A 47235-nucleotide genomic window follows, 5' to 3' on the forward strand; every position below is an offset into this window, starting at 1 on the left:
CATGCTGGCCGACCCGAGCATGGGCGGCCCCGGCGCGCTCCAGCCTCCCGGTCCCCCCGGTCCTCCCGGTCCTCCCGGTCCGCCCGGTGCCCCCGGCCCCGTACCGCCGAATTCGCACACCCCGCCGCCCGCGGCGTACGGCTATCCGCAGGCGCCGAACGGTCAGCCGACCGTCGGGCCCGGCTACCAGGCCGTGCTGCGCTACCGCGCGCCCGACGGCAGCGAGCAGCAGCTGATCCGGCGTTCGGCGCCCGGCACCCCGCACCCCGAGTGGCAGATGCTGCACGAGCTGCGGGCGATGAACGTGCCGCCGCAGCAGGTCATCGAGCTGCACACCGAGCTGGAGTCCTGTGAGCTGCCCGGTGGCTACTGCGCGCGGATGATCCGGGAGACCTGGCCGCAGGTGCGGATCACCAGCGTCGCCCCGTACGGCACCGATCACGCCAGCCGTCAGCAGGGCATGCAGCATCTGCTCACCCACCAGGGCGAGCTGCACCAGGTGGCGGACGGCCCGGCCCGTCCGGCACCGGTGCGGGCCCCGCTGCCGCAGATGCCGCCCGCGGTGGCGGCGCCGCCGGAGGTCATCGCGGAGGAACTGCTGCAGACCTTCGGGCCGCAGGGCATCTGCCGCTTCGACCAGCGCGCCGTGTCCCGCCAGGGCGTGCCCGAGACCGTGGCGCGGACGCTGGTGTGGGCGGGGCTGCCCGCCGACTTCGGGCCGTTCTTCTGGGCGCAGCCGGGTCAGCCGGTGGTACCGACGCTGGCCGAGCTGGCCGCGCAGCGCCAGGTGCAGCCCGCTCCCGACGCGGGGTCGTACCTCGTCATGGGGTCGGACTTCGGGCGGGCGATCTGTGTCCAGTACGGGACCGCGAACATCGTGGCCGTGCCGGTCGAGGCGGGTCCGGGCGGGCAGTCGGTGGCGCCGCAGTTCGTGAACACCGGGCTGCCGGAGTTCCAGCGTTCGATGGCGCTGCTCGGCCGGATGTGGCGGCTGCGCTTCGGGCTCAACCCGGAGCAGGCGGGCCGCTGGACGGTCGACTTCCAGGCCCAGCTGGTGGCGCTGGACGCGGCGGCGCTGGCGTCGCCGGAGAGCTGGTGGTCGGTGCTGCTGGAGCAGATGTGGGACGGGCTGATCTGACCCGGCAGGCCCGCTGACGGCGCCCGGTTCCCGAGAGGGGGCCGGGCGCCGTGCTGTCTGTGATGCCTGTCGCTTCCGTCCGGAATGCAGCCAATCGATTCCGACTTCTTGGCCAATTGCCGCATCCTTGACGTATTGCTGGTGGGTCGGAGAGTCGGAAAGAGGCTTCAAGGATGAGTTCTGCACCGGTGTCCGCGCATGGCTTCGTCGGCGTACGGGGACGTGGCTACCGTCCGGAGCAGGTGGACCGCATGGTGGCCGGGCTTTCGGCGGAGCGGGACGCGGCGCTGGACGAGGTGTCCCGGCTGACGGCGCTGGTGGAGGAGCTGTCGGCGGAGTCGGTCCGGCTGAGCGAGGTCGTCGCCACGCTCGCCCCGCAGAATTACGAATCGCTGGGCGAGCGCGCCCAGCAGATCCTGGCCCTCGCCGGGAGCGAGGCGGAGGCCGTACGGGGCGCCGCCCAGGAGGAGGCGCAGGCGCTCACGGACGCGGCGGACGAGGCGGGCCGGGCGCTTCGCGCCTCGGCGCGGGCGGACGCCGAGGCCATGCGGGCGGCGGCCGTGGCCCACGCCGACGAGGCGCTGGCCGCGGCGGAGGCCGCCGCCGGCGAGGCGGTCGCCGAGGCCCGTACGGAGGCCGCGGAGGTGCGGGAGCGGTCCGAGGCCATGATGACGGAGACGAGCCACCGCACCGAGAGCGTCCTCGCGCACCAGGAGCAGGAGCACTCCGAGCGGTGGCAGGCGGCGGAGCTCGAAATGGCCGCGGCCGAGGCCGCGCAGTCGGCGCACCACGACGAGCTGACCGAGCAGGCGGAGGCCCGGCTGGAGGAGGCACGGCGGGCGCTCGCGGAGACGGAGGAGGCCGCCCGGCACGGTCAGGAGGACGCCGAGGCGCGGGCCGCGGAGCTGATCGCGGAGGCCAGGGTCCGTGAGGAGCGGGTGGTCCGGGAGACGGAGCGGATCGTGCGGGAGCACGAGGAGGGCCGCGACGAGGTGCAGGCGCACATGGCCCACGTCCGGAATTCGCTCGCGGCGCTCACCGGACGGGTGGCACCGGCGGAGGACTGAACCGGCTGCCTGGCATTCTCGGTACCGGCGGCACGGGGCGGGTCGCGATCCGGTCCGATCCGACTACGCGGGCTTCTCCGCAGCCGTACGGAACCGCGCGAGGAGCTCCTGGGCGGGCGCGCTGTCCGCGTCGAAACTGCGGATCCCCGCCTGCCCGTCCGGGACGGCCGGTCCCCACAGCCGTACGTCGTGGCACTGGAAGCAGAAGGCCAGCTGGAAGAGCAGACCGCTGGCACCGTGGACCCGGATGCCCCAGCCCGGGTTGAAGCAGCGGCGCATCTCGCCGTCCGGCAGGTCGCCGACCAGTGCCAGGACCTGATCGACCTGGGGCGCCTCCCAGTGGGCGACCTCGTCGCCGGTCAGGTCCTCGGCGCCGAAATGCCTGTTCGGATCGGTGATGCGGACGACCTCGATCAGTTCGGCCGTCTTGTGGATGATCGGGAGCAGCATGCGAACAGAATCGCCGACCTCGTTCGCCTGTGCCAGGGGCGTACCCGCCTCGCATCGAGATCCGAGATCCGGGAGCCGGGTTTCGAGCTTCGGGTTTCGAGCTTCGGATGGGGCTTGTGCACTCTTTCGGGTTACGGGGCGGAGGGCCGGGGCCGGGTCTTGAGCTTCGGGCTTCGGGGGCCGGGATCCGGACGCCGGGATTCGAGCGATGCCTTACAACCGGTAGGTAAATGAAGGGGTTTGGGAGAACCTCCCCACCCTCCCCGCCCCGTCACGGCCAGCAAGTATGACTAGTCGTGACCGACTTGCGGCGCGGAGTCGCGGCTGCTTACGGTGCCAACGCAACGACCCCGACGCGGTGTTACCAGCACCGGCCGGGGTCTGACCCCAAGATCGAGAAGAGCGATCCCGTGGCTGTTTCAGACCTTAGTCCTGCCCTGCGTGCGTCCGCATCCTCGCGCCCGCACCTGAAGGCCCGCCCCGGTTACGGAAAGCGGTCCGTCCCGCAGCAATGTCCGCCGCGCGAGGCCGACTTCACGTTGCTGCCCGACCGCGAACGGCACATCGCCGGATATGTGGATGCCCTGCCCGAGGGTGCGGCGATGGACATCAAGTCGCTGGCGAGGAGTCAGCCCCTGTACGGGCAGATGGCCGTCGGCAGTGCGCTGCGGGCCCTGGGGGTGGCCGGTCATCTGCGGCATGTCCGGTGCCTGAGCGGCGAGAACGGCGACCAGGTCCGCTGGGTCACGCGTACCTTCTGGTCCCGGGTTGCTCACGACAACGAGTGGTGGGACGCCTTCCTCGCTGCTGAGGAGCGCCGGTCCGCGCCGATGCCGACCGCGAAGGCGGTGGATCCCCCGGCGCGCCTGCCCGTGCCTGTGCCTGCGTCCGAGCCCGCTCCCGTGCACGTACCGGCGCAGCCGACCGCCCCGGTGGTCCCGCAGCAGCGCACTGCGGAGCCGCAGCCGCAGCCGCAGTCCCGGCCGGGGCCCTCTCCCGCCTTTGCCGCCCTTGCCCGTCTCGGGCGTGCCGATTCCCGCCTGGCCCTCTCGGGGGCGGACTGTGCGGCGCTGGAGCAGGCGGCCGCCGAGTGGTTCGAGCGGGGTGTGGACGCCGACTACCCGACGCACGCCCTCACCGCCGGGCTCCCCGCGTCCATCGGCTCGCCCTTCGGTTTCGTCCGCCGCCGCCTCCGCGACAAGCTCCCGCCCCGCCTGCCCGCCGCGGCTCCGGCCTCGCGGGCAACTCCCGTACGCCGTCTGATGATGGAGTGCACCGAGTGCGGTGCGCCCGGGAGGCCCGAGGCGTTCCGTGATGGCCTGTGCAGGCACTGCCGGGAGTCCGGTCCGGTGGTCTGACCGGCTCCGTGGGTCCGGTGATCTGACCGGCTCCGTGGGTCCGGTGATCTGACCGGCTCCGTGGGGCGGCGGCCCCTGCTCTGAACGACGGCAGTCCCGCACAACGACGACAGCCCCGCGCACCCTCCACCCGGGGTGTGCGGGACTGTCGTCGTGCCGCCCGCCGACAGGGTGCCGTGGAGCGTGCGGGGGCCGGGCTCAGTGCCGGGACGTCGGTGGCACTCCCGCCAGGATCCGGGGCTCCTCGCTCTGGTAGAGCCGGCGTGCCGCCGGAGCCGTGTGGCGGGGCAGCACCGTGCCTAGCCAGCCCGCCAGGAATCCGGCCGGGATGGAGACGAGCCCGGTGGTGGTGTACGGGAACCAGTTGAAGTCGTGGTCGGGGAAGACCGAACTCGGTGAGCCGGAGACCAGGTTGGTGCCGGTGATCAGCACCAGGGTGGTGAGGGTGCCGACGATGAGGGTGCAGAGCAGTCCGGTACGGGTGAAGCGCCGCCAGAACATGCTGTAGAGGAGCGCGGGGGCGAGCGCGGACGCGCCGACGCAGAACGAGAGCGTCGCCAGTGCCTGTACGTTCCAGTGCCTGGCCACGACCGCGAGCGTGGTGGCGAGCAGTCCGATCACGATCGCCGAGGCCTGTGCCGTACGCATCTCGGACAGGCCGGCCAGCGGCTTGCGGTCCGGGTCGCGCACCCCGTGCAGTCCGTGCGCGAACAGGTCGTGGGCGAGGGAGTTGGCGCAGGACAGAATCATTCCGGCGACCGAGGCGAGCAGGGTCAGGAAGATCGCCGTCGTCATCGTCGTGATGATCAGGGCCCCCAGCTGCGTGCCGTTGGCGACCTCTCCGCTGATCTGCAGGATCGCGCTGTTCCCGGAGGCCCCGGCGGCTGTGATGCCCTCGTGGCCGACGAGCGCGCCCGCGCCGAAGCCGATCACGACGAGCAGCAGGCAGATCGCGGCGACCACGGCGATCGCCCAGGACATCGAGCGCCGGACGGCCTGTGTGGAACGGGCGCTCGACATGCGCATGGTGACGTGCGGCAGGCAGGCGGCGCCGAGCACCACGGTCAGCTCGGAGCTGACCATGTCGAGCCCGCTGCCCTCGAACTGGAGCCCCGAGCGCAGATAGTCGGCGCCCGCGCCGCTGCTCTGGCGGGCGGCCGAGATCAGCGAGTCGGTGTTCCAGTCGAACCGGTTCATGATCATCACGGCGATGGTGAACGCGGCGACGAAGAGGACCACGGTCTTCACGATCTGGATCAGCGAGGTGCCCTTCATGCCGCCGATCGCCGCATAGCCGATCATCAGGGTGCCGAGCCCGATGATGGCGCCGGTGCGGAATCCGGAGGTGTCGAACCCCAGGATGAAGGCGAGGAGATCGCCGCTGCTGGCGAGCTGGACGACCATCATCGGGATGAGCGCGGCGAGGGTGGCCGCGCAGGCGGTGATGCGGACGGCGCGGCCGGGGGCGCGGCGGATCAGTACGTCGCCCATGGTGAACCCGCCCGCGTTGCGCAGCGGTTCGGCCAGCAGGAACATCAGCAGCACGAGCGAGAGGGTGATGCTCAGGGCGAGGATCATCCCGTCGTAACCGGTGAGGGCGATGATGCCGGTGGTGCCGAGCACGGTGGCCGCGGAGAGGTAGTCGCCCGCGAGGGCGAGCCCGTTCTGCAGGGGCGAGAGCGAGCGGGAGCCGGTGTAGAACTCGTCGACGTCGTCGCGGTCCGGGCCGGTCATCACGCAGAGCAGCAGCGCCACGGTGCCCACGGCGAGGAAGGCCACCAGGGACATCGACTGCGCGGAGTTGTCGAATCCGTTCACCGGGCCGCTCCTGCTCTTCGCAGCCGGGCGGCGAGCGGGTCGACCGTTCGCCGGGCGGTCCGCTCGTACAGGCGGATGGCGAGCAGGGTCACGGGGAGCTGGCAGAGTCCCAGTGCAAGGCCGAGGTTGAGGCCGCCGAACAGGGGACGGTCCAGCAACTCCTTGGCGTATCCGGAGAGCAGCAGGAAGACCACGAAGTAGCCGAGCGCGGTCAGTGCCGCGGTGCGCCGCAGCAGCCGGTACGCGGTGCGCAGCCGGCGCAGGTCGCTGTGGCTGCCGGGGGCGGGCGCGGGAGCGTCGGCCCCGTCCGGCGAGTCGGGGTCCGGTGCGGTCTCCGAGCTCTGCCAGGGCAGCAGGTAGTCGGGGTGGTGCGGCGGCGGCCGATGCTGCGGGGCGGGCCTGGGCAGCGGTCCGGGCCAGGAGGAGTGGGGGGTCGGGGGCGGGTTTCCGTGCGACATCGGGGTGCTGCTCCTTGCATGGCTCGGGTCCTGGGGCGGGCGGCAAGGCAGGAGTGCGGGTGCGTGCGGATGCGCGAACATTACTTGTGAGTACGGCAGTTGGGGAATGGCTGGCGCGAATTACCAACGGTAATGGCTCAGTTGCGTGAGGCCGGGTGAACCGGAGATGGCGGCCGGCTGTGAATTCGGCCTTCCGGCGCGGTCCCCCGTACATCGTTGACCGGAGCCCCTGACACCGGTCTCCACCCACGGGTCGAGACCCTTAGGGGGAGCTCCTTACAACTGGGCAGGGGCGGTTCCTCCCGGCGGAGGACGTGGCGGCGGGGGCCCGTTCCTTAACGTGTTCCTACACCGCGGAAAGCGGCTGAATCCGACCGCTGGAGCGAGTGGAAACCGGGGGGTGGGGGTGGGGGAAACCCCACCCGGGAACTGCGCTGGGCACCAGTGCGCCGGACCCGCATCCGACACCAGACTCTGCATGTGCGCCGACATGTCTCGCACGATGACCGACATAGGAGATAAACCGTGACAACGGCTGTAGCCACTCCCAGGCACGGGGGTACTGGAAGGAATGCGGCCGTCGCTGCGCGGGCGCGGCAGGTCGTCAAGGCGTACGGGGCGGGGGAGACCCGGGTCGTCGCGCTGGACCATGTCGACGTGGACATCGCCCGCGGGCAGTTCACGGCGATCATGGGCCCGTCCGGCTCCGGCAAGTCGACCCTGATGCACTGCCTGGCCGGCCTGGACACCGTGAGCTCGGGGCAGATCTTCCTGGACGAGACCGAGATCACCGGGCTCAAGGACAAGAAGCTCACCCAGCTCCGCCGGGACCGGATCGGCTTCATCTTCCAGGCGTTCAACCTGCTCCCCACGCTCAACGCGCTGGAGAACATCACGCTGCCGATGGACATCGCGGGCCGTCGGCCCGACGCCGCCTGGCTGCGGCAGGTCGTGGAGACCGTCGGTCTCGCCGAACGGCTGAAGCACCGCCCCACCGAGCTCTCCGGCGGCCAGCAGCAGCGCGTCGCGGTGGCCAGGGCGCTCGCCGCCCGCCCGGAGATCATCTTCGGCGACGAGCCCACCGGGAACCTGGACTCCCGGGCCGGCGCCGAGGTGCTGAGCTTCCTGCGCAGGTCGGTCGACGAGTTGGGCCAGACCATCGTGATGGTCACCCACGACCCGGTGGCCGCCTCCTACGCGGACCGGGTCCTCTACCTCGCCGACGGACGCATCGTCGACGAGATGCACAGCCCGACGGCCGACCAGGTCCTCGACCGGATGAAGGACTTCGACTCGCGCGGGCGGACGTCATGACCGTCTGGAAGACCTCGCGGCGGAACTTCCTCGCCCACAAGGGACGCATGGCGCTCTCCGCCGTCGCCGTCCTGCTGTCGGTGGCATTCGTCTGCGGCACTCTCGTCTTCACCGACACCATGAACACCACCTTCGACAAGCTCTTCGCGGTGACCGCGGCCGATGTCACGGTCAGCCGGAAGACCTCCGGGGACGACGACCGGCTCCCGGGGAACGGCAGGCCCGTCACGATCCCCGCGTCCGCCGTCGGGAAGGCCGCGAAGGCCACCGGCGCGAAGTCGGCCGAGGGCGCGGTCTCCAGCATGTCCGTCACCGTCGTCGACAGCCACGACAAGAACATGGGCTCCACCAGCGGCGCCCCGACGATCGCGGGCAACTGGACGAGGAACGACCTCCGTTCGATGGAGATCTCCTCCGGCCACGGACCGCGCGGCCCGACCGAGGTGATGGTCGACGCCGACACCGCCGAGAAGCACCACCTGAAGCTCGGCGACGAACTGCGCACCATCACCGCCAACGGCGACATCAAGGCGCGGATCAGCGGCATCGCCACCTTCAAGGTCACCAACCCCGGCGCCGCGGTCGTCTACTTCGACACCGCCACCGCCCAGACCAAGCTCCTCGGCAGGCCCGATGTCTTCAGCCTGATCTCCGTCACCGCCGAAGCGGGCGTGGCCGACGAGCAGCTGAAGAAGAACGTCGCCGCCGCGCTCGGCGACACCTCCGCGTACAAGCTCCAGACGCAGAAGCAGGCGGCGGCCGCCAACAAGGACTCGATGGGCTCCTTCCTCGACGTCATGAAGTACGCGATGCTCGGCTTCGCCGGGATCGCCCTCCTCGTCGGCATCTTCCTGATCGTCAACACCTTCTCGATGCTGGTCGCCCAGCGCACCCGCGAGATCGGCCTGATGCGGGCCATCGGCTCCAGCCGCAAGCAGGTCAACCGGTCCGTGCTGATCGAGGCGCTGTTCCTCGGCGTCGTCGGCTCGCTCCTCGGCGTGGGCGCGGGCGTCGGCCTCGCCGTCGGCCTGATGAAGCTCATGGGTGCCATGGGCATGGAGCTGTCCACCGACGACCTCACCGTCGCCTGGACGACCCCGGTGGTCGGTCTGGTGCTCGGCATCGTCGTCACCGTCGTCGCCGCGTACTTCCCGGCCCGCCGCGCCGGGAAGATCTCCCCGATGGCCGCCCTGCGCGAGGCCGGAACCCCGGCGGACGGCCGGGCCGGCCGGGTCCGGGCCGCGATCGGCCTGGTCCTCACCCTGGGCGGCGGCGCCGCGCTCCTCGCCGCGACGAGGGCCGACGAGTCGAGCGAGGGCTCGCTGCTCCTCGGCGTGGGTGTACTCCTCACCCTCATCGGCTTCATCGTGATCGGCCCGCTGCTGGCCGGCCTCGTGGTCCGGGTGCTGAGCGCGGTCATGCTGCGGATGTTCGGCCCCGTGGGACGGCTCGCCGAGCGCAACGCGCTGCGCAACCCGCGCCGCACCGGAGCCACCGGCGCCGCCCTGATGGTCGGCCTCGCCCTGGTCGCCTGCCTCTCGGTCGTCGGCTCATCCATGGTCGCCTCGGCCACCGAGGAGCTCGACAAGTCCGTCGGCGCGGACTTCATCGTCCAGCCGGCCGGCGGCGACGGCGCACCGATCGTGGACCAGGCGGCGAAGGCCGTCGAGGCGGCGGGGGACATCGAGCACGTCACGTCGTACAAGTCCGTCAGCGCCTCCCTCACCGCCCCCGACGGCACCACCGCGAAGGACGCCCTGGTCGCCGCCGACCCCACGTACAAGGACGACGTCCGCCGCGAGACGGTCTCCGGCGACCTCTCCGAGGCGTACGGCAAGGACGCCATGTCGGTCGGCGACACGTACGCCACCGAGCACCACGTCAAGGTCGGTGACCGGATCACCGTCGCGTTCAAGGGCGGTGAGACCGCGAAGCTGAAGGTCGCCGCGATCACCTCGGACGACGTCAACATCGACAAGGGCGCGATGTACACCAGCATCACGACCGCCGCGCGCTACGTCCCCGCCGACACCCTGCCGCAGAACATGATCATGTTCGCGAAGGCCGCGGACGGCAAGGAGAAGGAGGCGTACGCCGCCCTCAAGAGCGCCCTCGCGAAGTACCCGCAGTACGAGGTGAAGAACCAGGCCGACTTCAAGCAGCAGCTCAAGGACCAGATCGGCCAGCTGCTGAACATCGTCTACGGCCTGCTGGCGCTCGCGATCATCGTCGCCGTGCTCGGTGTGGTGAACACCCTGGCCCTGTCGGTGGTCGAGCGGACCCGGGAGATCGGCCTGATGCGGGCCATCGGGCTCTCCCGCCGCCAGCTGCGCCGGATGATCCGCCTGGAGTCGGTGGTCATCGCGGTCTTCGGTGCCCTCCTCGGTCTCGGCCTCGGCATGGGCTGGGGCACGGCGGCCCAGAAGCTGCTCGCCCTGGAGGGCCTCGGAGTCCTGGAGATCCCGTGGCCGACGATCCTCACGGTCTTCGTCGCCTCGGCCTTCGTCGGACTGTTCGCGGCCCTGGTCCCGGCGTTCCGGGCGGGCAGGATGAACGTCCTGAACGCGATCGCCACGGATTAGGGCGGGCGACGGCCCACGTAGAATGAGCGATCCGGCCCCGGGGTGTTCCTCCAAACACCCCGGGGCCGTACGCGTGCCCCGGACACCCCGTCGGGCCGGATTGCGGGCGCGGCTGTCACAGCGGAGTCGTACGCTGGGAACCCCCGACCCGTGCGACGTGTCGGGCGCTTCGCGTTGCCCTTCGCGTCGCTCCTCGTGTTGCCCCTGGCAGCAGCCGGCTGTCAGACCTCACCCTCGTTACCCGGACGGAAGCCCTTCATGAGCCTGCACGGTCTGCTGGATGTCGTCGTACGTGATCCGGCGCTCGACGAAGCGGTGAAGGCCGCCGGCGACGGCCACCGGATGCATGTCGACCTCGTCGGCCCGCCCGCCGCCCGCCCCTTCGCCGTCGCCGCGCTGGCCCGCGAGACCGGGCGGACGGTGCTCGCCGTCACCGCGACCGGCCGGGAGGCCGAGGACCTGGCGGCCGCGCTGCGCACCCTGCTGCCGCCGGACACGATCGCGGAGTTCCCGTCCTGGGAGACGCTGCCGCACGAGCGGCTCTCGCCCCGCTCGGACACCGTGGGCCGACGCCTCGCCGTGCTGCGGCGCCTGGCGCACCCGAGGGCGGACGACCCGGAGACCGGGCCGGTCTCCGTCGTCGTCGCGCCGATCCGCTCCGTGCTCCAGCCGCAGGTCAAGGGGCTCGGCGACCTGGAGCCGGTGGCGCTGCGCATCGGGCAGAGCGCCGATCTCGGCAGGACGGTCGAGGCGCTCGCGGCGGCTGCGTACTCCCGGGTCGAACTGGTCGAGAAGCGCGGTGAGTTCGCCGTGCGCGGCGGCATCCTGGACGTCTTCCCGCCGACCGAGGAGCACCCCCTTCGGGTGGAGTTCTGGGGCGACGACGTCGAGGAGATCCGCTACTTCAAGATCGCCGACCAGCGGTCGCTGGAGATCGCCGAGCACGGGCTGTGGGCGCCGCCCTGCCGCGAGCTGCTGCTCACCGACGAGGTGCGGGAGCGGGCCGCCGCGCTCGCCGAGGCCCACCCCGAGCTGGGCGAACTCCTCAACAAGATCGCCGAGGGGATCGCGGTGGAGGGCATGGAGTCCCTCGCCCCGGTCCTGGTCGACGACATGGAGCTGCTGCTCGACGTGCTGCCGCAGGGCGCGATGGCACTGGTCTGCGACCCGGAGCGGGTCCGCACCAGGGCCGCCGACCTGGTCGCCACCAGCCAGGAGTTCCTCCAGGCGTCCTGGGCGGCCACCGCGGGCGGCGGCGAGGCTCCGATCGACGTGGGCGCGGCCTCGCTGTGGGGCATCGCGGACGTCCGGGACCGGGCCCGTGAGCTGGGGATGATGTGGTGGTCGGTCTCCCCGTTCGCCGCCGACGACGAGCTCGACGAGGACACCCTCAAGCTCACGATGCACGCCCCGGAGTCGTACCGCGGCGACACCGCCCGCGCGCTCGCCGACACCAAGGGGTGGATCGCCGACGGCTGGCGCACGGTGTACGTCACCGAGGGCCAGGGCCTCGCCTCCCGCACCGTCGAGGTGCTGAGCGGCGAGGGCATCGCCGCCCGCCTCGACCCGGACCTGGCGGAGATCTCCCCGTCCCTCGTCCACGTCTCCTGCGGCGCGATCGACCAGGGCTTCGTCGACCCGGCGCTGAAGCTCGCCGTGCTCACCGAGACCGACCTCACCGGTCAGCGCACCGCCACCAAGGACCTGGGCCGGATGCCGGCCCGCCGCCGCAAGACCATCGACCCGCTGACGCTGGAGACCGGCGACTACATCGTCCACGAGCAGCACGGGGTGGGCCGGTACATCGAGATGGTGCAGCGCACCGTGCAGGGCGCCACCCGCGAGTACCTCCTCGTCGAGTACGCCCCCGCCAAGCGCGGCCAGCCCGGCGACCGGCTGTACATCCCGACCGACCAGCTGGAACAGGTCACCAAGTACGTCGGCGGCGAGGCGCCCACCCTGCACCGGCTCGGCGGCGCCGACTGGACGAAGACCAAGGCGCGCGCCAAGAAGGCCGTCAAGGAGATCGCCGCCGACCTGATCAAGCTCTACTCGGCGCGGATGGCGGCCCCCGGCCATGTCTTCGGCCCCGACACTCCCTGGCAGCGCGAGCTGGAGGACGCCTTCCCGTACGCGGAGACGCCCGACCAGCTCTCCACCATCGCCGAGGTCAAGGAGGACATGGAGAAGTCCGTCCCGATGGACCGGCTGATCTGCGGCGACGTCGGCTACGGCAAGACGGAGATCGCGGTACGGGCGGCGTTCAAGGCGGTCCAGGACGGCAAGCAGGTCGCCGTCCTCGTACCCACGACCCTCCTGGTCCAGCAGCACTACGGAACGTTCACCGAGCGCTACTCCCAATTCCCGGTCAACGTACGGGCGTTGAGCCGCTTCCAGTCCGACTCCGAGTCCAAGGCGACTCTCGAAGGTCTCCGCGAGGGCTCCGTCGACCTGGTCATCGGCACCCACCGCCTCTTCTCCTCCGAGACGAGGTTCAAGGACCTGGGCCTGGTCATCGTCGACGAGGAGCAGCGCTTCGGCGTCGAGCACAAGGAGCAGCTGAAGAAGCTCCGCGCCAACGTGGACGTCCTCACCATGTCCGCGACGCCCATCCCCCGTACGCTCGAAATGGCCGTGACGGGCATCCGCGAGATGTCGACGATCACCACGCCGCCCGAGGAGCGCCACCCGGTCCTCACCTTCGTCGGCCCGTACGAGGAGAAGCAGATCGGCGCGGCCATCCGCCGCGAACTGCTCCGCGAGGGCCAGGCGTTCTACATCCACAACCGGGTCGAGTCGATCGACCGCGCCGCCGCCCGCCTCCGCGAGATCGTCCCGGAGGCCCGGATCGCGACGGCCCACGGCCAGATGTCCGAACAGGCCCTGGAACAGGTGGTGGTGGACTTCTGGGAGAAGAAGTTCGACGTCCTGGTCTCCACCACGATCGTCGAGTCCGGCATCGACATCTCCAACGCCAACACCCTGATCGTGGAGCGTGGCGACAACTTCGGCCTCTCCCAGCTCCACCAGCTGCGCGGCCGCGTCGGCCGTGGCCGCGAGCGCGGCTACGCGTACTTCCTCTACCCCCCGGAGAAGCCGCTCACCGAGACGGCCCACGAGCGCCTCGCCACGATCGCCCAGCACACCGAGATGGGTGCGGGCATGTACGTGGCGATGAAGGACCTGGAGATCCGCGGCGCGGGAAATCTCTTGGGCGGCGAGCAGTCCGGCCACATCGCGGGCGTCGGCTTCGACCTGTACGTACGCATGGTGGGCGAGGCGGTCGCCGACTACCGGGCCTCCCTCGAAGGCGGCGTGGAGGAGGAGCCGCCGCTGGAGGTCAAGATCGAGCTCCCGGTCGACGCCCACGTCCCCCACGACTACGCCCCCGGCGAGCGGCTGCGCCTCCAGGCGTACCGCGCCATCGCCTCCGCCAACACGGAGGACGACATCAGGGCCGTCCGCGAGGAACTCACCGACCGCTACGGCAAGCTCCCCGAGCCGGTGGAGAACCTCCTCCTGGTCGCCGGCCTGCGCATGCTGGCCCGCGCCTGCGGCGTCGGCGAGATCGTCCTCCAGGGCCCGAACATCCGGTTCGCCCCGGTCGAGCTCCGCGAATCGCAGGAGCTGCGCCTGAAGCGCCTGTACCCGAAGACGGTCATCAAGCCGGCCGCCCACCAGATCCTGGTCCCCCGCCCCACCACCGCCAGGGTCGGCGGCAAGCCGGTGGTGGGGCGTGAACTGCTGGCTTGGACGGGGGAGTTCCTGACCACGATCCTGGGGTCGTAGCGGCGGACTGTTTCCCGTGTAGGCCCCGTCGGGCGTCCGGCGGGGCCGAACCCGTTCACGGGGCGAGGCGCCTCAGCCGGGCACGTCCAGGCGCTGGGTGCCGACGACCGACAGGAGGCGCAGGGCCTGTTCGGACGGTGAGCCGGGGGTGGCGGTGTAGATGACGACCCGCTGGTCCCGGTCGGCGAGGTCCAGGATGTCGCAGTTGACGGAGACGGGGCCGACGAGGGGGTGATGGAAGGTCTTGCAGAGGGTGGGGCGGGCGGTCACGTCGTGGGCCGCCCAGATGCGGGCGAACTCCTCGCTGCCGGCCAGGAGTTCGTCCACCAGACCGGTCACCTCCGGGTCGCCCGGGTAGCGGGCCGCGGCGGCGCGCAGATGCTGGGCCGAGGTCCGGATGAACTCGTCCGCGTCCGAGACGCCGTACAGCGGCCGGCCGTTGCGGTGCGGTCCCAGGAAGGCGCGCCGGATGAGGTTGCGGTCGCGGCGCGGCAGGGCGGAGAAGTCCTCCATCAGCGCGGCGGCCAGATCGTTCCAGGCGATCACCTCGTACGTCGCCGACAGCACCAGCGACGCGGCCTCCGGCAGCCGGTGCAGCAGGTCGACGATGCTCTGCCGCACCTCCCTCGACGGCCCGGGCAGCGGGCCGGGCGGGGTGCCGGCGAGATGGTGGAGGTGGTCGCGCTCGGCGTCCGACAGGCGCAGGGCGCGGGCGAGCTGGACCAGCACCTCGCGGGAGGGACGCGGGCCGCGCGCCTGCTCCAGCCGGGTGTAGTACTCGGTCGAGATGAACGCCAGCTGCGCCACCTCCTCGCGGCGCAGCCCCGGGGTGCGGCGGCGCGGCCCGGCGGGCAGCCCCACGTCGGCGGGGGTGATCCGCTCGCGCCTGCTGCGCAGGAAACCCGCCAGTTCTCGTCGATCCACCCGTCCAGTGTGCGCGAGCTCCGGCCGGCCCAGCCAGGTACTGCCGGTGCCTGGATGAGGGCCGCGGCCCGGCGCAGGCTCGTCGGCATGAACGACACGACGGCCACATCCACCGCAGCCACCACAGCCACCACGACCACCACGACCACCACGGCCACCGCACATCCGGGCCTGCTCGCCGGCAAGGTCGCCTTCGTCACCGGAGCCGGCCGCGGCATCGGCGCGGCCGCCGCGCGGCTCTTCGCCCGGGAGGGCGCCCGGGTGCTCCTCGCGGCCCGTACCGAGGCCCAGCTCAAGGCGGTGACCGAGGAGATCCGGGCGGCGGGCGGCACCGCGGAGTACGCGCTGTGCGACCTGGCCGACCCGGCGAGCATCCGGGCCGCCGTCGACCGGACGGTGGAGCTGTACGGACGGCTCGACGCCGCCTTCAACAACGGTGCGACGGCCCAGCCGCCCGGCCCGATGGACCAGCTTGCGGAGGCCGACTTCGACCATGTGTACGCGGTCGACCTCAAGGGGCCGTGGCTCGCCATGAACGCCGAGATCGCCGCGATCCGGGCCACCGCCGGGAGCGGGGCGATCGTCAACACCTCCAGCGTCGGCAGCCTGATGGGCAACCCCTGGCTGCCCGCCTACGGCGCCGCGAAGCGGGCGGTCAACAGCCTCACCGCGTCGGCCGCCGTCACCTACGGCCCGGAGAACATCCGGGTCAACGCCATCGCGCCCGGCACCACGCTCACCGAGATGGTCCACGAGTGGGAGGCGGACTCTCCCGGCATCATCGAGCAGCTCAACGCCCAGACCCCGCTGGGCCGCGCGGCCGACCCGGACGAGATCGCCCAGGCCGCCGCCTGGCTGCTCAGCGACCGCGCCTCCTACGTGACCGGCACGGTCCTGCGCGTGGACGGCGGCATGCGGTCCTGAGCCGGGGCCGGGCCGGGGGGCAGGCCGGGCCGGGGCGGAGGATGTGATTCCGGCCGCATCGGGGCGGTGGCGCGCTCATGAACACCCGTCAGCGGGGAATGCCTCCGTAGGATTCCCGGGTTCGGCTTTCTCCCCGTCAGGACGGTTCCGAGTGATATCTCCCCGCGCATACCGAGTGATGCTGCCCGCCCTCAGCGTGGCGGCGGTGCTGGCCCTGGCCGGCTGCGACCCGGAGTCCTCGCCCTCCGAGGGGGGCGGTGGCGGGCAGGCCGTCACCGGGTTCGGGGCCAGTCCGCTCGACAACGCCGACGGTACGAAGCCGGGCCTCGCGCCGCTCACCTCCGAGGCGGACCGGGCGGCCGGCCGGAAGGTCATCGAGAAGGTGGCGACGAAGGGGCGGGGGCCGAAGACCGGTTACGCGCGGGACAAGTTCGGCTACGCGTGGAAGGACTCGGTCGACGGGATACCGCTCGCGAGGAACGGCTGCGACACCCGTAACGACCTCCTCGCCAGGGACGGCAAGGACCTGAAGTTCCGGTCCGGTTCGGACTGCGTGGTCATGTCGATGACCCTCAAGGACCCGTACACCGGCTCCACCATCGACTGGCGCAAGCAGCAGGCCACCAAGGTCCAGATCGACCACGTCATGCCGCTCTCGTACGACTGGCAGATGGGCGCCTCGCGCTGGGACGGGGCCAAGCGGCAGCAGATCGCCAACGACCCGCTCAACCTCATCCCGGTGGACGGGCCGGCCAACAACGCCAAGCGCGACTCGGGGCCGGCGTCCTGGCTGCCGCCGTACAAGCCGGTGCGCTGCTCGTACGCGGTGCGGTTCGCGCAGGTGTCCCTGAAGTACGGACTGCCCGTCACCGCCGCCGACAAGACGGCGATGCTGGAGCAGTGCGGCGGGTGAGCGCGGGGGCGGGGCGGTAGTACGCGGAACCCGCCCTGGGGCGGGGCGGGTTCCGCGGCCGGGAGCGCCCGGGGGATCAGGGCTTCGGGTTGTTCGCCTTGAACGGCTTGTCGAATTCGGAGAATTCGACCGTCACGGGGGCGGTGCCGCCTCCCGTTCCGCCTCCCGTTCCGCCGCGCGGGAGGCGCAGCTTCAGCAGGAACGGTCTGCCTTCAGTGGCGATGTCCGCCGTCCACTTCCCGTCGCGCGAACCGCCGGTGACGGTCAGGGCGGGGGTGCCGGAACCGGGTGCGGCCGTCGGTCCCTTGCGGGCCGTTCCGGTCTTCGGCGCGAGGCGGCCGAGGAACGTCTCCCGGTCGCAGTAGCGTTCGGCCAGTTCCGCGTGCCGGTCGGCGGCGGTGGGGCTCACCCAGTGGCCGGCCAGGTTCTCGGCCGGTGCGGTGGAGGCCGATCGCAGCATCGCGGCGTCGGAGCGGGTGCGGACGGTGCCGCCCGTCCGCACCAGTTCCATGGTGCCCGCCGCGCCCATGGAGAGCGTGACCGTGCACTCGCCCCGGATGTCCGTGGCCACGAACGCCTCGACCGGGCCCTCGGGGGAGGCCGCCTCCACCGTCATGCGTACCGACTTGGCGGCGCGGGTCGCCGCGAGGGCCTTGTTGACGACCTCGGGGGCGGTGAGCCGGGCGTAGGGGGCGGTGGCGTCGGGTGCGTCGTCCGGAAGCATGCCGCAGGCCGTCGCGAGGGCGAGGGCGGTCGCGGCGCTCAGGGCGGCTGCCGAGACGCGGGCGGGAAGGCGCATGGTGGGCGGCTCCGCTCTCTCCGGTTCGTTCTCTCCGGCCGGTAGTGGCCGGTCGGTTCTGGCCGGTGGGTTCTCTCTGGATCGTTCCGGTCGGGTCGTTCCGGCCGGTTCCAGGAGGACGGTCAGAGCTTCAGGTCCCACTGCGTGGCGTCGTACGTGAAGCCGGGGTTGACCTCGACCGTCAGGTTCTTGGCGTCCGCCGGGGTGTCGAAGGCGAACTGGACGGTGACCTTCTTACCCGGCAGGACCGTGCCGCTGAAGCCCGTGCCCACCTTGTTGTCGAAGATCTGCTCGGCGTCCACGCCGTCCTTGCCGGCCCGGGCCGAGACGCTGACGAGCGCGGAGTCGAACTTCTCCTTGCCCGCGTTCTCGATGACGACGGCAACCCGGTAGGCCTTCTGGCCCTTGCTGTGCCCGGCGGCGTACGCGTCCGGAGTGTACGAGGTGGCGTCGCCGACCGTGACCGTCAGGTCGTCGTCGTACACGGCCGAGTCACCGGCCTCCAGTGCCTTGCCGGTGTCCTTCTTCTTGTCCGGGCCCCCGCCCTTCGCGGAGTCCCCGCCGGGCTTCGGCTTCGCGGAGGCCGTGGTGTCGGACACCGCCTTGTTGAGGTCGTTCACGGCGTCGTCCACCGCCTTGAACGTGATCACCGCGCCCACCACCGTGAGGATCAGCGAGATCAGGCCGAGCACGGCGCCGAAGGTCGCCATCCCCTTGTTGGTGGCCTCGCCGCGCTTCGCCCGGCCCCGGCCGGCCAGGCCCAGGATCAGGGCGATGAGGCCGAGGATGCCCGCCAGCCAGAACAGGAACGGGATCAGCCCGGACACGGCGCCGATGACACCCAGGATGAGGGCCGCGATGCCCAGTCCGTTACGGGCCGGACGCGCGCCCGGCATCTGGGCGGGGGCGTACGGCTGCTGGGGCTGCGGGGACTGCGGCGGCTGCGTGAACTGGGACATGGCTGTGCCCTCCGGCGAAAGCAGAAATGGGTGGTGAGCGGTTCCGTGCATCGCTCGTGTGCATCGCCCTGCGCATCGGCTTGTGCGGCGATGGGTCAATAACAGCAGAGCTTGTGAACCGAGTCAACACGATTCACGGTGGATGGGTCGATGCACGCTGTGAATCGGTGCCGTGTGAACCTGGTCGGTATGCTCGCCGACAACCAGTACCGGGACGAGTGTCAGGACCAGGGAGACAGCCAGTGCCGGAGAACTCGACAGAGGTGACCGCGGCCGGGATCGCACGGCTGGCGGGGGTGGGACGCGCCGCGGTCAGCAACTGGCGCCGCCGCCACGCCGACTTCCCCAAGCCCGTCGGCGGCACCGAGACGAGCCCGTCCTTCGCGCTCTCCGAGGTCGAGCGGTGGCTCCGTGACCAGGGGAAAATCGCCGAGGTCCCGCTGCGCGAGCGGGTCTGGCAGCAGGTCGCCGGGCACCCGGCCGGCGCGGTCCCCGCCCTGGTCCACACGGGCTGCGCCCTGCTGCTCCTGCGGACCAGCCCGAAGACCTGGCCGGAGATCGCCGCCGCGCCCGACGAACGGATGGCCGACGTGCTGTCCCTCGCCCTCGACAAGGTGCTCACCGCCCGCTTCGGACCGGCTACGGAAGGCGGCCGGGCCGTTCACACGGCGGAAGGCGGCCGGGCCGTTCACACGGTGGAAGGCGGCCGGGCCGTTCACACCCCGAGCGGCACCGAACTGCTCCCGTCCGTACCGCTGCTCCGTGCCGTCGCGGAACTCGCCGCCGGGACCGGGGCAGGGGCCGGGACCGGGGCCGGGGTCGGGGAGACCTTCGAGTTCCTGCTCGGCCGTCAGCTGGACGCCAACCCGCGCCAGTACACACTCACCCCGCCCGAACTCGCCGAGCTGATGGCCGCCCTGGTGGAGGCGGGGGAGCGGCCCGCCCGCGCGGTCCTCGACCCGGCCGCGGGCACCGGCGCCCTGCTGCGCGCCGTCGCCGGCCCCGCCGCCCTGTACGCCCAGGAGACCGACCCCGACCTCGCCGCGCTCACCGCGCTGAGGCTCGCCCTGCACACCGACACCGGCTGCGCCCTGGCGGCACGGACCGCCGACACCCTGCGCGCCGACGCCTTCCCGCACCTCGCCGCCGACGCCGTGCTGTGCCACCCGCCGTTCAACGAACGCAACTGGGGCCACGACGAACTCGCCTACGACCCGCGCTGGGAGTACGGCTTCCCGGCCCGTACCGAGTCCGAACTCGCCTGGGTCCAGCACGCCCTGGCCCATCTGCGCGAGGGCGGCACCGCCGTACTGCTGATGCCCCCGGCCGCCGCCTCGCGCCGCTCCGGCCGCCGGATCCGCGCCGATCTGCTGCGCCGCGGCGCCCTGCGCGCCGTCATCGCGCTCCCGGCCGGCGCCGCGCCCCCGTACGGCATCCCGCTCCACCTCTGGGTGCTCCGCAAGCCCGGCAGCGGCACGCACCCCGCGCCCGAACTGCTGCTCGTCGACACCGCAGAACCCGCCGAAACGCCCTCCGGTGGCCAGGCTTCCGCAGCCGGCGGGCGCGACCGGCTCGACTGGCAGGCGGTGCACGGTGCCGTGCTCGACGCCTGGCAGTCCTTCGAGAGCCCCGGCCGCCCGGCCGCGGACCGTCCCGGCACCGGCCGCGCCGTACCCGTCATCGAACTCCTCGACGACGACGTGGACCTGGCCCCCGCCCGCCATCTGCCGCCCCCGGCCGCCGCGGGCGGACCCGGCGAGCTGATCCGGGTACGGGAACGGCTGGCCGAGACGCTCGGCCGCACCGGCGCCCTCACCCCGCCCGCCGTGACCCTCTCCGACCCGGCCCACTGGCCCCTGACCACCGTCGGCGAACTCGCCCGCGCCGGCGCCCTCCAGCTCCGCACCGGCGGCTCCGGCACCGGCCCGGGGCCCGTGCTCACCGAACACGACGTCCTGGGCTCCACCGCCCCTTCGGGAAGCCTGCCCACCGACGGGCCCTCGGAGGAGCCGGTCCTCGTCGAACCAGGCGATGTCGTCGTCCCCGTCCTCGGCGGCGGCTCCGCAGCCCGCGTCATCGACGACGCCACCGCGGGCGCCGCGCTCGGCCGCAACCTCCAGCTGTTGCGCCCCGATCCGGCCGCCCTGGACCCCTGGTTCCTGGCCGGCTTCCTGCGCGGCACCGCCAACAACCGCCAGGCCAGCAGCTACGCCTCCACCGCCACCCGGCTGGACGCCCGCCGTCTCCAACTGCCCCGGCTGCCGCTCGCGGAGCAGCAGCGGTACGGGGAACGGTTCCGGGCCCTGGCCGAGTTCGAGGACGCACTCAGGCTGGCCGGCCGGCTCGGCGGACAGCTCGTACAGGGGATGTACGACGGACTGACGGACGGCACGGTCGCCCCGAAGTGAGGTGAACCACAACGGTTCCGTACAACCCGGGGCCTGTTGTCGGTGTCGCCCTTTACGCTCGGATCTGCGCACACGGAGCGTGTGCGCGGATGTTCAACGACCAGGTCTCCAGGAGCAGCCATGTACGCCCCGGGTCATCCGCCGACGCCGCCGCGCCGGGTTCCCAGCCGGGCCTGGATCGTCTCGATGCGCGTGCTGTTCGGCGTGCTCTCGGTGGGCTCGGTCGGGCTGCTGCTGTGGAGCCCGCTGCTCCGGCTCGCGATCGTGCGCCGCCGGGCGTCCGACTGGTGGCTGACCGGGGCCGGGTTCGTGTTCGTCTGCGTGCTCCTGCCGATCCTCGGCAGGGACGGCAACGACGAGCCGAGCGGCATCGACAACGTCCTGATCCCGCTGCTGCTGGTGGTGATGCTGGGCTCGTTCGCGTACTACCTGGTCGGGGACATCCGCCACTACGAACGGCTGACGAAGCAGCACCCGACGGGCGGCTACGCGGCCGTCCCGCCGGTGCCGGGACACGGGTACGGATACGGGTACCAGTACGCGCCCACGGTGCCGACGCGGATGCCCGCACCCGCACCCGGATCCGTGCCCGCGTCCGCGCCCATGGCCACCCCCATGACCACTCCCGCGCCGGCTCCGGTGCCCGCTCCCACGCCCATGCCGTCACCCACGCCCGTGCCGTCACCTCCGTCCACGCCGTCACCCCCGTTCACGCCGTCACCTCCGTCCACGCCGTCACCCCCGTTCACGCCGTCACCTCCGTCCATGCCCGCACAACAGCCGTCCGCCGCGCCCCAGCAGCAGCCCCAGCCCCAGCCGGCCCCCTCGCCCCAGCCCCACCCCCAGCGCATCGACCAGGTCCGAGCCGAGCTGGACGAGTTGAGCGACTACCTCCGCAAGGAGGAGGGCCGGTGAACGGGCGTCTCATCGGCGGGCGGTACCAACTGGCGACCGTCCTCGGCCAGGGCGGCATGGGCCAGGTCTGGACGGCCTACGACCAGCGCCTGGACCGCCGCGTCGCGGTGAAGCTGCTCCGCCCCGACCGGGTCACCGGCCCCATCGACAGCGAGGCCGCCGACGAGCTGCGCCGCCGCTTCGTCCGCGAGTGCCGGGTCACCGCCCAGGTCGACCACCCGGGCCTGGTCACCGTCCACGACGCGGGCAGCGACGGCGACGACCTGTTCCTCGTCATGCAGTACGTCGAGGGCGCCGACCTCTCCGACCATCTCGCCGAGCACGACCCGTACCCCTGGCAGTGGTCCGTCGCGGTCGCCGCCCAGCTCTGCGCCGTCCTGTGCGCCGTGCACGCGGTGCCGATCGTCCACCGCGACCTCAAGCCCCGCAACGTGATGGTGCGCCCGGACGGCACCGTCACCGTTCTCGACCTGGGCGTCGCCTCCGTCCTGGACACCGACACCACCCGGCTCACCCACACCGGTTCACCGATCGGCTCCCCGGCCTACATGGCCCCCGAGCAGGCGATGGGCGGCGCCGTCGGCCCGTACACCGATCTGTACGCCCTCGGCGTGCTCCTGCACGAACTGCTCAGCGGCGAGGTGCCGTTCGCCGGGACCACCGCGCTCGGAGTGCTCCACCGCCACCTCCACGAGCCGCCGGTCCCGGTCCGCCGGATCAGGCCCGACATCCCCGAGCCGCTCGAAGCGCTGGTGCTGCGGCTGCTCGCCAAGGACCCGCAGCACCGCCCCTCCGGCGCCCAGGAGGTGTACGAACACCTCGCCCCGCTGCTTCCCTCGCCGGGCACCGGACTCCCCGTCGGACCGCTCGACCCGACCCGCCCCTTCCTGCGCCCGCACGCCCCGTGGCCCGACCGCACCGCCGCCCGGCCGCAGCCCCCGTCCCCGCCGCCGGGCCGGCCAGCGCCCGCGCGGCCCGATGTGGCCGCCGCCGTCGACGACGTCAAGAAGCTGCTCGGCGAGGGCCGGATCACCCAGGCCGTGGACATCCTCGGCTCGATCCTCCCGGTCGCCGCCGAACAGCACGGCGAGGACTCCGCCGTGGTCCGCATCCTGCGCAAGCAGTACGCGGCGACGCTGATGGACGACGGCCAGTACCGCCGCGCCCTGCCCGAGCTGCGCCGGCTCGCCGAAGACCGCGCGGCGGAGGCCGGCCCGGCCGACCCGCAGACCCTCCAGTTCCGCCACGACGCCGCCCAGTGCCTGGAACAGCTCGGCGAACCGGCCGCCGCGCTCGCCGGGTACCGCGAGGTCCTCCCGTACTTCGAGAACCACCGCGCCACGGGCGGCGACCCGGCCCGCTCCTTCGAGATCCGCAACCGCATCGCGCATCTGCTGCTCGCGCTCGGCGACCACGTGACCGCGCGGGTCCAGCTCCAGGCGCTGCTGTACGACGCCGAGCGGGCCTACGGGCCGCACCACCCGCTGCCGGTGGAGCTGCGCCGCAGGCTCGACCGCCAGGTGGAGGTGGGGGGCGGCTGACGCCCGGCCCCGGGTCAGGCGTTGACGCCCGGCCCGGTCAGGCGTTGACGGGCTCCGGGGCCCCGGCCTCCCGCGGAGCCCGGTCGGGCCCGTGCGGCCCGGTTCCCGCGCCCCGTCGTCGCCGGTACGCGAGCGCCGCCCCGCCGAGCACCAGCACCACGAGCGCGCCCGCCCCGGCCGCCGCGCCCGCCCGCAGCCCCGGGGGCCGGAACGTGCAGTCGACGGATCCGCCCCGGGCCGGCGCCGGGGTGGCGACCAGGCCCAGATAGCTGTCGGCGGGACGGCCCTGGCAGCTCCAGCCCGCGATCCGGGGCGCCGCGAGCACGACCGTTCCGGTGGTGCCGGGCGGCAGCTCGGCCCGCACGCCGTGGTCGGTGACGTGCACGGCGCTCGCGCCGGTGCGCTTCAGTTCGGCGACCGCCGAGTCCAGCCGGGCCCGGTCCAGACAGCCGACCGCCCGATGCGGCACGGTCCCGGCGCGCACCGGGGTCAGCGTGACCCGCACGCTCCCGGCCCCGCCGACCTTGCCCAGGTGGTGCATCGCGGCCCGCCTGGCCGGCAGCTGCCCCTTGAACTCGACCTCCGGGCCCTCGCCCAGCCGTGCCCGGCCGAACATGTCGGGCGACCACAGATACGCCTCGGTGCCCGCCGGGCAGGCGGCGGTCAGCGTGTACGTGCCGCGTCCCACCCGGTAGTCGTACGCACCCTTGTCGCTCACCGCGCCGCCGTCCGCCGCCTTCAGCACCGTCTTCGGGACCGTGTAGACCCGCGAGCCGAGCAGCTGCTCCTGGTTCCGGAACGGCGAACGGCCGTACGGCACCGGCCCGCCCGGCCCGCGCACCGTCACCAGCGGCGGCGTCGCGGCACGGCTCACCGTCACCGGCCGGTCGTCCGTACCGCCCATGCCCGTGCGCCCGGCCCCCTGGTGCGGATCGCGCGGCCCGCGCACCCGCGCGCCGACCGAGAAGACCGCGTCCGTGACCGGGTTGTCGAGGCTCTGCACGGCCCGGCCGTTGGACGTCCACCCGCCGCCGAGCGCACGCATCGTGCGGGTCAGCACGGCGGGCGTGTGGCTGCTGTAGTACTGGCCGCCCTGCCCGCCCACCAGCAGCGGATCGTTGGCGGTGGTCTGCTCACGGCCGGGGTCCGTGCGGTAGCCCGGCCAGCCGTCGGCGCCCGCCACCACGGCCGCCTGGGTTTGCTGCCGTTCGCCCCAGGGCGCGTAGTCGTCTAGCCGGTTCAGCCGTTCCCGGTCGAAGTACGCGGTGCTCGCGGCGGCCTGCCCGGCCTGTGCGCCGATCAGCAGCACGGCGGCCAGCGCCGCGAGCCTGCGGCCCCGCCCGACCAGCACCAGAGCGCAGGCCGCGGCCACCAGACCCACCCCGAACAGCGGATACGTCCACCCGGTGACCAGGTCGCTGAAGCCCGCCCCGGCCGCCAGCAGCACCAGGACCCCGCCCCCGCCGATCAGCGCCCGCCGCTCCGGCCAGCCGTACGAGACAGAGACCCAGGCGGCGATCACCATCAGCCCGGCCAGCACGAACGTCTGCCGGTACGGGCTGCCGTTGGGCGTGGCGAAGGCGTGCCACAGCAGATGCGTCGGCTCCCACTGCAACGACAGCGCGACGCCCGCGACCAGCCCCACCCACGTCCACCGCTCGCGCCCCGGCACCGACCGCTGGAAGGCCAGCGCACAGACCAGCAGCAGGGTGCCGGTGCCGAGGAAGAGGGCCGGGGTGAAGAAGCTGTACGTGGCGGGCAGCAGCCGGGCGAGCACATCGGGCCAGGCGGCGGGCGCGAACGCGCGGTCCCAGCCCGGGTAGGCGTGCTTGGTGCCCAGGTAGACGGGGAGCAGCACGGGCGCCGACAGCCCGATCCCCACCCCGACCGTGCAGACGGCCCGCACCAGCCCCCGGACCACCGCCCGCCGGTCGTCCCGCTCGGTGAAGAACCGGACGGCCAGCACCAGGGCGGCACCGAGCGTCGCCATGTACGCGGTGTAGAAGTTCGCCGCCCACACCACCGCGACGAGCAGCGGCCCGGCGACCCGGTGCCGTCCCGTACGCGCCCACTCCGCGACCAGGCAGAGCAGCGGCAGCGCGACCAGCCCGTCCAGCCACATCGGGTTGTACGAGGCCTCGGCGACCGACCAGCCGCACAGCGCGTACGAGGCACCGAGCGTCCCGGCCGCCCACCAGCGCCCGCCACGGACCGTCAGCAGGAACAGGGTCATCAGCGCCGCGGCCGACGCCATCTTCAGGACCGTCACCACATAGACCGCGAGATCGATCCGGTCGCGCGGGAACACCCCGACGAGCAGGGCGAACGGGCTGGTCAGATAGGTGCCGAGATCCGGCAGGAAGCTCGTCCCGTACCCGGAGGACCAGTTGAGCAGCAGCCCGCCGTCCGCGTTCCCGTGCAGCAGGTCCCACAGCCGGGCGTGGAACGGCACGAACTGATTGCCCAGGTCGTTGACGCTGCGCGTGTGAGGCCCGAACGGGAAGACCCGCGCGACGGCGTCACCCGCGCAGACCGCGGCGACGGTGAGCAGCGCGGCGAGCGAGCCCGCGCACAGGCGGGGGCGGGAAGTCGGCATACGCAGGAATATGCCAGCTTCGAACACGCAACCCCGGGCCGAATTGGGTCAGTTCATGCAATGGACGCCCACCGGTCACGTGTTGCATCGGGTTCCGACATCTGGCCGGGCTGATGTACTTCCGTGCTGATCTCGCTGGTGGTGCCTTGTTTCAACGAGGAAGAGATCCTCGAACGCTTCCATGAACGCGTCACGGACGAAATGGCCGGGCTGGGACATGAATTCCAGCTGGTCTTCGTCGACGACGGCAGTGCGGACCGGACCCTGGTGATCCTCCAGGAGCTGGCCGCGTCCGACCCGCGGGTCCGCTATGTCTCCTTCAGCCGCAACTTCGGCAAGGAGGCCGCCATGCTGGCCGGCCTCCAGCACGCCGAGGGCGACGCCGTCGTCATCATGGACGCCGACCTCCAGCACCCGCCCGAGCTCGTGGGCCGGATGCTGGAGGAACACGCGCAGGGCTACGACCAGGTGATCGCCCGCCGCACCCGCAAGGGCGACCGGGTCACCCGCACGCTCAGCGCCCGCGCCTACTACTGGCTGATCAACCGCCTGGTGGACGTGGAACTGGTCGACGGCGTCGGGGACTTCCGGCTGCTCTCCCGCCGCACCGTCGACGCGGTACTGGAACTCACCGAATACAACCGGTTCTCCAAGGGCCTTTTCGCCTGGGTGGGATTCCGCACCACGACCTTCTCCTACGAGAATGCCGTCCGTGAACAGGGCAGTTCCGCCTGGACCTTCGGAAAGCTGCTCAATTACGGTCTCGACGGGCTGCTGTCCTTCAACAACAAACCGCTGCGCGCCGCGCTCTACCTCGGCATGCTGCTGCTGTCGGTGGCATTCGCCTATGCTGCGTGGATCGTCGGCGTCGCCCTGGTACAGGGGGTGGACACCCCCGGCTACGTCACCCTCATCGTCGTGGTCACGGCACTCGCCGGGGTCCAGATGGTGATGGTCGGAGTGGTCGGCGAGTACGTCGGCCGCATCTACTACGAGGTGAAGCGACGCCCGCACTTCCTGGTCAAGGCCACGAACACCGAGGCATCGCGACAGATACGGGAACCCCAGGAGTTCGTACGCCGATGACGGTCACCGCACAGATGGCCCGATTCGCCCTCGTGGGAGTGGTGAACACCGGCACGTACTACGGCTGCTATCTCGTCCTGCTGACGTGGCTGCCCTACATCGCCGCCCATGTGATCGCCTTCGTGCTGAGCATGATCGGGTCCTTCTTCCTGAACTCCTGGTTCACCTACCGGACCCGGCCCACCTGGCGGAAGTTCCTGCTCTTCCCGCTCACCAACGCCGCCAACTTCGTCATCACGACCGGCGGCGTCTATCTGCTGGTCGACCTCGCCGGGTTCAGCAGCCGGTACGCGCCGCTGGTCGCGGCCGCGGCGGCGATCCCGATCACCTTCGTCGTCTCGCGCACGATCATGCTCCGGCCGGACACCCCGGCCCCGGCGGCCGAACGCGTGCCCTGAGCCCCGCCGGGACGGCCCGGGCCGTCCCGGCCGGGCCCACATCCCCAACTCCTCCCGAATCGTTGGTCGAATCGGTGGCCCCAGCCGTGTCCACTGCCTAACATCGATCACCGCAAGGTCTTGTGCACTGATGCACAAACTCTCCCCGGGAGGTTCCTTTGCACCGCCGCCGTCGCACCGCGCTCACCGTCTCCGCCGCCCTGCTCGCCGGCGCCCCACTCCTGACCGCCTGCGGCAGCGAGGCCCACCCGGGCGCCGCGGCCGTCGTCGGCGGGGACCGGATCGAGGTCTCCACGCTGCAGGGCCAGGTGGCCGCCGTACGCGAGGCGCAGCGCGATTCGAAGGACGCCGCCCAGCTCATCGACAAGTCCGGACAGCTCAGCCGGGCCAAGCTGCACGGCCTGATCTTCGACCGGGTCCTGGACCGGGCCGCCCAGGACGCGGGCGTGTCCGTCAGCCGCAACGAGATCCAGCAGATGCGCAGGGCGGCGGCCGCCCAGTCCGGCGGGGAGGAGCGGCTGCGCACGGCGATGCTCCAGCAGAGCTGGGTCGCCCCCGACCAGATCGACGCGGTCCTGCGCGAGCAGGTCCAGCTGACCAAGCTGGCCCGGGCGCTCGGCGCCGACCTCCAGCAGCCCGCCGGCCAGCAGGCCGTCGGCGAGGCGCTCGGCAAGGCGTCGAAGGCCCTGCGGGTCGACGTCAATCCGCGCTACGGCAGCTGGGACAACAAGCAGACCCAGCTCGCCGACTACAAGGCCCCCTGGATCAACCGGGTCACCAAGCCGGCCGGCGCCGAGGCCGAGGCCGGGGCCTGACCGGCCGCGGCAGGGGCGGCCGGTGCGACCGGGGTAGATTCGAACGGTGAACGCTGAAGACCCCGGCCGTATCGTCCTGCTCACCGCCAGCCACCGCGTCGCGCCCGGACTCCTGTCCTGGCCCGCCTGGCAGACGCTGCACGCCGCGGACCGGGTGCTCTGCGCCGAGCCGGACCACCCGCAGCTGCCGTATCTGCGCGAGGCGGGCGTCACCGTCGAGCACTCAGCGCCCACCGCGCAGGAGCTCGTCGACGCCTGCGCGGGCGGCCGGTCCGTCGTCGTCCTCGCGGGCGGCGAGGGGAACCAGCCGCTGACCGACGGGCTCGCCCGGCTCGCCGGTTCGGGCCGGGTGCGGATGCCGGACCTGGAGCTGCTGCCCGGCTCGTACGACCTGCCGGGCGCCCGGCTCCTCGATCTGGTCCAGGTCATGGACCGGATCAGGCTCGAATGCCCGTGGACCTCGCAGAAGACCCACAAGGGCCTCGCCAAGTACGCCATCGAGGAGGCGTACGAACTCGTCGAGGCGATCGAGGACGGCGACCGCGACGAGCTGCGCGAGGAACTCGGCGACGTGCTCCTCCAGGTCGTCTTCCACGCCAGGATCGCCGAGGAGGACGAGCAAGAGCCGTTCTCCGTCGACGACGTGGCCGCGACCCTCGTCGAGAAGCTGATCCACCGCCACCCGCACGTCTTCGGCGACGAGAGCGCCGAGACCCCGGAGGACGTCCACGCGCACTGGCTGCGCACCAAGGCCATCGAGAAGCAGCGCGACTCGGTCACCGACGGGGTCCCGCTCGGTCAGCCCGGCCTGGCGCTGGCGGCGAAGCTGGCCGGCCGGGTCCGTACCGCGAAGCTCGACGTGCCGCTCCCCACCGGCGACGGCATCGGTTACGAGCTGCTCGCCCTCGCCGTACGCGCCGAGCAGGACGGCATCGACCCCGAGGCCGCCCTGCGGGCCGCGGGCCGCGCCTACCGGGACGCGATCAGGGCGGCGGAGGGCAACGGGTGACGCCGGAGGGCGATGCCCGGCGTCCGGGGGCGGCGGATAACGTCGGGGGGTGAACCACAGCCCCGCCGATCAGCCCGCCGCCTGCCCCGCCGGTGCCCCCGAGCTCTTCACCTGGGAGTTCGCCACCGACCCGTACCCGGCGTACGCCTGGCTGCGCGAGCACAGCCCCGTGCACCGGACCACGCTGCCCAGCGGCGTCGAGGCGTGGCTGGTGACCCGGTACGCGGACGCGCGGCAGGCGCTCGCCGACACCCGGCTCTCCAAGAACCCGGCGCACCACGCCGAGCCCGCGCACGCCAAGGGGAAGACGGGCATCCCGGGCGAGCGCAAGGCGGAGCTGATGACGCATCTGCTGAACATCGACCCGCCGGACCACACCCGGCTGCGCCGTCTCGTCTCCAAGGCGTTCACCCCGCGCCGGGTCGCCGAGTTCGCACCGCGCGTACAGGAACTGACGGACCGCCTCATCGACCGCTTCATCGCGGAGGGGAAGGCGGACCTCATCCACGACTTCGCCTTCCCGCTCCCCATCTACGCGATCTGCGACCTGCTGGGCGTTCCGCGCGAGGACCAGGACGACTTCCGGGACTGGGCGGGCATGATGATCCGCCACGGCGGCGGCCCGCGCGGCGGGGTGGCCAGGTCGGTGAAGAAGATGCGCGGCTATCTGGCCGAGCTGATCCACCGCAAGCGGGAGAACCCGGGCGACGACCTGATCTCCGGGCTGATCCGGGCCAGCGACCACGGCGAGCACCTCACCGAGAACGAGGCCGCCGCCATGGCCTTCATCCTGCTGTTCGCCGGATTCGAGACGACGGTCAACCTGATCGGGAACGGCGTCTACGCGCTGCTGCGCGACCCCGGTCAGCGCGAACGGCTCCAGCTCTCCCTGGACGCGGGGGAGAGCGGGCTGCTGGAGACCGGCATCGAGGAACTGCTGCGCTACGACGGCCCGGTGGAGCTGGCCACCTGGCGGTTCGCCACCGAGCCGCTGAGCCTCGGCGGACAGGACATCGCCGCCGGGGACCCCGTACTCGTGGTGCTCGCCGCGGCCGACCGCGACCCGGAGCGCTTCGAGGACCCCGACACGCTCGACCTCGCGCGGCGTGACAATCAGCACCTCGGATACGGGCACGGCATCCACTACTGCCTGGGAGCGCCGCTCGCCCGGCTGGAGGGACAGACCGCGCTCGCCACGCTGCTGAACCGCCTTCCGGACCTGCGGCTTGCGGTGGAACCTGCCGATTTGCGGTGGCGTGGCGGGCTCATCATGCGCGGACTTCGCACGCTTCCCGTGGAGTTCACCCCGGGGCCCGCCCACGCGGAAAGTGACGCTCTGTCAACTCTGTGACTTTCACGTGATCTGCGCTGCATCGACTTGTGACTCCCGTTCGAACCCGGCTAGGTTCACCGTTCGACTCACCAGTCACCTGTCAGCTACCCGGAAGGCAACCCCATGGGCTCCGCGAACGGCAGACACCGTCGCCCCCGTCAGGCACCCGCCATCGTCGTCGCCGCGGGCGTGACCGGATCGGCCATCGCCATCCCGCTGCTCGGCGCGTCCGGCGCACACGCGGCCGACGCCCAGACCTGGGACCGGGTGGCCGAGTGCGAGAGCGGCGGCATGTGGAGCGCCGATCTCGGCAACGGCTTCTACGGCGGCCTCCAGTTCTCGCAGGAGACCTGGAAGGCGTACGGCGGTGAGGCGTACGCGGAGCGCGCCGACCTCGCCAGCCGGGCGCAGCAGATAGCGGTGGCCGAGAAGGTGCTGGACGACCGGGGCCCGAAGGCCTGGCCCAGCTGCGCCGTCATCTCCGGCCTCGCCGTGGACGGGACGCTGCCGGGGGTGGACCCGGGTTCCGTGCCCGCCGACGGCCCGACCGGGAGCGCGAAGCCGTCCGACGACGCGTCGGCGGACCCGTCCGACGACGCCACGCCGTCCGACAGCGCCTCCGACGGCACGGACGCCGTGGACGGCTCCGACGGCTCGGAGAAGGCCGACGAGCCGTCAGGGAAGACCTCGCCGTCCCCGAAGCCCTCGGCCTCGACCACCCCGTCCCCGGACGCGTCCACCGACGCCCCCTCCGGAGCACCCGGCGACGCCTCCGGCTCGCCCGACGCGTCCGGCGGCACGGGCGGCAAGCACCGCGGCGCGCCGGCCACCGAGAAGGGCGGCGGCACGGACGGCGGCGGCCGCGAGGCGGGCCGTCATGCCTCGCGCGGCGGCAACGACGCGCGCGACACGGCCGACACGCCCGCCGACGGCACGTACACCGTCCATGTCGGCGACAACCTCTGGTCGATTGCTGATGCACAGAACATCCCCGGTGGCTGGCCCGCGCTCTACGAGGCCAACAAGGGTGCTGTCGGCGCCGACCCGGACCTCATCCTCCCTGGCCAGAGCCTCGATCTCGATGTGAAGGCCAAGTGAGGGCAGTCTGATAATCGACTAAAAGTGCCCCAAAAATCGGGGTAGTTCAGGGACCTATGTCCGCTTATGCGTAAGTGAGACATGGGTCTCTTTGCGTCAACTGGCGTGTCGCGCCCGGGGAGCCCTTCCGCATCACGTCCCACCTGCGGAAACGACACTTCTTCAGATGCAAGTAAGGGCTTATTGTCCGATGTGTCCATCTTTGAATGTGGGGGTTGCGTATGTTTACGGTCGGAACCGCTCGCACCGCGGGCCCCGTCGACCGTCACGCCGAATCCTGCCGTCGGTCGAAGGGAACAGACGCGTAAAGCGCCGTAGGCAGGAGCGGGGGACCCAGGTAAGCGCCGGGCCCGATCGTCGAAAGACGCATCAGGACCGGCTTGGGGTGAAGTCGCGTGCTAGGACGTGCGACCGGGCAACTCACTTGGCCCGAACCCGACAGCTCACCTCGTAGGCGTCGGTGAGGAGAAGTTCCATGCTGCTTTCCAGCAAGGGCAAGCACCGCCGCCCGTCCAAGGTCGTCCGCATCGCCACGCTCGCCGGTGTCGCCGGTGCCGCAGTCGCCGTGCCCCTGATGGGCGCGACCGGCGCCTCCGCCGCCTCCGTCTCCACCTGGGACGCCGTCGCCCAGTGCGAGTCCGGTGGCAACTGGTCCATCAACACCGGCAACGGCTACTACGGCGGTCTGCAGTTCTCGCAGTCCAGCTGGGCCGCCGCCGGCGGTACGCAGTACGCCGCCCGTGCCGACCTGGCCACCAAGGCCCAGCAGATCGCCACCGCCGAGAAGCTCCTCGACATGCAGGGCCCGGGTGCCTGGGGCTGCGCCGGTGCCGGCAACCTGACCAACGACGGCGTCGACCCGGGTGTCGACACCGGCTCCTCGAACTCCTCCTCGAACTCCACCGCGAGCTCCGGCGCCTCCGAGCAGCAGAGCGCCCCGAAGCAGCAGTCGCAGCCGGCCCAGCAGGCCCAGCCGAAGCCGGCCGAGCGCACCGAGGCCCCCGCCGCCTCCCGCTCGGACCGCTCCGCCGCCCCGCAGGCCGAGTCGAAGAAGACCGTCACCACCCCGACCGGCGAGAAGGTCAAGAAGGGCGACGGCGAGTACAAGGTCGTCTCCGGCGACTCGCTGAGCAAGATCGCCGCCGACAACAAGGTCGAGGGCGGCTGGCAGCAGCTGTTCGAGCTGAACAAGGACATCGTCAAGGACGCCGACCTGATCTACCCGGGTCAGCAGCTGCACCTGACGAAGTAGTCACGGCTCTCTCCTCTCCGGGACCCCCCTGAGCACCACCCCGGTCCGGCGCGCATTTCCCCGTGTGCGCCGGGCCGGGGCGCTGCCGTTCGTGCTCGGGGGAGCGCCGGATCGTTCAACTGTTGTAGTTACCGACCGGTAAATTTCTGGCTGTTTGCCCGGCAATGTGCGCCCTCGGGTCCTTTTTCGTCCCAGGGGTCGGGCGGTCGGCCGACTGATCGGGCCGGGCCGGTTAGGCTCTTTTCGCAAGGCCAAAGCGACCCTGCACAACCAGCGTCATATCCCAGAAGGAGATGCCTCGTGCCGTCCATCGACGTCGTCGTAGCCCGGGAAATCCTCGACTCCCGCGGAAACCCCACGGTCGAGGTAGAGGTCGGCCTCGACGACGGCAGCACGGGCCGTGCTGCCGTTCCGTCCGGCGCCTCCACCGGTGCGTTCGAGGCCATTGAGCTTCGCGACGGTGACCCCAACCGCTACCAGGGCAAGGGCGTCGAGAAGGCCGTCCTCGCCGTGATCGAGCAGATCGGCCCGGAGCTCGTCGGCTACGACGCCACCGAGCAGCGGCTGATCGACCAGGCGATGTTCGACCTGGACGCCACCGAGAACAAGGGCTCGCTCGGCGCCAACGCCATCCTCGGCGTCTCGCTGGCCGTCGCCCACGCCGCCTCCGAGGCCTCGGACCTGCCGCTGTTCCGCTACCTCGGCGGCCCGAACGCGCACCTGCTGCCCGTTCCGATGATGAACATCCTCAACGGCGGCTCGCACGCCGACTCCAACGTGGACATCCAGGAGTTCATGATCGCGCCGATCGGCGCGGAGTCCTTCTCCGAGGCACTGCGCTGGGGTGCCGAGGTCTACCACACGCTGAAGAAGGTCCTGAAGACCAAGGGCCTGTCGACCGGTCTCGGCGACGAGGGCGGCTTCGCGCCGAACCTGGAGTCGAACCGCGCCGCCCTGGACCTCATCGTCGAGGCCATCAAGGAAGCCGGCTACGTCCCGGGCAAGGACATCGCGCTGGCGCTCGACGTCGCCGCGTCCGAGTTCTACAAGGACGGCAAGTACGAGTTCGAGGGCAAGTCCCGCTCGGCCGCCGAGATGACCGAGTACTACGAGGAGCTCGTCTCCGCGTACCCGCTGGTCTCCATCGAGGACCCGCTGTACGAGGACGACTGGGCCGGCTGGAAGGTCATCACCGACAAGCTCGGCGCCAAGGTGCAGATCGTCGGCGACGACCTCTTCGTCACCAACCCGGAGCGCCTGGCCCGCGGCATCGAGGAGGGCTCCGCCAACGCCCTGCTCGTCAAGGTCAACCAGATCGGCTCGCTGACCGAGACCCTGGACGCCGTCGAGCTGGCCCAGCGCAACGGCTTCAAGTGCATGATGTCGCACCGCTCCGGCGAGACCGAGGACGTCACCATCGCCGACCTCGCGGTCGCGGTGAACTGCGGCCAGATCAAGACCGGCGCCCCGGCCCGCTCGGACCGCGTCGCCAAGTACAACCAGCTCCTGCGCATCGAGGAGATCCTCGACGACGCCGCGGTGTACGCGGGCCGCTCGGCGTTCCCGCGGTTCAAGGGCTGACAAGCCCGGCGGGGGCAAGTGCCCCGGCCTCCGTCCGTCCCCGCACTCGGTCCCGTACCGTGTGCGGGGACGGACGTGCGTAGTGGGGAGGCGGAGACATGGCCGCGAAGGACCGGGACCGGTTCTCCACCGCGACCCGGCTGCGACTGCTCGGCGAGCAGACCGCGGCCCGTGTCTACCGGTCCCAGAACCGCCGCCAGGCCCGCCGCTCACGGCTCACCGGCCGGGCGGCCTTCCTCGCGCTGGTCGTCTGCTCGCTGGTGGTCGCGCTCGCGTACCCGATGCGGCAGTACGTCTCGCAGCAGGACGAGATCGCCGACCAGGAGCGGCTGGCGCAGGACGCCAAGACCCGTACCGAGGAGCTGCGCGACGAGAAGGCGCGCCTCCAGGACGATGCGTACATCCGGCAGCTGGCCCGTACGCACCTGCACTACCTTCTTCCCGGGGAGACCGGTTACACGGTGATCGACCCCGACGCGGTCAAGGAGCGCGAGGGCCGGACGGACGAGTCCGGCCGGCCGTGGCACTCCAACCTCTGGGACGGCGTGGACAGCGCCGACCGCGACTGAATCTCTTCATCCATCTGCAGAACCGCAGTTCGAGCAGCCCGATCAGAACCTAGGCAGGCATGGAAACGCCCCCTCCCCAGACCGAGTCCACCGCGCCCACCGAGGCGGACATCGCCGCGTTCCAGCAGCAGCTGGGGCGTCCGCCGCGCGGTCTGCGCGCGATCGCGCACCGCTGCCCGTGCGGCAACCCGGACGTGGTCGAGACGCAGCCCCGGCTGGAGGACGGTACGCCGTTCCCGACGACGTACTACCTGACGTGCCCGCGTGCCGCGTCCGCGATCGGCACGCTGGAGGCGAACGGGGTCATGAAGGAGATGACCGAGCGCCTCGGTACGGACCCCGAGCTGGCCGCCGCGTACCGGGCCGCGCACGAGGACTACATCGCCCGGCGCGACGCGATCGAGGTGCTGGAAGGCTTCCCGAGCGCGGGGGGCATGCCGGACCGGGTGAAGTGCCTGCACGTCCTGGTGGGGCACTCGCTGGCCGCGGGGCCGGGGGTGAACCCGCTGGGGGACGAGGCGATCGCGATGCTGCCGGAGTGGTGGCGCAAGGGGCCGTGCGTTTCGCCGTGCGGCGCGCCGGACGAGGGCTGACCGTCCCTTCGGGGGCTCCGCCCCCGCACCCCCGCTCCTCAATCGCCGGAGGGGCTGGAATCGCTCCTCGGCCGCCGGAGGGGCTCTGTCTGCTTGATTTGGGAGTACTTCATGACCCGCGTGGCCGCCATCGACTGCGGTACCAACTCCATCCGTCTGCTCGTCGCCGACGCGGATCCGTCCACCGGTGAGTTCGTCGAGCTCGACCGGCGGATGGAGATCGTCCGGCTCGGGCAGGGCGTCGACCGTACCGGCCGGCTCGCCCCCGAGGCGCTGGAGCGGACGTTCGCGGCCTGCCGGCAGTACGCGGCGGTCATCAAGGAGCACGGGGCGCAGCGGATCCGTTTCGTCGCCACCTCCGCCTCCCGCGACGCGGAGAACCGGGACGACTTCGTCCGCGGGGTGCTGGAGATCCTGGGCGTCGAGCCCGAGGTGATCAGCGGTGACCAGGAGGCCGAGTTCTCCTTCACCGGAGCCACCAAGGAGCTCGCGGGCCGCGATCACCTGGCGAAGCCGTATCTCGTCGTGGACATCGGCGGCGGCTCCACCGAGTTCGTCGTCGGTGACGACCACGTGCGGGCCGCGCGCTCCGTGGACATCGGCTGCGTACGGATGACCGAGCGGCACCTCGTACGCGACGGCGTCGTGACCGACCCGCCGGAGGACGAGCAGATCGCCGCGATCCGGGCCGACATCGACGCCGCCCTGGACCTCGCCGAGGAGAGCGTCCCGCTCGCCGGGGCCGCCACCCTCGTCGGGCTGGCCGGGACGGTCACCACGATCGCCGCGATCGCCCTGGGGCTGGAGGCGTACGACTCCGAGGCGATTCACCACTCCCGGATCTCCTTCGAGCAGGTCCAGGAGATCACCGGACGGCTGCTCGGCTCCACCCACGCCGAACGGGCCGCGATCGGCGCGATGCACCCGGGACGGGTCGACGTGATCACGTCCGGGGCGCTGATCCTGCTCGCCGTGATGGAGCGGACCGGGGCCCGCGAGGTCGTCGTCAGCGAGCACGACATCCTCGACGGAATCGGCTGGTCGATCGCCTAGGGCGGCTGCGCGCGAGCCCCCGGACGGGGCGCTCACGCGTACCTTGGCCTGCACCTTTGAGCTCTTCCGGGCCCCCCGAGCGGTGGTTCGCGGGACACGTCGCGACGAAGTTCGTGAACTTCTTCACAAGGAATTCGGCTCTATGGAGGGCGGTTCTGCTCCGGATGGGCATCCGGGGCCGCTCGCAAGGCCGTTGAGAGACCGCGCGGAAGTGTTCCGGACGTGTTGCCGGGAGGTGAACCGGAGCGGTGGTTCACCCCGCCCGGAGGGCCAAGGGCCAGCTCACAAGCGGTGAACAACGTTCGCCGTCACGCCGTGGTTCCCCTGCGGCGCCATGACCTGGGTCACGTGGGCGGCGAAGTGTAGCAGAAGGGGGCACCAACCTTGTGAAGGGGCTCACGAGCATGCCCTCGGAGGGGGGTGGATACTCGATGGCATGAGCACCACGGAGCGTCCCAGGATCCTCGTAGTAGGCGGTGGGTACGTAGGCCTGTACGCAGCTCGACGCATTCTCAAGAAGATGCGCTACGGAGAGGCGACCGTCACGGTCGTCGACCCGCGCTCGTACATGACGTACCAGCCCTTCCTCCCCGAAGCTGCTGCCGGCAGCATCTCGCCTCGGCATGTCGTCGTCCCGCTGCGACGCGTACTGCCGAAGGCCGAGGTGCTCACCGGCCGCGTCACGACCATCGATCAGGACCGCAAGGTCGCCACGGTCGCGCCGCTCGTCGGCGAGGCCTACGAGCTGCCCTTCGACTACCTGGTCATCGCGATGGGCGCGGTCTCCCGCACCTTCCCGATCCCCGGCCTCGCCGAGCAGGGCATCGGCATGAAGGGCATCGAGGAGGCCATCGGCCTGCGCAACCACGTCCTTGAGCAGCTGGACAAGGCCGACTCGACGACCGACGAGGACGTCCGCCGCAGGGCGTTGACGTTCGTCTTCGTGGGCGGCGGTTTCGCCGGTGCGGAGACCATCGGCGAGGTCGAGGACATGGCCCGCGACGCGGCGAAGTACTACACGAACGTGAAGCGCGAGGACATGCGCTTCATCCTCGTCGACGCCGCCGACAAGATCCTTCCCGAGGTCGGCCCGAAGCTGGGCACCTGGGGCCGGGAGCACCTGGAGTCCCGTGGTGTCGAGGTCTTCCTCTCGACCTCCATGGACTCCTGCGTCGACGGTCACGTCGTGCTGAAGAACGGCCTTGAGGTCGACTCCAACACCATCGTGTGGACGGCCGGCGTGAAGCCGAACCCGGCGCTGGCCCGCTTCGGCCTGCCGCTCGGCCCCCGCGGTCACGTGGACACCTCCGAGAAGCTCCAGGTGCAGGGCACCGACTACATCTGGGCCGCGGGCGACAACGCCCAGGTTCCGGACATGGTCGGCCGCAAGGCCGGTAACCCGAACGCCTGGTGCCCGCCCAACGCCCAGCACGCGCTGCGGCAGGCCAAGGTCCTCGGCGACAACGTCATCTCCGGGATGCGCGGCTTCCCGCAGAAGGACTACAGCCACGCCAACAAGGGTGCCGTCGCCGGTCTGGGGCTGCACAAGGGCGTCGCGATGATCGTCATGGGCAAGATGAAGATCAAGCTCAAGGGACGCCTCGCCTGGTACATGCACCGTGGCTACCACGGCATGGCGATGCCGACCTGGAACCGTAAGATCCGGATCTTCGCCGACTGGACCCTTGCGATGTTCCTCAAGCGCGAGGTCGTCTCGCTCGGCGCCATGGAGACGCCGCGCGAGGAGTTCTACGAGGCCGCCAAGCCGGCCCCGGCACCGGCCGCCGCCAAGGCCGAGGGCGAGAAGGCCAAGGCCTCCTAGTCCGCCCGCGGGCCCACTCACCCGCGCAGCAGTACCTGTACGACGCCCGAAGGGGCCGTCCGCCATCCGTGGTGCGGGCGGCCCCTTCGGCGTATCCGCGCCAAATGCATGTGGTGTACAGCTATTTTGCCTTTCCATTGCGCTGTAGCGGGATGGCGGGCGCCTCGCGGACTGTTGAGGGGTACGTACCTCGTCGCGGCACACGGGTGCCCGGCGTGGTTGCAGGCATGTTCGACCATGTTTGGGCACATTGGGAACACCATCACGGAGGTGTGCGCCATGGCAGACGCCGCGTTGCGGCTGACCGCTCTCGCCGAGGAGTTGCTGGGAGAAAAGCTGCCGGTCCGAATCCGGGCCTGGGACGGCAGCGAATCCGGACCGCCCAGTGCCCCCGTACTTGTGATCCGGAACCGCCGGGCGCTGCGCCGGCTGCTCTGGAAGCCGGGCGAACTGGGCCTGGCCCGCGCCTGGGTGGCCGGCGAACTCGACATCGAAGGCGATCTCTACGAGGCCCTGGACCTGATGGCCTCGCTCATCTGGGAACGCGCCGCCGACACCGCGGACCGCGTCCACCCGGTCCGCGACCCCAAGGTGAGGGCCTTCGCCAAGGGGCTGCTGCAACTGGCCGGCCCGCTGCCCCCGCCGCCCCCGCCGCCCGAGGAGGTCCGCCGCCGCACCGGCACCCTCCACACCAAGCGCCGGGACAAGCAGGCCATCAGCCACCACTACGACGTGGGCAACGACTTCTACGAACTGGTCCTCGGCCCGTCCATGGTCTACTCCTGCGCCTACTGGGAGAACGGCGGGACCCTTGAGGACGCCCAGCGCGACAAGCTCGACCTGGTCTGCCGCAAGCTCGCGCTGAAGGAGGGCGACCGCCTCCTCGACGTCGGCTGCGGCTGGGGCTCCATGGCCATCCACGCCGCCCGCGAGTACGGTGCCCGGGTCACCGGAGTGACCCTCTCCGTCGAACAGGCCGCCTTCGCCAGGAAGCGCATCGCGCAGGAGGGCCTGACCGACCGGATCGAGATCCGGGTCCAGGACTACCGGGACGTCAGGGACGGCCCCTACGACGCCATCTCGTCCATCGGCATGGCGGAACACGTCGGATCGGTCCGGTTCCGCGAGTACGCGGACGACCTCTACGCACTCCTCAAGCCCGGCGGCCGGCTGCTCAACCACCAGATCGCCCGCCGCCCCGAGAAGGACGAGTCCGCGTACCACGTGGACGAGTTCATCGACGCCTATGTCTTCCCCGACGGCGAACTGGCCCCGGTGGGCCGGACCGTGGCCACCCTCGAAGAGGCCGGGTTCGAGGCCCGCGACGTCGAGGCGCTGCGTGAGCACTACGCGCTGACCCTGCGCCGCTGGGTCGCCAACCTGGAGAAGCACTGGGACCGGGCGGTCCGGATGACCTCGCCCGGACGGGCCAGGGTCTGGCGGCTCTACATGGCCGCCTCCGCCCTCTCCTTCGAACACAACAAGATCGGCGTCAATCAGATCCTCGCGGTGCGCCCCGCGGCGGGCGGGGCCGCCGGCCTGCCGCTGCGGGCCCGCGACTGGACGGCTTCCGCGACCGGCTGACACCGGGACGGGACGCCACGGACACGGCCGAGGGCCGGTACCCGCAGCTCCTTCGCTGCGCGTACCGGCCCTCGGGTGTGTCCGGCGGGGTCCGGGCCCCGCCGGACCGCACTACTCGGTCTTGATGGCCGTCAGCATGTTCAGCTTCGCGGCACTGCGGGCCGGCCAGAGCGCGGCCAGCACACCCACGATCCCCGCCAGCACCAGGAAGACCGCGATCCGGTCCCACGGGATGACCAGCGCGTAATCCGGGATCTCCGACGACAGGGTCTGCCCGATCGCCCAGCCGAGGAACATGCCGAGCACGACACCGACCACCGCGCCGAAGAGCGAGATGACCACGGCCTCCAGCCGGATCATGCGCTTCACCCGGCCCCGGTCCAGGCCGATCGCCCGCAGCATGCCGATCTCCTGCTGGCGCTCGAAGACCGACATCGCCAGGGTGTTGACGACCCCGAGCACCGCGATGATCAGGGCCATCGCCAGCAGCCCGTACATGATGTTCATCGCGAGGTTGACCGAGCCGCCGAACATGTCACGGATGTCCTGACGGTCCATGATGCTCATCCCCGGGTTGTCACCCAGAGCCTTCACCAGGGCCTGCTCGTTGGCCTCGGTCGCGCCGCCGTCCGTCTTCAGCCAGATCTCGCGGATGTACGACATGCCGCCGTGCGCATCGGCGACGTTCTTCGGGACCAGGATCGGGGAGAGCATCTCGTTCCCCTCGAAGACCGCCCCGACCTTCAGCTCGCCCTTCTTCTCGTCGTCGAACTTCACCCGGAGGGTGTCGCCGGTCTTCCAGCCGTTGGACTTGGCCGTCTTCTTGTCGACGGCGATCTCGCCCTTGCCCAGCGCGTCGAGCGAGCCGGAGACGGCCGGCAGCGTGAAGAGCTGCTGGACATCGCCGGGGCTGACGGCGGACGCGGAGTGGTAATCGCCCTTGATCTCCAGCGAGGTGGCCTCCTGCGGCGAGATGGCCGAGACCCCGTCGGCCTTCCGCAGCGCGGTGAGCGCCGACTCGTCGAGCGGACCGCCGCTCGCCATCGACACCATGTAGTCGGCCTTGATGTTGTCCGTGGTCATCCGGTCGACCGCCTGGCCGAGGGTGACGCCGAGGACCGAGATGCCGGTGACCAGGGTGAGGCCGATCGCCAGCGCGGAGGCGGTGGCGCCGGTACGGCGCGGGTTGCGGACCGCGTTCTGCGCGGCCAGCTTGCCGGAGACCCCGAACAGCCGCTTCAGCAGCGGGCGGACCAGCGCGATCACCGGCCGCGACAGCAGCGGGATCAGCACGATGACACCGATCAGGGTGAGGAAGGCACCCACGGCGATGACCGTCCGGCCGGACGATCCGCTCTTGGACGCGCCCGCCACGATCGCCGCCCCGCCCAGCAGGGTGAGTACCGCGCCGATCGAGTTGCGCACCACCAGGGACTTGACCGTGGCCGTCGCGTGCACGCTGCTCATCGCCGCGACCGGCGGGATCTTGGCGGCCCGGCGGGCGGGCAGCCAGGCGGCCAGCACGGTGATCAGGACGCCGACTCCGAACGCGGCGAGGACCGCGGTGGGCGAGACGATCAGCGGTCCGGCCGGGATCTTCCCGCCGAACAGGCCCATCGCGGAGCGCAGCCCGATGGCGAGGGCCAGCCCGATGGCGAAGCCGATGACCGAGGCGACCACACCGACGACGGCCGCTTCGAGGAGCACCGAGCGCTTGACCTGGCGGCGCGAGGCGCCGACGGCGCGCATCAGCGCCAGTTCCTTGGTGCGCTGGGCGACCAGCATGGTGAAGGTGTTGGCGATCAGGAAGACACCGACGAACAGGGCGATGCCGGCGAAGGCGAGCAGCATCCCGTTGAGACCGCTCAGACCGGCCTCGATGTCCTTGGCCTGCTGGTCCGCGAGCGCCTGGCCGGTCTTGGCCTGGGCGTCCTTGGGCAGCAGCGGCTTCACCTCGGCCAGCAGCTTCTCGGCGGAGACGCCGGGCGCGGCGGACACGTTGGCGTCCTGGAACACGCCGGGCTTGAGGTAGAGCTTCTGGGCGACCTCGGTGTCGAAGAGGACCAGGCTGCCGCCCGCGTTGACCGCGCCGTCCTCGGTGGTGAAGACACCGGAGAGGACGTACTCCTTCACCGGCCCGTTCGTGGCGACCCGGACCCGGTCACCGACGTGGTACTCGCCCTTCTTCGCGGTCTCCTTGTCGAGCGCGATCCGGTCGGCCGCGGCCGGGCCCGTACCGTCGACGAAGGTGTACGCGGAGTCCTTGCCGTTCTTGGCGGGGAAGTAGTTCCCGCCGGTGTTCGACCAGCCGTTGCCGATCAGCCTGCCGTCGGGGTCGGCGACCCCGGCGAAGCCGGAGACCCGGCCGGTGGCGGTGCCGACGCCGTCCAGGCCCTGGATCTTCTCCAGGGTGGCGGCGGTGATGCCGGAGGTCTTCTCGTCGCGCTGGTCGGCGTAGGTGGTGACGGCGACGGCCACGTCGTCGTAGCTCTTGGCCGACTGGTTGCGGAGGGCGTTGCCGAGGGTGTCGGTGAAGACCAGCGTGCCGGAGACGAAGGCCACACCGAGCATCACGGCGAGGACGGTCATCAGCAGCCTGGCCTTGTGCGCGAGCACATTGCGCAGGGCGGTACGGAACATGTCTGTCAGTCCTGGGATGGGGAGGGGGTCCGGGAAGGGGCGCGGGGCGGGACGGGACTCAGCTGGTGCGGCCCTTGGCGTCGAACGCCTTCATCCGGTCCAGGACCCGGTCCGCGGTGGGGTTGATCATCTGGTCGACGATCCGGCCGTCCGCGAGGAAGATGACCCGGTCCGCGTAGGAGGCGGCCGCCGGGTCGTGGGTGACGATCACCACGGTCTGTCCCAGCTCGCGCACCGAGTTGCGCAGGAAGCCGAGGACCTCGGCGCCGGAGCGGGAGTCCAGGTTCCCGGTCGGCTCGTCACCGAAGATGATCTCCGGCCGGGAGGCCAGGGCGCGGGCCACCGCGACGCGCTGCTGCTGGCCGCCGGAGAGCTCGGTCGGCCGGTGGTTCAGCCGGTCGGAGAGGCCCACCATGTCGATGACCTGGCGCACCCACTCGGCGTCGGGCTTGCGGCCCGCGATGTCCATGGGAAGCGTGATGTTCTCGTACGCCGTCAGCGTCGGCAGCAGGTTGAACGCCTGGAAGATGAAGCCGATCTTGTCCCGGCGGAGCTGGGTGAGCTGCTTGTCCTTGAGGGTGCCGAGCTCCGTGTCGCCGATCCGCACCGAACCGCTGCTGAAGCTGTCGAGACCGGCCACGCAGTGCATCAGCGTGGACTTGCCGGAGCCGGACGGGCCCATGATCGCGGTGAACTCGCCCTGGGGGAAGTCCACGCTGACCTGGTCCAGAGCGGTCACCCTGGTCTCGCCCTCCCCGTAGACCTTCGACAGATCCGTGGCGCGGGCGGCCACCGTGGCGACGCGGGGTGCGGTGGAAATGGTGGTCACGGGAATCTCCTGTTTCGGGGCTCCGGCCGAGGGCTCGTCCGGTGTTTGAGCGGAACCCCTCAATCGTCACCGCCGTTCCGCCGCCGGTCGTCCGTCCGCATGCCCGTTCCGAGGGCAGCCTTGAGTCGCACCGGGAGAGCCCCGGGTCCTCCTGCGGTATGACATCGACCCTGAGTCGCCGGTCCGGGGCCGCCTGCCCGGCCGGGGCGCCCCGGCTCCGGTGTCCGGCCCTGCGCCCCGCCGGGTGGCGCGCCCGTGGCGATCACCGGCGCGCGCCTGGTGAATGCGCCGTCCGAGTGCGGCGACTTTACGTCAATCCGGATTACCGGCCGCCGTGCCCGCTACCCCGCCCAGGCATGTGGCGATGCCCTTTCGCGAGTGCTGACGACCCCTCAAGCGGTCAATAAAATAAGACAACATCGCGTCACTGATCCGCTGTTCGGGGGAAGTCCCCGGATAGGGTCATGTGCCAACGCGGAGCCGCGCGCCAGGCCTGGATGGTGGAATGCAGACACGGCGAGCTTAAACCTCGCTGCCCCTCGGGGGCGTACCGGTTCGAGTCCGGTTCCAGGCACCACTTCTCTCTTGGCGGCCGAGCCGGCGGCAGATCCGCTCACCGGTGATCCGGGTCCGTTTTCCGACAGGTTTCCGGGTCGGCTCCGGACAGGTTCCCGCAAAGATCCTCCCCAAGCACTAGTCTGATTCTTTTGCCTACCCATTACTCTTGTGGGAAGGCCGCGCAGGGTGGCCATGGAGGAGTGAGATGAGGAGCAGCAACCCGGTCTTCTCGCGACGGGGCTTCAGCCGCGACAACGGATACGCGGGCTTCAACGCGGCGCCGCAGGCCGGGGCCCCCGCAGCGGGTGCCAACCCGTACGCGCAGGGCGCCGCCGCCAACCCGTACGCCACCAACCCCTACGCCCAGCCGGACGCCCAGTACGGCGCCCCGCAGGCACCGGCGCGCACCGGCGCGATGACGATCGACGACGTCGTCACGCGCACCGCGATCACGCTGGGCACCGTGGTGCTCGGCGCCGCGCTCGCCTGGGCGCTGCTGCCCGTCGACAAGGACAACCTGGGCAAGTCGTACGGCATCGCGATCGGCGCCGCCCTGGTGGCGTTCGTCCTGTCGCTCGTCCAGTCCTTCAAGCGCAAGCCGGTCCCGGCGCTGATCGTGTCGTACGCGGCCTTCGAGGGTGTCTTCCTCGGAGTGATCTCCAGCGCGGTCAGCACGTACATCGGACCCGGCGTCGTGATGCAGGCGGTGATGGGCACCATGTGTGTCTTCGCCGGTGTGCTGCTCGCGTACAAGATGCGCTGGATCCGGGTCACCCGCCGCTTCTACGGCTTCGTGATGGCCGCCGCCGTGGGCTTCATGCTCCTGATGGTGGTCAACCTGCTGTTCGCCGTCTTCGGCGGCGGTGACGGCCTGGGCTTCCGCAGCGGTGGCCTCGGCATCCTCTTCGGCGTCATCGGGATCATCCTCGGTGCGTGCTTCCTGGCCCTGGACTTCAAGCAGGTCGAGGACGGCATCGCCTACGGTGCCCCCCGCGAGGAGTCCTGGCTGGCGGCCTTCGGCCTCACCATGACCCTGGTGTGGATCTACCTGGAGATGCTGCGTCTCTTCGCCATCCTCAGCGGCGACGACTGATCGCAGGCACCCGCACGACGGGAACGGCCCGCAGGCACTGTGCCTGCGGGCCGTTCCCTTTTTTCCGTCTCTTCCATGTGCTTCCCGTGCCGGCGCACGCTTCTCAGAGCAGCTTGCGGGCTGCCCTTCTGAGGTCGTACTCGTGGATGAGTGCCTTCGCGTGTCCGTAGGCGAGGTCGTGCTCGCTCCGCAGCCAACTGACCTTCTCCTCGAAGCGGAGAGGGGGGCCGTCCTCCACGGTGCGGAGCCAGTCGGCGATCTCACGACCGGTGCAGCGGGGGATCCGGGAGAGCAGATTGCGATGGGTCTCTTCGGAGAAGACATGGGACATCGGCGCCTCCGACGCATTGCGTGTTGCTGAACCTTGCCCGACACCGTGCCCGAGCATCGGCCCGTTGGCAACCGTCCTGCCGGGGCGCGTAGGGTCGCGGAGTGCTCGATACGACCCCGCTGATCACCGCCGTGGACCGATTCGCCGACCGGCTGCGCGCCGCCCCGCAGAGCCGTCTGCAGCGCGGAGCCGCTGCCGAAGGACTGGCCGCGGCCCGGGAACTGGCGCTGCGCGCCCAGCGGATCGAGGCGCCGGACCGGGAGCCGCACCCCATGCCGGACGCCGGGATCTTCTCCATCGGTGACCAGCTCGCCGTGGCGGGGCGCGATCTGGCGGTGGCACTGGAAACGGCCCCGTCGGCTGAACTCGACGAGGCCGTGCAATTCGTGAACGAGGCCGCTGCGCGCGCGTTCGCGTAGCGGCGGTGGCGGGGCCGGGCGGCCCGGGGGCGGCGGCCGGCGAGAGCCGCTGTGCCCGGACGGAGCGGTGTCAGAACGAGGCGATGACCCGGTCGGCGAGGATGTAGACGTTCTCCTTGCCGCAGGAGAAGGTCAGGGCGTACGCGCCGGAGACGCCGGAGCCGCCCAGCAGTACCGGGTGCTCGCCCGCGAGCAGCGAACCGGCCAGCCGCTCGGCCGTCTCGCGGTGTCCGGGAGTCATGCAGAGCGTGGTGCCGTCGGCGAAGACGTAGACGTCCAGGGTGCCGAGCGGACCGGGGCGCACATCGGCGAGTTCCGTACGGCTGTCGGCCAGCTCTTCGAGACGGTTCACGGTGCGCTCGTGGTCGGAGACGACCGGGGTCTGCACCGGTACGAAGTCGGGGTGCGAGGGGTGCCGGCGGCGGGCGGCGGCCAGCTCGGGGGAGTCCTCGGCGAACTCCGCCGGTCCGGGCAGCTCGGTCATGTCGGCCAGCTCCGTCAGCTCCACCAGCTCGTCGAGAGCCTCGGTGGCGTCGAGGTCCATCGCTTCGAGGCCCGCGAAGTCGGACTGGCGGGGCATGAAGAAGGGGACGTCGTCTCCCGTCCCGGTCAGGCCGCCCAGCAGGGACGGGGCGTCGGCGGCGTCGCGGGCCTCCTGGGTGGCCCAGAAAGCGCGGGCCTCGGCGAGCTCGCGCTCGCGCTCCTCGGCCAGTGCCTCGGCGACGGCCGCGCGTATCTCGGCGACGGGGGTGACGGTGCTGCGGCTCTGTGCGGGCACGGTGATGCCCTGTGCACGGGCCTCGGACAGCTCGGTACGAAGGGCCGTGACCTGCTTGCGCAGCCCGTGAGCAGCGTGCAGAGCAGCGGCGCCCACGGCCGTGGCGGCGGCGGTGGTCAGCAACAGGGCAAGAGACATGGCGCTCACTGACATACTCCCGGTTTCAATCGATCCCCCGACTTCCTACATCAGCTTGTCCCCTACCTGCGCCCTGTGTCAGTGCATTACGTCACGAATTGGACAGGTCTTTGGACCCAGGGTTTAACCCTGATGCGGGTGTGACCTGCGGATATGGCTCTCCCCCAGGAGATAGGTCACATCCTGGGGGAGATTCGGTCACGGTCGGGGCTCGGAACCGGCCACCGTACGGGGCGAGAACCCGCTGACGGCTATGTCAGATCCGGCCCGGCTCAGCCTTGGCCCGGCTCAGCTCAGCCGCTC

The 47235-nt window shown here is 71.3% G+C and carries 37 protein-coding genes, 1 tRNA gene and 1 riboswitch; of the genes, 27 read left to right on the plus strand and 11 right to left on the minus strand.

What is annotated here, in order from left to right:
- Together EES42_RS38900 and EES42_RS38905 are read left to right on the plus strand one after the other, a co-directional pair.
- On the plus strand, positions 1-1138 hold a 1138-nt coding region (locus EES42_RS38900), incomplete at its 5' end, for an SUKH-4 family immunity protein (protein ID WP_124722912.1).
- 173 nt (positions 1139-1311) lie between these two features.
- Entirely contained in the window at positions 1312-2205 is an 894-nt protein-coding gene (locus EES42_RS38905; RefSeq protein WP_206433801.1) for a coiled-coil domain-containing protein, read from the plus strand.
- Positions 2206-2268: 63 nt separating this feature from the next.
- On the opposite strand, the gene EES42_RS38910 is transcribed toward EES42_RS38905, so the two are convergent.
- Positions 2269-2655: a hypothetical protein gene (locus EES42_RS38910; RefSeq protein ID WP_124722913.1), complete on the minus strand. Its 387-nt coding sequence runs from the start codon at positions 2653-2655 to the stop codon at positions 2269-2271.
- 410 nt (positions 2656-3065) lie between these two features.
- On the opposite strand from EES42_RS38910, the gene EES42_RS38915 reads away from it, so the two are divergent.
- Entirely contained in the window at positions 3066-4013 is a 948-nt protein-coding gene (locus EES42_RS38915) for a MarR family transcriptional regulator (RefSeq protein ID WP_124722914.1), read from the plus strand.
- A 198-nt stretch (positions 4014-4211) separates the two neighbouring features.
- Here EES42_RS38915 and EES42_RS38920 read toward each other — a convergent pair whose 3' ends face one another.
- Both EES42_RS38920 and EES42_RS38925 read right to left on the minus strand, forming a co-directional pair.
- On the minus strand, positions 4212-5801 hold the full coding sequence (locus EES42_RS38920; protein ID WP_206433808.1) for a sodium/solute symporter: 1590 nt from the start codon (positions 5799-5801) through the stop codon (positions 4212-4214).
- 26 nt (positions 5802-5827) lie between these two features.
- Positions 5828-6289 carry a DUF485 domain-containing protein gene (locus EES42_RS38925; RefSeq protein WP_124722916.1) on the minus strand — a complete coding sequence of 154 codons (462 nt, stop codon included), beginning with the start codon at positions 6287-6289 and terminating at the stop codon, positions 5828-5830.
- A 525-nt stretch (positions 6290-6814) separates the two neighbouring features.
- Between EES42_RS38925 and EES42_RS38930 the strand changes: the two genes are divergently transcribed.
- The 3 genes from EES42_RS38930 (at position 6815) to mfd (ending at position 13974) form a co-directional block, all read left to right on the plus strand.
- Positions 6815-7603 (plus strand): ABC transporter ATP-binding protein, encoded by a 789-nt coding sequence (locus tag EES42_RS38930; protein WP_124722917.1) that lies wholly within the window; start codon positions 6815-6817, stop codon positions 7601-7603.
- The gene (locus EES42_RS38935) at positions 7600-10185 is read left to right on the plus strand and encodes an ABC transporter permease (protein WP_124722918.1); all 2586 of its coding nucleotides are present in this window, start codon (positions 7600-7602) and stop codon (positions 10183-10185) included. Before EES42_RS38930 ends, EES42_RS38935 begins: the two co-directional genes overlap by 4 nt.
- Before the next feature lie 258 nt (positions 10186-10443).
- Positions 10444-13974 carry a transcription-repair coupling factor gene (gene mfd, locus EES42_RS38940; protein ID WP_124722919.1) on the plus strand — a complete coding sequence of 1177 codons (3531 nt, stop codon included), beginning with the start codon at positions 10444-10446 and terminating at the stop codon, positions 13972-13974.
- Positions 13975-14046: 72 nt separating this feature from the next.
- On the opposite strand, the gene EES42_RS38945 is transcribed toward mfd, so the two are convergent.
- Positions 14047-14898: a helix-turn-helix transcriptional regulator gene (locus EES42_RS38945; protein WP_124722920.1), complete on the minus strand. Its 852-nt coding sequence runs from the start codon at positions 14896-14898 to the stop codon at positions 14047-14049.
- Positions 14899-14985: 87 nt separating this feature from the next.
- Between EES42_RS38945 and EES42_RS38950 the strand changes: the two genes are divergently transcribed.
- Both EES42_RS38950 and EES42_RS38955 read left to right on the plus strand, forming a co-directional pair.
- On the plus strand, positions 14986-15822 hold the full coding sequence (locus EES42_RS38950) for an SDR family NAD(P)-dependent oxidoreductase (RefSeq protein ID WP_241196868.1): 837 nt from the start codon (positions 14986-14988) through the stop codon (positions 15820-15822).
- A gap of 178 nt (positions 15823-16000) precedes the next feature.
- Positions 16001-16735 carry an HNH endonuclease family protein gene (locus EES42_RS38955; protein ID WP_206433802.1) on the plus strand — a complete coding sequence of 245 codons (735 nt, stop codon included), beginning with the start codon at positions 16001-16003 and terminating at the stop codon, positions 16733-16735.
- 76 nt (positions 16736-16811) lie between these two features.
- Here the strand turns inward: EES42_RS38955 and EES42_RS38960 are convergent, their stop codons facing one another.
- Positions 16812-17534 carry a hypothetical protein gene (locus EES42_RS38960; protein ID WP_124722922.1) on the minus strand — a complete coding sequence of 241 codons (723 nt, stop codon included), beginning with the start codon at positions 17532-17534 and terminating at the stop codon, positions 16812-16814.
- Positions 17535-17656: 122 nt separating this feature from the next.
- Positions 17657-18493, minus strand: coding sequence for a DUF4190 domain-containing protein (locus EES42_RS38965; protein WP_124722923.1), 837 nt, complete (start codon positions 18491-18493; stop codon positions 17657-17659).
- A 242-nt stretch (positions 18494-18735) separates the two neighbouring features.
- On the opposite strand from EES42_RS38965, the gene EES42_RS38970 reads away from it, so the two are divergent.
- The 3 genes from EES42_RS38970 (at position 18736) to EES42_RS38980 (ending at position 23357) form a co-directional block, all read left to right on the plus strand.
- A complete protein-coding gene (locus EES42_RS38970) occupies positions 18736-20901 on the plus strand; it encodes an N-6 DNA methylase (RefSeq protein ID WP_124722924.1) in 2166 nt (721 codons plus the stop codon).
- Between the two features lie 120 nt (positions 20902-21021).
- Complete coding sequence (locus EES42_RS38975) at positions 21022-21816, plus strand: hypothetical protein (RefSeq protein ID WP_241196869.1); 795 nt, start codon at positions 21022-21024, stop codon at positions 21814-21816.
- Positions 21813-23357 carry a serine/threonine-protein kinase gene (locus EES42_RS38980; RefSeq protein WP_124722925.1) on the plus strand — a complete coding sequence of 515 codons (1545 nt, stop codon included), beginning with the start codon at positions 21813-21815 and terminating at the stop codon, positions 23355-23357. Before EES42_RS38975 ends, EES42_RS38980 begins: the two co-directional genes overlap by 4 nt.
- Positions 23358-23394: 37 nt before the next feature.
- On the opposite strand, the gene EES42_RS38985 is transcribed toward EES42_RS38980, so the two are convergent.
- Positions 23395-25953: a YfhO family protein gene (locus EES42_RS38985; RefSeq protein ID WP_124722926.1), complete on the minus strand. Its 2559-nt coding sequence runs from the start codon at positions 25951-25953 to the stop codon at positions 23395-23397.
- A gap of 123 nt (positions 25954-26076) precedes the next feature.
- Between EES42_RS38985 and EES42_RS38990 the strand changes: the two genes are divergently transcribed.
- From EES42_RS38990 to EES42_RS39050, 13 genes are all read left to right on the plus strand, one after another.
- Positions 26077-27039, plus strand: coding sequence for a glycosyltransferase family 2 protein (locus EES42_RS38990; RefSeq protein WP_124722927.1), 963 nt, complete (start codon positions 26077-26079; stop codon positions 27037-27039).
- Positions 27036-27437, plus strand: a complete 402-nt coding sequence (locus tag EES42_RS38995; protein WP_124722928.1) for a GtrA family protein — start codon at positions 27036-27038, stop codon at positions 27435-27437. The genes EES42_RS38990 and EES42_RS38995 overlap by 4 nt, the downstream gene beginning before the upstream one ends.
- A gap of 158 nt (positions 27438-27595) precedes the next feature.
- Positions 27596-28252 (plus strand): SurA N-terminal domain-containing protein, encoded by a 657-nt coding sequence (locus EES42_RS39000; RefSeq protein WP_124722929.1) that lies wholly within the window; start codon positions 27596-27598, stop codon positions 28250-28252.
- A gap of 46 nt (positions 28253-28298) precedes the next feature.
- A complete protein-coding gene (locus tag EES42_RS39005; RefSeq protein WP_124722930.1) occupies positions 28299-29261 on the plus strand; it encodes a nucleoside triphosphate pyrophosphohydrolase in 963 nt (320 codons plus the stop codon).
- Positions 29262-29310: 49 nt separating this feature from the next.
- Positions 29311-30612 carry a cytochrome P450 family protein gene (locus EES42_RS39010; RefSeq protein WP_124722931.1) on the plus strand — a complete coding sequence of 434 codons (1302 nt, stop codon included), beginning with the start codon at positions 29311-29313 and terminating at the stop codon, positions 30610-30612.
- A 105-nt stretch (positions 30613-30717) separates the two neighbouring features.
- Complete coding sequence (locus EES42_RS39015) at positions 30718-31692, plus strand: LysM peptidoglycan-binding domain-containing protein (RefSeq protein WP_124722932.1); 975 nt, start codon at positions 30718-30720, stop codon at positions 31690-31692.
- A gap of 300 nt (positions 31693-31992) precedes the next feature.
- A riboswitch (cyclic di-AMP (ydaO/yuaA leader) is annotated at positions 31993-32164 on the plus strand.
- 3 nt (positions 32165-32167) lie between these two features.
- On the plus strand, positions 32168-32944 hold the full coding sequence (locus EES42_RS39020) for a LysM peptidoglycan-binding domain-containing protein (RefSeq protein WP_124722933.1): 777 nt from the start codon (positions 32168-32170) through the stop codon (positions 32942-32944).
- 300 nt (positions 32945-33244) lie between these two features.
- Complete coding sequence (gene eno, locus EES42_RS39025; RefSeq protein ID WP_124722934.1) at positions 33245-34525, plus strand: phosphopyruvate hydratase; 1281 nt, start codon at positions 33245-33247, stop codon at positions 34523-34525.
- 98 nt (positions 34526-34623) lie between these two features.
- Complete coding sequence (locus tag EES42_RS39030) at positions 34624-35094, plus strand: FtsB family cell division protein (protein ID WP_124722935.1); 471 nt, start codon at positions 34624-34626, stop codon at positions 35092-35094.
- Between the two features lie 59 nt (positions 35095-35153).
- Entirely contained in the window at positions 35154-35687 is a 534-nt protein-coding gene (locus EES42_RS39035) for a DUF501 domain-containing protein (RefSeq protein WP_124722936.1), read from the plus strand.
- A gap of 111 nt (positions 35688-35798) precedes the next feature.
- The gene (locus EES42_RS39040; RefSeq protein WP_124722937.1) at positions 35799-36740 is read left to right on the plus strand and encodes a Ppx/GppA phosphatase family protein; all 942 of its coding nucleotides are present in this window, start codon (positions 35799-35801) and stop codon (positions 36738-36740) included.
- A gap of 436 nt (positions 36741-37176) precedes the next feature.
- Positions 37177-38562, plus strand: coding sequence for an NAD(P)/FAD-dependent oxidoreductase (locus EES42_RS39045; RefSeq protein ID WP_124722938.1), 1386 nt, complete (start codon positions 37177-37179; stop codon positions 38560-38562).
- Between the two features lie 279 nt (positions 38563-38841).
- The gene (locus EES42_RS39050) at positions 38842-40146 is read left to right on the plus strand and encodes an SAM-dependent methyltransferase (protein WP_124722939.1); all 1305 of its coding nucleotides are present in this window, start codon (positions 38842-38844) and stop codon (positions 40144-40146) included.
- 111 nt (positions 40147-40257) lie between these two features.
- Here EES42_RS39050 and EES42_RS39055 read toward each other — a convergent pair whose 3' ends face one another.
- Complete coding sequence (locus EES42_RS39055) at positions 40258-42786, minus strand: ABC transporter permease (protein ID WP_124722940.1); 2529 nt, start codon at positions 42784-42786, stop codon at positions 40258-40260.
- 58 nt (positions 42787-42844) lie between these two features.
- Entirely contained in the window at positions 42845-43615 is a 771-nt protein-coding gene (locus EES42_RS39060) for an ABC transporter ATP-binding protein (protein ID WP_124722941.1), read from the minus strand.
- 491 nt (positions 43616-44106) lie between these two features.
- Here EES42_RS39060 and EES42_RS39065 point away from each other — a divergent pair.
- A tRNA-Leu gene (locus tag EES42_RS39065) sits at positions 44107-44192 on the plus strand.
- A 186-nt stretch (positions 44193-44378) separates the two neighbouring features.
- The gene (locus EES42_RS39070) at positions 44379-45266 is read left to right on the plus strand and encodes a Bax inhibitor-1/YccA family protein (protein WP_124722942.1); all 888 of its coding nucleotides are present in this window, start codon (positions 44379-44381) and stop codon (positions 45264-45266) included.
- A 103-nt stretch (positions 45267-45369) separates the two neighbouring features.
- On the opposite strand, the gene EES42_RS39075 is transcribed toward EES42_RS39070, so the two are convergent.
- Entirely contained in the window at positions 45370-45597 is a 228-nt protein-coding gene (locus EES42_RS39075; protein ID WP_124722943.1) for a DUF4287 domain-containing protein, read from the minus strand.
- A gap of 101 nt (positions 45598-45698) precedes the next feature.
- Between EES42_RS39075 and EES42_RS39080 the strand changes: the two genes are divergently transcribed.
- Positions 45699-46016, plus strand: a complete 318-nt coding sequence (locus tag EES42_RS39080) for a hypothetical protein (RefSeq protein ID WP_124722944.1) — start codon at positions 45699-45701, stop codon at positions 46014-46016.
- Between the two features lie 70 nt (positions 46017-46086).
- Here EES42_RS39080 and EES42_RS39085 read toward each other — a convergent pair whose 3' ends face one another.
- Positions 46087-46932 (minus strand): hypothetical protein, encoded by an 846-nt coding sequence (locus EES42_RS39085; RefSeq protein WP_241196870.1) that lies wholly within the window; start codon positions 46930-46932, stop codon positions 46087-46089.
- Positions 46933-47235: the final 303 nt, after the last annotated feature.

It is taken from the genome of Streptomyces sp. ADI95-17 (assembly GCF_003846175.1).
Lineage (GTDB): Bacteria > Actinomycetota > Actinomycetes > Streptomycetales > Streptomycetaceae > Streptomyces > Streptomyces sanglieri.

Bases quoted from the DNA above. Each gene is read 5' to 3' on its own strand.
- EES42_RS38905 (WP_206433801.1), top strand. From the start codon at position 1,312: ATGAGTTCTGCACCGGTGTCCGCGCATGGCTTCGTCGGCGTACGGGGA.
- EES42_RS38910 (WP_124722913.1), bottom strand. From the start codon at position 2,655: ATGCTGCTCCCGATCATCCACAAGACGGCCGAACTGATCGAGGTCGTC.
- EES42_RS38920 (WP_206433808.1), bottom strand. From the start codon at position 5,801: ATGTCCCTGGTGGCCTTCCTCGCCGTGGGCACCGTGGCGCTGCTGCTC.
- EES42_RS38925 (WP_124722916.1), bottom strand. From the start codon at position 6,289: ATGTCGCACGGAAACCCGCCCCCGACCCCCCACTCCTCCTGGCCCGGA.
- EES42_RS38935 (WP_124722918.1), top strand. From the start codon at position 7,600: ATGACCGTCTGGAAGACCTCGCGGCGGAACTTCCTCGCCCACAAGGGA.
- mfd (WP_124722919.1), top strand. From the start codon at position 10,444: ATGAGCCTGCACGGTCTGCTGGATGTCGTCGTACGTGATCCGGCGCTC.
- EES42_RS38950 (WP_241196868.1), top strand. From the start codon at position 14,986: ATGAACGACACGACGGCCACATCCACCGCAGCCACCACAGCCACCACG.
- EES42_RS38955 (WP_206433802.1), top strand. From the start codon at position 16,001: ATGCTGCCCGCCCTCAGCGTGGCGGCGGTGCTGGCCCTGGCCGGCTGC.
- EES42_RS38960 (WP_124722922.1), bottom strand. From the start codon at position 17,534: ATGCGCCTTCCCGCCCGCGTCTCGGCAGCCGCCCTGAGCGCCGCGACC.
- EES42_RS38965 (WP_124722923.1), bottom strand. From the start codon at position 18,493: ATGTCCCAGTTCACGCAGCCGCCGCAGTCCCCGCAGCCCCAGCAGCCG.
- EES42_RS38975 (WP_241196869.1), top strand. From the start codon at position 21,022: ATGTACGCCCCGGGTCATCCGCCGACGCCGCCGCGCCGGGTTCCCAGC.
- EES42_RS38985 (WP_124722926.1), bottom strand. From the start codon at position 25,953: ATGCCGACTTCCCGCCCCCGCCTGTGCGCGGGCTCGCTCGCCGCGCTG.
- EES42_RS38995 (WP_124722928.1), top strand. From the start codon at position 27,036: ATGACGGTCACCGCACAGATGGCCCGATTCGCCCTCGTGGGAGTGGTG.
- EES42_RS39015 (WP_124722932.1), top strand. From the start codon at position 30,718: ATGGGCTCCGCGAACGGCAGACACCGTCGCCCCCGTCAGGCACCCGCC.
- EES42_RS39020 (WP_124722933.1), top strand. From the start codon at position 32,168: ATGCTGCTTTCCAGCAAGGGCAAGCACCGCCGCCCGTCCAAGGTCGTC.
- EES42_RS39030 (WP_124722935.1), top strand. From the start codon at position 34,624: ATGGCCGCGAAGGACCGGGACCGGTTCTCCACCGCGACCCGGCTGCGA.
- EES42_RS39035 (WP_124722936.1), top strand. From the start codon at position 35,154: ATGGAAACGCCCCCTCCCCAGACCGAGTCCACCGCGCCCACCGAGGCG.
- EES42_RS39040 (WP_124722937.1), top strand. From the start codon at position 35,799: ATGACCCGCGTGGCCGCCATCGACTGCGGTACCAACTCCATCCGTCTG.
- EES42_RS39045 (WP_124722938.1), top strand. From the start codon at position 37,177: ATGAGCACCACGGAGCGTCCCAGGATCCTCGTAGTAGGCGGTGGGTAC.
- EES42_RS39050 (WP_124722939.1), top strand. From the start codon at position 38,842: ATGGCAGACGCCGCGTTGCGGCTGACCGCTCTCGCCGAGGAGTTGCTG.
- EES42_RS39055 (WP_124722940.1), bottom strand. From the start codon at position 42,786: ATGTTCCGTACCGCCCTGCGCAATGTGCTCGCGCACAAGGCCAGGCTG.
- EES42_RS39070 (WP_124722942.1), top strand. From the start codon at position 44,379: ATGAGGAGCAGCAACCCGGTCTTCTCGCGACGGGGCTTCAGCCGCGAC.
- EES42_RS39075 (WP_124722943.1), bottom strand. From the start codon at position 45,597: ATGTCCCATGTCTTCTCCGAAGAGACCCATCGCAATCTGCTCTCCCGG.
- EES42_RS39085 (WP_241196870.1), bottom strand. From the start codon at position 46,932: ATGTCTCTTGCCCTGTTGCTGACCACCGCCGCCGCCACGGCCGTGGGC.